At 39.6% G+C, this 46,231-nt stretch carries 29 protein-coding genes (1 of these 29 running past the window's edge); 18 read left to right on the forward strand and 11 right to left on the reverse strand.

Annotation, left to right across the window (positions count from 1 at the left end; translation table 11 throughout):
- Positions 1-937, reverse strand: partial view of a D-alanyl-D-alanine carboxypeptidase gene (locus N3I35_13430; GenBank protein ID MCX8131085.1) — the 5' portion only. It extends 347 nt beyond the left edge of the window; only the first 937 of its 1,284 coding nucleotides appear in the window; it begins with the start codon at positions 935-937; its stop codon lies beyond the left edge, outside the window.
- A gap of 237 nt (positions 938-1,174) precedes the next feature.
- Between N3I35_13430 and N3I35_13435 the strand changes: the two genes are divergently transcribed.
- Both N3I35_13435 and N3I35_13440 read left to right on the forward strand, forming a co-directional pair.
- Positions 1,175-1,942: a helix-hairpin-helix domain-containing protein gene (locus N3I35_13435; GenBank protein MCX8131086.1), complete on the forward strand. Its 768-nt coding sequence runs from the start codon at positions 1,175-1,177 to the stop codon at positions 1,940-1,942.
- A gap of 87 nt (positions 1,943-2,029) precedes the next feature.
- On the forward strand, positions 2,030-3,016 hold the full coding sequence (locus tag N3I35_13440) for a GerMN domain-containing protein (protein MCX8131087.1): 987 nt from the start codon (positions 2,030-2,032) through the stop codon (positions 3,014-3,016).
- A gap of 32 nt (positions 3,017-3,048) precedes the next feature.
- Here the strand turns inward: N3I35_13440 and N3I35_13445 are convergent, their stop codons facing one another.
- Positions 3,049-3,201: a hypothetical protein gene (locus N3I35_13445; protein ID MCX8131088.1), complete on the reverse strand. Its 153-nt coding sequence runs from the start codon at positions 3,199-3,201 to the stop codon at positions 3,049-3,051.
- 508 nt (positions 3,202-3,709) lie between these two features.
- On the opposite strand from N3I35_13445, the gene thrS reads away from it, so the two are divergent.
- Positions 3,710-5,650, forward strand: coding sequence for a threonine--tRNA ligase (thrS, locus tag N3I35_13450; protein MCX8131089.1), 1,941 nt, complete (start codon positions 3,710-3,712; stop codon positions 5,648-5,650).
- 127 nt (positions 5,651-5,777) lie between these two features.
- On the opposite strand, the gene N3I35_13455 is transcribed toward thrS, so the two are convergent.
- Together N3I35_13455 and N3I35_13460 are read right to left on the reverse strand one after the other, a co-directional pair.
- Positions 5,778-6,941 carry a DUF116 domain-containing protein gene (locus N3I35_13455; GenBank protein ID MCX8131090.1) on the reverse strand — a complete coding sequence of 388 codons (1,164 nt, stop codon included), beginning with the start codon at positions 6,939-6,941 and terminating at the stop codon, positions 5,778-5,780.
- 120 nt (positions 6,942-7,061) lie between these two features.
- Positions 7,062-8,114, reverse strand: coding sequence for an AI-2E family transporter (locus tag N3I35_13460; protein ID MCX8131091.1), 1,053 nt, complete (start codon positions 8,112-8,114; stop codon positions 7,062-7,064).
- A 156-nt stretch (positions 8,115-8,270) separates the two neighbouring features.
- Here N3I35_13460 and N3I35_13465 point away from each other — a divergent pair, with 156 nt between their 5' ends.
- The 4 genes from N3I35_13465 (at position 8,271) to N3I35_13480 (ending at position 13,924) form a co-directional block, all read left to right on the forward strand.
- Complete coding sequence (locus tag N3I35_13465) at positions 8,271-9,425, forward strand: MFS transporter (protein ID MCX8131092.1); 1,155 nt, start codon at positions 8,271-8,273, stop codon at positions 9,423-9,425.
- Positions 9,426-9,472: 47 nt separating this feature from the next.
- A complete protein-coding gene (locus N3I35_13470) occupies positions 9,473-9,922 on the forward strand; it encodes a transcriptional repressor (protein MCX8131093.1) in 450 nt (149 codons plus the stop codon).
- Between the two features lie 131 nt (positions 9,923-10,053).
- Positions 10,054-11,916, forward strand: a complete 1,863-nt coding sequence (gene htpG / locus N3I35_13475) for a molecular chaperone HtpG (protein ID MCX8131094.1) — start codon at positions 10,054-10,056, stop codon at positions 11,914-11,916.
- A gap of 208 nt (positions 11,917-12,124) precedes the next feature.
- Positions 12,125-13,924, forward strand: coding sequence for a hypothetical protein (locus tag N3I35_13480; protein ID MCX8131095.1), 1,800 nt, complete (start codon positions 12,125-12,127; stop codon positions 13,922-13,924).
- Between the two features lie 71 nt (positions 13,925-13,995).
- On the opposite strand, the gene N3I35_13485 is transcribed toward N3I35_13480, so the two are convergent.
- Both N3I35_13485 and N3I35_13490 read right to left on the reverse strand, forming a co-directional pair.
- Complete coding sequence (locus N3I35_13485; protein ID MCX8131096.1) at positions 13,996-15,654, reverse strand: AMP-binding protein; 1,659 nt, start codon at positions 15,652-15,654, stop codon at positions 13,996-13,998.
- A gap of 35 nt (positions 15,655-15,689) precedes the next feature.
- Positions 15,690-16,244: an XRE family transcriptional regulator gene (locus N3I35_13490; GenBank protein ID MCX8131097.1), complete on the reverse strand. Its 555-nt coding sequence runs from the start codon at positions 16,242-16,244 to the stop codon at positions 15,690-15,692.
- Positions 16,245-16,562: 318 nt separating this feature from the next.
- Between N3I35_13490 and N3I35_13495 the strand changes: the two genes are divergently transcribed.
- Positions 16,563-17,807 carry a methyl-accepting chemotaxis protein gene (locus N3I35_13495; GenBank protein MCX8131098.1) on the forward strand — a complete coding sequence of 415 codons (1,245 nt, stop codon included), beginning with the start codon at positions 16,563-16,565 and terminating at the stop codon, positions 17,805-17,807.
- A gap of 18 nt (positions 17,808-17,825) precedes the next feature.
- Here N3I35_13495 and N3I35_13500 read toward each other — a convergent pair whose 3' ends face one another.
- The gene (locus N3I35_13500; GenBank protein ID MCX8131099.1) at positions 17,826-18,725 is read right to left on the reverse strand and encodes a LysR family transcriptional regulator; all 900 of its coding nucleotides are present in this window, start codon (positions 18,723-18,725) and stop codon (positions 17,826-17,828) included.
- A 128-nt stretch (positions 18,726-18,853) separates the two neighbouring features.
- Here N3I35_13500 and N3I35_13505 point away from each other — a divergent pair, with 128 nt between their 5' ends.
- Complete coding sequence (locus tag N3I35_13505) at positions 18,854-22,630, forward strand: phosphoribosylformylglycinamidine synthase (GenBank protein ID MCX8131100.1); 3,777 nt, start codon at positions 18,854-18,856, stop codon at positions 22,628-22,630.
- Between the two features lie 107 nt (positions 22,631-22,737).
- Here the strand turns inward: N3I35_13505 and N3I35_13510 are convergent, their stop codons facing one another.
- The 4 genes from N3I35_13510 to asnB form a co-directional block, all read right to left on the reverse strand.
- Positions 22,738-23,832 carry an FAD:protein FMN transferase gene (locus N3I35_13510; GenBank protein MCX8131101.1) on the reverse strand — a complete coding sequence of 365 codons (1,095 nt, stop codon included), beginning with the start codon at positions 23,830-23,832 and terminating at the stop codon, positions 22,738-22,740.
- 96 nt (positions 23,833-23,928) lie between these two features.
- Positions 23,929-24,465 (reverse strand): hypothetical protein, encoded by a 537-nt coding sequence (locus tag N3I35_13515; GenBank protein MCX8131102.1) that lies wholly within the window; start codon positions 24,463-24,465, stop codon positions 23,929-23,931.
- Positions 24,466-24,542: 77 nt separating this feature from the next.
- Complete coding sequence (locus N3I35_13520; GenBank protein ID MCX8131103.1) at positions 24,543-26,459, reverse strand: NAD(P)/FAD-dependent oxidoreductase; 1,917 nt, start codon at positions 26,457-26,459, stop codon at positions 24,543-24,545.
- A gap of 634 nt (positions 26,460-27,093) precedes the next feature.
- The gene (gene asnB / locus N3I35_13525) at positions 27,094-28,935 is read right to left on the reverse strand and encodes an asparagine synthase (glutamine-hydrolyzing) (protein MCX8131104.1); all 1,842 of its coding nucleotides are present in this window, start codon (positions 28,933-28,935) and stop codon (positions 27,094-27,096) included.
- A gap of 509 nt (positions 28,936-29,444) precedes the next feature.
- Between asnB and N3I35_13530 the strand changes: the two genes are divergently transcribed.
- The 9 genes from N3I35_13530 to N3I35_13570 all read left to right on the forward strand — a co-directional run.
- Positions 29,445-29,960 carry a ferritin gene (locus N3I35_13530; GenBank protein ID MCX8131105.1) on the forward strand — a complete coding sequence of 172 codons (516 nt, stop codon included), beginning with the start codon at positions 29,445-29,447 and terminating at the stop codon, positions 29,958-29,960.
- A gap of 78 nt (positions 29,961-30,038) precedes the next feature.
- The gene (locus N3I35_13535; protein ID MCX8131106.1) at positions 30,039-30,593 is read left to right on the forward strand and encodes a polysaccharide deacetylase family protein; all 555 of its coding nucleotides are present in this window, start codon (positions 30,039-30,041) and stop codon (positions 30,591-30,593) included.
- 545 nt (positions 30,594-31,138) lie between these two features.
- Entirely contained in the window at positions 31,139-41,896 is a 10,758-nt protein-coding gene (locus N3I35_13540; GenBank protein ID MCX8131107.1) for a GH-E family nuclease, read from the forward strand.
- Positions 41,897-42,027: 131 nt separating this feature from the next.
- Entirely contained in the window at positions 42,028-42,606 is a 579-nt protein-coding gene (locus N3I35_13545; GenBank protein MCX8131108.1) for a suppressor of fused domain protein, read from the forward strand.
- A 226-nt stretch (positions 42,607-42,832) separates the two neighbouring features.
- Positions 42,833-43,111, forward strand: coding sequence for a hypothetical protein (locus N3I35_13550; GenBank protein MCX8131109.1), 279 nt, complete (start codon positions 42,833-42,835; stop codon positions 43,109-43,111).
- 79 nt (positions 43,112-43,190) lie between these two features.
- Complete coding sequence (locus N3I35_13555; protein ID MCX8131110.1) at positions 43,191-44,909, forward strand: recombinase family protein; 1,719 nt, start codon at positions 43,191-43,193, stop codon at positions 44,907-44,909.
- Positions 44,866-45,111, forward strand: a complete 246-nt coding sequence (locus N3I35_13560; protein ID MCX8131111.1) for a hypothetical protein — start codon at positions 44,866-44,868, stop codon at positions 45,109-45,111. The genes N3I35_13555 and N3I35_13560 overlap by 44 nt, the downstream gene beginning before the upstream one ends.
- A gap of 116 nt (positions 45,112-45,227) precedes the next feature.
- Positions 45,228-45,890 (forward strand): glutamate ligase, encoded by a 663-nt coding sequence (locus N3I35_13565; GenBank protein MCX8131112.1) that lies wholly within the window; start codon positions 45,228-45,230, stop codon positions 45,888-45,890.
- Between the two features lie 260 nt (positions 45,891-46,150).
- Positions 46,151-46,231: single-stranded DNA-binding protein (locus N3I35_13570; protein MCX8131113.1), on the forward strand; the 81-nt coding region annotated here is incomplete at its 3' end.

The raw sequence follows: 46,231 nt of genomic DNA on the forward strand, positions 1-46,231 counted from the left end.
TGTCTGAAGTAATCAGTTCAAGGTATCCGTCGTCCTTTGCATCAGTAACTGTAATCTTCTTAACCTGCTCATCAGCTTTTGCAAATTGCTGAATAGAAAAATTTTTGAAGCCATATTCCAGGAGCTTTTCCGAAAGACTGTATACATTTGTAGCTGAAGCTATGCTTTTTACGCCGAAAACAATTGCAACCAACTCCACGCCTTCCTTATTCTTTGCTGAAGATACAAGATTATGGCCTGCTTTGCTGGTATATCCCGTTTTTATACCAGTTATTTCGGAAAATAAATCTGATTTATAGTAAAAAAGTTTGTTTGTAGTATATAGAGTATCCCATTTACTGTGCTTGTTTGTAGGGGTCATGTCGTACTTGGATTTTGCTACAATCCTCTTGAAGTCCTTGTTTTTCATTGCATACAGTGAAATCTTGGCCATATCGCTTACTGTTGTATAATGGTTGTCATCATGCATACCGTTAGTATTAACATAGTGAGTGTTGACAGCACCAATTTCACCGGCTTTTTTGTTCATCATTTCTACAAAATCCTCAGTACTGCCTGCAATGTTTTCTGCAATAATATTAGCTGTTTCATTTGCGGACTTTATAAGGAGAGCGTGTAGAAGATCTTCCAAAGTAAGCTTTTCACCTTCCATGATTCCAATATTCATTCCACCTTTACCCGGATCAATGGCTTTTTTACTTGCGGTCATGACCTGATCCAGCTTTCCGGTTTCAAGAGCAAGGATAGCTGTCATTATTTTGGTTGTACTTGCGGGATACAATTTCTGGTTGGAATCCTTTTCATAGAGAACCTGACCTGAATTAAGATCTAAAAGCATATAAGAAGGAGCGGCAATATCAAGAGTTTCCGCATGGGAAACAGGAATATTCAGGATTATGAACAGAATCATAGTAATTAATGAAAGAAATTTTTTCATTTAAGCCTCCGGAAAAGTAAATTTGCTTTCAATTTTATCCCTTGTACAGGTGCCTCAGTTTCAGTGTAATAATTGTTTGCAATTTGGCAAATAAAAGTATACCAGAAAAGTCACTAAAAATGTACTAATAATTTAAAATATTTTTAGTAAAAAAAAGGAAAATGTAAACTTTTATAGAAAATATTCAATGACATAAAATGCGATATTATAACAAAATATTACATGGGAGGTAATAAGATGCAGTTGGAGTTATTTGGCAAACAAGTATATATAAGAAAAGAGATTGTGATAGCCGTATCATTTGCATTAATCATGATAATCTGCATAGCAGGTTATATACTCAAGGAAAAGGGTGGGCAGGTAGTCATAGACAGAAAAACGGAGCCGGAGGATAGCGGAAAAACGGCAGCTGTCCATGTGAAAGATATCATAAATGGGCATAATGAGGATCCCTTACCTGCTGCTACAGAAGAAATAAAAATTTATATTCTGGGATGTGTAAAAAATGCAGGAGTTGTAACTCTTAAAAAGGGCCAAATCATTGATGATGCTATTAAAGCGGCAGGTGGAGCCACTAAGGAGGCAGATCTGGAAAATGTCAATCTTGCTTATATACTAAATGAGAATACAATGCTAAAGATATTATCAAAAAAGGAAAGACAATTTATACATAATAGTCTCAATAATACCCTGGAGCATTCCGGAAATAAATCTCCGGAAGAAGGGATGCAAGGGGTTCGAATAATTAAGGATAGGGGTGAAGCAGTAGCCGGTGATATTGCAGATGCAGAGAATTCAGTGGAACAAAAAGGTAAGATCAATATTAATACAGCCACAGTAAGTGAATTGGATACTTTACCTGGAGTGGGAGAAAAAACTGCAAATGATATTATCGCATATAGAGAAAAAAATGGCAGGTTCAAAAAGATTGAGGATATTATGAATGTGCCACGGATAGGAGAGAGCAGGTTTAGTCAAATGAGGGAACTAATAACGGTCGGGTAGAGTCTAACTACTGTACTTTATGTAGTACAATGGTTTAAAAAGTGGTATAATTAATTATCACCCTAAGAGAGGAGGTTTGCCGGCTTTATGTGTTTCTGCCGGCAAATAAAAATGAAAAGATCTGTTTCCATAGTAATTGCCGTAATTTTAGTGACAGCTATATTGGCAGGCTGTGGTTCTACTTCAGTCAATAAGACAAACGGTAAGGAATCAAGCAATACTTCAACTGTGGATAAACAAAAGGATAAAGCAATTTTTACACTCTATTTTGCAAATGAAGACAACAGTGCATTACCTTCGGAGAAGCAGGAATTGGAATTAATAGATGATAACAGGATTAAAACAGCTGTTGAAGCTTTACTTAAGGGACCGAAAAACGCTGGTCTGAGGAAAACCATACCTGATGGCACGAAGCTTCTTAACTCATATTTGAAAGACGGATTAGCTGTTGTGGATTTTTCAGGGGAATATTCAAGTGCAAATGATATTGCAGAAATCGTAGAAAGGATTTCTGTTGTCAATACTCTTACTGAGATTGAGGGGGTAAATAAAGTCAAAATCCTTGTCGAGGGAAAAGACTTGATAGGTCCCAGTGGTGAGCCTTTCGGAGAACTTGGAAGAATAGCTCTGGATGAGCAGGGAAGGCCTGTACCTGGCGAAATAAAGAAGCTGGTCCTGTATTTCGGAAACAATAATTCAGACGCCCTTATCGTTGAAGACAGGGAGGTTGCAGTAAACAAAGGGGATAGTATTGAAAAGGTAATAATTGATGAACTGATAAGGGGATCAGAAAATAAAGAATTATCTTCCCCGATTCCAGAAGGAACAAGGCTTTTATCGGTTAATACTACTGATGGAATATGCACTGTTAACTTCTCAGGAGAGATTATAGAAAAGCACCCGGGAGGTTCGGCGGGTGAATTGATAACACTGTATTCTGTAGTAAACTCGCTTACTGAATTGGATTGGGTAAAAAAAGTTCAATTTCTTATTGAAGGTACACAGAGAGAGGCTTTTATACACCTTGAACTGGATCATCCGTTGGAGAGGGATGAAAGCATCATACAGAAATAGTTACAAGGCCGGTGATAAACTCACCGGCTTATTTATTTACCCGCCATAACGGGAAGTATGAAGAATGATGAAATTATGTAGCCGATGAAAACCAGTGTACATGGAAGTATAAACGCAAGAAAAAAGAAATTCCGCTTTCTTCTATGCCTTGTCCTTCTGAATTTTTCAACTCTTTTCACTCTCATGAATCTTCTCCTTGGTAATTGGTAATATTTAACATTATACCATGTTCTGTATTCAAATATTATTACCTGGAAATATGGAAACGATTCGTATTACTGGAAAAATTAAATTATAGTTTATAATTGACAATAAATTTTTCTCTATATATAATTAAGAAAGCAAAATTAAGTAATTTGACAATGATGAGAAGAGTAAACCGTAATATTTTTTTAGAGAGAAAGCATCTTGGATTTTATCTGGAATCCATGGCTGAAATTGCTTTTATAGAATACCGGTTGAAGACCACCTCTGAGTCAAAACGGTGATGACGTTATAATCGAATGAGTGAAGGATACTGCGGCATAAAGCATTATTCCGGATAAATAGGGTGGAACCACGTGAGTATGACTCTCGTCCCTTGCATGTTGTATATGCAAGGAACGGGAGTTTTTTATTAATCTGGAAAGGCCGTGGACAAACAAAGTGATAGAGCTACATTTGTTCTAATGTTTATATAAGGAGGAGACAGAAATGATTAGTATTACATTGAAAGACGGCAGTTTAAAAGAGTACAACGAAGGTATCAGTATTAAGGAAATTGCTGAAAGTATCAGTGCAGGACTTGCGCGGGTTGCGCTTGCTGGTGAAGTAGACGGGATAGTCAGGGATTTGTCATTTAAGCTTGAAAAAGACTGCAAGCTGAGTTTGCTCACATTTGAAAATGACGGTGGAAAACATGCCTACAGGCATACAACATCACATATACTGGCACAGGCAGTAAAGAGACTGTATCCTGAAGCAAAGCTTGCTATAGGCCCGTCTATTGAAAACGGTTTTTACTATGATTTTGATCTTGATAAAACTTTCTCGCCTGAAGGGCTTGAAAAGATAGAAAAGGAAATGGATAAGATTATTAAAGAAGATCTGCCTATAGAAAGATTTACCCTTTCAAGGGAAGAAGCCATAAAATTTATGGAAGAAAAAGCAGAGCCGTACAAAGTTGAATTAATAAAAGATCTTGCCGAAGGGGAAGAAATCTCCTTCTATAAGCAGGGTGAATTTGTAGACCTCTGTGCAGGTCCCCATCTTCCTTCTACCGGAAAAGTAAAAGCTGTAAAGCTGACACAGGTTGCAGGTGCATACTGGAGGGGAAGCGAAAAGAACAAGATGCTTCAGAGAATATACGGCACATCATTTCCGAAGAGAAGTGAACTGGATGAGTACCTCGCAAAGATCGAGGAAGCAAAAAAGAGGGATCATAACAAACTTGGACGTGAACTGGAATTATTTACAACCGTGGACTATATAGGTCAGGGGTTACCTATAATTATGCCTAAAGGTGCAAAAGTCATACAACTGTTGCAGCGCTTTGTTGAGGATGAAGAAGAACGTCGCGGCTATATGCTGACAAAAACCCCTTTTATGGCAAAAAGTGATCTGTATAAGATATCCGGGCATTGGCAGCACTATCGTGAAGGTATGTTCATAATGGGGGATGAAAATGATGAAAGCTCGGAAGTTTTTGCACTAAGGCCAATGACATGTCCGTTTCAATTCCAGGTTTATCTTGCAAGACTGAGAAGCTATAGAGAGCTGCCTATGAGATTTAATGAAACATCAACTCTTTTTAGAAATGAATCATCGGGAGAGATGCATGGACTTATAAGAGTAAGGCAGTTTACCATTTCCGAAGGTCATATAGCATGTATGCCTGAACAGCTTGAGCAGGAATTTGCAGGTTGTGTTGATCTGGCAAATTATCTGCTTAAAACTATAGGGCTTGATGAGGATGTCTCTTACCGTTTTTCAAAATGGGATCCAAACAATAAAGAAAAATATATCGGAACAACTGAGCAGTGGGAAGAAGTACAGGACAGGATGAGACAGATTCTGGATCACCTCAGGATACCATATAAGGAAGAAGAAGGGGAAGCAGCTTTTTATGGCCCCAAACTGGATATTCAGATAAAGAATGTTCATGGCAAGGAAGATACTCTAATAACAGTTCAGATAGATTTTCAGTTGGCTGAAAAGTTCGGTATGCAGTTTATCGATAGAGACGGACAGAAAAAGTACCCCTATGTAATTCACAGAACATCGATCGGCTGCTATGAGAGAACTCTTGCACTGCTTATAGAAAAGTATGCAGGAGCATTCCCGACCTGGCTGTCACCTGTACAGGTCAAGGTACTGCCTTTGATAGAAAAGCATCACGAGTATGCGCGTGAAATTGAGGAATTGCTTAACTCACACGGATTAAGGGTAGAAGTAGATATGAGAAATGAAAAAATTGGATACAAAATAAGAGAAGCACAGATGGAAAAGGTCCCTTATATGCTGGTTATAGGCGATAAGGAGATGGAAAACAGGGCAGTAGCTGTAAGGTCAAGAAAAGAAGGGGACCTTGGTTCTATGCCTGTTAATGATTTTGTATCAAAGATAACTGAAGATGTAAGAACAAAAGCAAAGTAAAGTTTTCTTAAGACAGGGTGTCTCAAAAATAATATTGAGGCACCCTGTCTTATTCTTTTATCAATTTTTAGGTGTTATGAATATTGTTTTTCGTAGCTAAAACAGAAATATTAAGCTGAAGTGAAAGTTAATTTTCAATTCCCATTATTTTTATAAACTGATTCATATTTATATCTGTTACCAGACCTTTATTATGCCAATGCTTCTTACAGCCACAATAATCCAGCAGTACACATTGAGCAGGTAACCCTAATTTTTTTGCTTTCCATCCGCCGGATATCAGATTCAGAATACATGCAATACCCACAATCCCAACAGTTTCATTGGCCATATCATTATTTGAATCTTCTGAAAAAGCAGATGACTCATGGGTGATGATAAAAACTCCAAAGCCGTTATCCTGCCCCAGTTTTGTCAATTGACTGACTTTGCATGAAGGTGTACATAAAACACACCCCAGTCCTTTGGAGCATTTCTGGGCAGGACACTGTCCTTCAGGCTTTATGCACATGCAGGAAGGGAGTAGCACAGCTTTGAACCGGGTCTTAAGAAATTCCTGGCGGTTTGTCCTATTCATAATTTCTGCACCTATCATATTCAGATGGTATTCGACCCTACGCCTTCCACTGAATATTATGTCTTCGCGCCAATAGTGGGAAGGGCGGACATGGTTCAGGAAATATTCTACATTCGGAGTGTATTTACCAAGGCGCTCGCTGCTGATTATCTCAAACCATGCAGCCAGAGTGATGGAAGTTGCCAAATAATCTGATGAAATGTCATGGGGTTGATTATTTAAGAACTGCTGCCAAAGCTTGAGTCTTGATACTTCCTGATTGAATTCACCTGTAGCTTCAAGCCAGTTAATCAGCTTATCGAAATGCGCGATATCGGGTTCAAGTACAAACAGATTATCATCCAGATCAGGCGATAAAAAGAGCGTTGCAAAAATTCCTCTTAAAAAATCGGCACCAGGTTTAAGATATCCACCACGCTGCCTTAATTCCGACAGACCCTTCAAAAGCTGCCGGGGGTTATCCTCCAGTCCAAAAGCATCTCCGCTGTACACCTGCCAGAGAGTACCCAGCATCAGAAATTCAAACAAATATTCATCTGTTGAGGATGCAGTTTCGGTATTACTGTCAAGGATGTAATTATAATAAGTATCAATCACTGAGGAAGCCAGTTTGTAACCTTCTATAAGAAATTCATCAGTGAATACTGCAATATCATGATAATAGCAATCGGAATTATTATCATCCGAAAGAGAGTAAGTGACAGCACATTTCATAGATGTCCCCCCTGAAAATTACTGGTTTGTTTTAGCCAGCTCGACAGTTTATTTCCTCTTCAACATGTATGCCACAAAAATGAGGCAGTATACCTGCACAGGTTAATTACGTAACATTAACTAGTCTGTATCCTTGTATTTGTTGTCTGGACCGTTGTTTACATCCAGTAAATCGAGAACAAACATGAATATTGGTAGCCCGATTATCAATCCCCATACACCGAAAAAGTGCTCGGAGAAAATTAATACCAGGAATGTGTAGAATACGGGGAGTTCAGTCTTGGAAGACATAAGCTTCGGATTGAGGAAATAGCTTTCCAATCCATGAAGTACAGCTATCATGACTAATATATAGATTATATTCATTATGCCTTCTCTCGGATCAGAACCGATATTGTAGGCAATCAAAGACAAGGGTACAAGGGATATGAGTACACCGGCTACCGGGATCAAGCCCAGTATGAATATCATAACACCAAGTGCAAGCAACTGAGGGAATCCCATTATCCACAAGGCTATTACGGAAAGAACGCCGTTGATCAGCGCTATCAGTATCTGCGCTTCTATTACTTTGCCGAAGGAGTTCATGAACTTCCTTCCGAAATAGGCAACTTCATCATAGACAGGGGCAATCTTACTTGTTTTGAACTTGGAAGTAAACCGCATTATTCTGTTTTTTTCAAGCAGGAAAAACAAGCTGAGGATGAAGGATATCAATATGTTGAAGCCCCACCTGCTTATATTTGATGCAGATTTGAAAAGGAAATCGGCACCTTTATTAAAATATCCGATTATGTCGGCTTCTTCTATCAGGCTTATTATATATTTTTCTATAGGACTCTCATGTTCCTTCTGGTAGAATTTTACGACCTCATTAATTGCAGACTGAACCTGATTGAAAATAACTGGTATGTATTTGTATAAAGCCAGGGCAACAATGCAGGCCATCGTCAGATATAATAAAACTATCATTATTTTTTGCTTTATGAGTACAAAATTTCTTAACTTTTTGATAAGGAAATTTTGCAGACTATACATCAGAAATGTAAAAATAAATGTAAGGAGAAGTAGGTTGAGCATATCCCTCATTAAATACAGGATAAAGGCTAATACAGAGAGGATGAGTACCCTTCTGGTGATGTCTTTCTGAAAGAGTTCTTTAATAAAATTCATAAGTTAATGACCCCACTTTAAAATAGAAATTATAAAAATTATATCGAAAATGTACAGCTTTAGCAATAAAAAGGGATAACAAATGGATTTCATTGCTGTATTATGTTATTAGTGTTATAATTACATGGACTTAAGAATCAATATCAGGGGTATGTTATGAGAAATAGATATATTACATATATTTGTTATGCACTTATATTTTTGTTTGCTATGTTCCTGGTAGGAACAAGCCCTTTGCTCACTGAGATATCCAAAACTTTCAACCTGACTCCTTCCCAGTCAGGAACTGTTTTCTCTTATAATTTTATAGGATTCGTTGTTTTTGTTCTTATTGGAGGAATTGCCTCAGACAGATTCGGTAAAAAGATTGTCTTGAATTTATCACTTGTAGGTTTTTCCATAACCTTGTTCGTATTTCCTTTATCGGGGAATTTTTATGTTGCATGTGTTGTCATGCTGCTATTAGGTGGTTTTGGAGGCCTAATGGAAAGTGTGGTCTGTGCTCTTGTGGCTGACATGAACACTGAGAATACAAGCTTTTATATGAATCTTCTTCAGGTTTTCTTCGGATTGGGCGCTTTGGCTGGACCTGTTATCATAAGCATACTGATATCCAATGGAATAACCTGGCAGATCAGTTACTATATTTTCGGGATATTGTCCATAATACTTACGGTGATGTCTATATCTGCAAAGTTTACGCAGATGGATTCTGAAGAAAGATTGAACTTCAAGAGTGTAAAAGCTGTACTTACCAGCAAAAAGGTAATTCTGGCAGGTTTATGCATGCTGTTTTATACAGGCTCAGAAGTTGGAAGCTGGGGGTGGATGGCAACATATCTCAAAAAGAACATGGATTTTTCTGCGTTAAGATCCAGCATAGCAGTGGGGGTGTTCTGGATGGCTATGGCACTGGGGCGTTTGGCCTGCGGTCCTGTAATTTTAAAATTTGGAGCCAGAAAGATAGTTGTGTGGCTGGCGACATCTTCAGCCTTCATAGTATTTTTATCAGGTATAATCCGGAGTGAGTTATTAATATGGATAATTATAGTGTTGATGGGGTTTGCGTTTTCCAGTCAATGGGCTTTAATTGCTTCTTACGGCAGCGAAGAATATAAGGAACTATCGGGTACTGCATATTCCTTATTTTTAGCCAGCGGTGGGGCAGGTGGCGCTTTGATACCATACATAATGGGTGTCGTAAGTGAAGAAACAGATATGCGGATTGCAATGATGAGCCCAGCAATTTTGTTGCTGGCCATAGCAGTTATCTTTATATATTTTAAAAGATTGGAACCATTGAAAAAATAGGTATATTAAAGTAGAATAAAGCTATAAAAGCTTAAAGGGTGTTTTTAATGACAATAAACTCAAGTAGTGGAAGTTGTGAAAATTCCAATAAAAAAAATTTACTGGCAAGGCAAGGGTGTAAAAATACTAAATCAAGAAAGATTATAGTGGATGCTCTTGAAAAAGCTGATAAGCCAATTTCAGCCGATGATATATACTTGCGGATTAAAGAAGAGGGAAATTCAGTTAACCTGTCAACTGTGTACAGAACCTTGGATCTTATGGAAAGCAAAAATCTGGTAACTAAAATACATATGGGAGACGGGAAAGCAAGGTATGGGTTGACAGGTGACGGACACAAGCACCACCTGATCTGCACAAATTGTCATAAATCTGTTCCTATAGATACCTGCCCATTAGAGACGCTTCAGAAGGATGTAGGATCAAAAACCAGATTTGATATCACAGGACATAAGCTCGAACTATATGGAATTTGTCCCGAATGTAAAAATGATTAGATACTAAGAAACACATTGTTAGCACTCTCGTATAGAGAGTGCTAAATTTATCTTGACAACCTTTTTTTGTAAGTTGTAATATATATTATAGCAATTAGTAATAATCAATTGATTTAAAGGAGGTTTTAAGAATGACTCGCGAAAGCGGCAATATTTCCATTCATACAGAGAATATATTCCCTATAATCAAAAAATGGCTGTATTCAGAGAAAGATATTTTTATCCGTGAACTGGTTTCCAATGCCAGTGACGCCATAAGTAAGCTAAAAAAACTTTCATCTATCGGTGAAGCCGAGATCAGCAATGATGAAAAATATCTTATAAAGGTAGCAGTCGATAAAGATAACAAGACCATCAAAATTATAGATAATGGTATTGGTATGACTGAGGAGGAAGTTAAGAAATATATCAATCAAATTGCCTTCTCAGGGGCAAAGGACTTTTTGGAAAAGTATAAGGATAAAACTGATGAGGGGCAGATTATAGGACATTTTGGGCTAGGGTTCTATTCAGCTTTCATGGTGGCTGAGAAGGTTCAGATTGACACTAAGTCCTTCCAAAATGGGGCAAGTGCAGTAAAATGGCTTAGTTCCGGGGGGACTGAATTTGAGATGGATGCATCTGACAGGCTTGAGAGAGGAACAACCATTACTCTTCATATGGCTGAAGACAGTCTTGAATTCCTGGATGAATTCAAGATGAGAGAAATATTGACCAAGTATTTTTCATTCCTTCCATATGAGCTCTATATTGAAGATAAAGCTAAAGAAAAACAAGACGATAAAGAAAAGGAAGAACCAAAACCTTTAAACGACACAAATCCTTTATGGTTGAAAAACCCCAAGGATTGTACCGAGGAAGAGTACAAAGAGTTTTATAGAAAGGTATTTCACGATTTTAACGATCCTTTGTTCTGGATACATCTGAATATGGACTATCCTTTCAATCTCAAGGGAATTTTATATTTTCCAAAGCTGAAGCATGAGTTTGAAACAATGGAAGGCCAGATTAAGCTCTTCTATAATCAGGTTTTTGTAGCAGACAATATTAAAGAGGTAATACCCGAATTCCTTATGCTGCTGAAGGGTGCATTGGATTGTCCTGACCTTCCGTTGAATGTATCAAGAAGCTTCCTGCAAAATGACGGATATGTATCAAAGATTTCTTCTCACATAACAAAGAAGGTTGCAGATAAGCTTACCAATCTTTTTGAGAATGAAAGAGATAACTACAATAAATACTGGGATGATATAAATCCATTTGTCAAATACGGGTGCTTAAGAGAAGAAAAATTCTTTGACAGGGTTAAGGATATAGTAGTTTACAAAACAACAAACGGTGAGATTGTTACTTTAAAAGATTACCTTGAACGTAACAAATCCAAGCACGAAAATAAGGTGTTCTACGTAACTGATGAAAAGCAGCAGGCACAGTATATAAAGCTGTTTAGGGAGCACGAAATGGAAGCAATCTTACTGTCATCAATGATAGACAGCCACTTTATCAGTTTCCTTGAGTCGAAGGAAAGTAGTGTTAAATTCAGCCGCATTGATTCGGATTTGTCTGATAATCTTAAAGAATCAGAAGAAAATGGTGATGCAGCTGAAAAGGAGAGCCTTGAAAAACTGTTCAAGGAGGCACTTGGAAATGATAATCTAAAAGTACAGGTAGAAGGACTGAAAGCAGCTTCTATTCCAGGTATGATTCTTTTATCCGAACAATCAAGAAGAATGCAGGAAATGAGCAGAATGTTCGGTGGAATGGATATGAGCCATATGTTCCCTAAGGAAGAAACCCTTGTACTAAATAGAAACAACAGCCTGATAAAATCATTGATTACACTTAAGGAAGCGGAAGACAGGAAGGAAGATGTGAAGCTTATTTGCGAACAGGTTCATGATCTTGCGATGATGAGCCATAAGCAGTTGGATGCGGATGCTATGACAAAATTTATTGAAAGAAGCAACAGGCTATTGGAAAAACTCGCACAGTAAAATTTTAATGCTGAGAAGACTGACCATTATTTGGTTTCAGTCTTCTTTTTTTGCAGGAAATAAATAAAAAGCTCAATCTATCGATAATAGTGTAATACAAAAGGGGTTATAGTTGAGGAAATACTGAATCAATTGACAAAATATGGAAGAAAAAGTATAATTATATTAACGTTGCAACGATGTATTAATTTCTAACAGGAGGTATTTTATGAAAAGATTACTGTCAATATTAGTAATTTTATGTTTGGTTTTTTCCAGCCTTATCCCTGTTTTTGCGAGTCAAAGCCTGCCGGAAATCCAGGACAGATATCTCTGGTCTGTTGCAGTAAATAACAGTGGTCTGTTTGTTGCAGTAGGGGATTATGGGGCAATAAGGACAACTTTGGACGGTAGTCAATGGACTACGGTTCAATCTACCACAAATATTACGCTGAATGCTGTCGCAACTAATGGACAGGCTTTTGTTGCAGTAGGTGAGACGGGAACTATTGTAAATTCTCCCAACGGCTCTACCTGGAGCACGGTTATGACCAACAAGAAATTCACATTCAATACTGTTGAGTGGAATGGTCAGAAGTATGTAGCAGCAGGTACCGGCGGTACAGTTGCAGTTTCTGTAGATGGGATTAAATGGAGTCTGCCGACACCTCAGACAACCGGATTGCTTGGTGCCAATATCAACAGCATAGAGTGGAATGGTTCACTGTTTGTAGCAGCTGCAGACAATGGAAGAGTGTATACATCAGCAAATGGAACAAACTGGGCTGCTGTTACTATGCCAGCCAGTGTTCCCAATTATGTAGATATCAGAAGTGTAGTATGGGCACAAAACATGTTTGTTGCGGTTGGAACCAGAGGTACCGTCATAAAATCAACTAACGGACAAAGCTGGAATCTAATCCCACAGGGAAGTACTTTGAACTTTAACAATATAGTATGGAACGGAAATTCATTTATAGTTGCCGGGAGCCGTGGAACAATTCTTACATCTCCAAACGCATCTACTTGGACAGAGATTTACAGGGAAGGTACTTATGATCTGAGAAGCACTGCAGTTCGCAGTAATGTAGCTGTTTCAGTGGGTGAAGCAGGTCATATTGCTGTACTTCGTGATACTGGTATAACCAGAGAATATACTCCTAGGGGCAGCGGGAGACAATTTATGGGAGTTGACAGTGATGGTTTGGCATATGTCGCTGTAGGAACTCATGGAGTTATAAGAGTTTCTATAGATGGGGGAAGTTCATGGGTGGAAATGAACAATCCAGCTAAAACCGATAATATTGATCTTTATGATGTAGTATATGCAAACGGTGTCTTTGTGGCCGTAGGTGAAAACGGGAAGATCTACATATCAAAGGATCATGGTTTGACTTGGATCGAGGTACCCAGCGGAACTTATAACAACTTAAACGGTGTAAGTTACGTAAATGGCAGGTTTATTGCAACGGGTGACAATGGAACGCTGCTAACATCAACAGATGGAGTAAACTGGACACTATCGACTTTAACACCTCCAGCAAATCTTAATAAAGCTACAAGTGACGGAAGTGTTTATGTAGTTGTTGGTGATAACGGAAGCATTTACAGATCCATAGACGGAGTAAACTGGACGCTAGTTTCATCTCCTGACAAGACTTATGATCTGAACAGCGTTACATGGACAGGCAGAGAGTTTGTGGCAGTGGGTTCAGGAGGTACTATACTCAGATCTCCAGATGGAGTAACATGGACTCCTGCTCCTAAGGTTGCCGATTATAGTACAAATCTGCTTGATGTTGCTGCAGGGCCAAATGGCTTGATAGCTGGCGGTAAGGGTGGATGTATTCTCACTTACAACTATACAACAGGCATGTGGGAAAAGGCTACCTCCCCAACGGGAGCGAATGTAAATGATGTAATGTATAAGGATGGCAAATATATCGCAGTAGGCTGCCATGAGACAGTTGCAAGATCGACTGACGGAGTGAATTGGGAGCTTATCAGGTATGTGGGACAGCTGCCATAAGCTGACTTAAAGTCAAGAGCCTGATTACAAAATAAAAGGGAACACAGTATTTTACTGTATTCCCTTTATTATTACTTTTTGTCGTGTTCTCTTATTTCTACTCTGCGGATTTTTCCGCTTATGGTTTTTGGTAATTCTGTTACGAATTCTATTATTCTTGGGTATTTATATGGAGCCGTTACTCTTTTTACATGTTCCTGCAGCTCGGTCTTCAGTTCATCGCTGGCTGTATAATTTTTAGCCAATACAACTGTTGCTTTTACAATCTGGCCTCTGTCCGGATCAGGAACTGCAGTGATTGCACATTCTAATACTGCAGGATGCTCAAGTAACGCGCTTTCAACTTCAAAAGGCCCTATTCTGTAGCCTGAGCTCTTGATAACATCGTCCGCTCTTCCTACGAACCAATAATAACCATCTTCATCACGCCATGCCATGTCTCCTGTATAGTATATGCCGTCATGCCACACCTTACTTGTAAGCTTTTCATCCCTGTAGTAGCCCCCAAATATACCAACAGGCATTCTTTCTGATGTTCTGATTACTATTTGTCCTTCCTCACCTGCGTCGCATGAGTTACCGTTTTCATCAACCAGGTCTATTGCATAACCTGGCGATGGTTTACCCATAGAACCTGGTTTTGGCTCCATCCATGGGAAAGTACCCAGTGCAACTGTACACTCGGTTTGTCCATAACCTTCCATTAGTTTAAGACCTGTAGCCTTAAGAAACTGACTATATACTTCGGGATTTAGCGGTTCCCCGGCGACAGCGCAGTATTTGAGCTTGCTTAAATCATACTTGGTCAGGTCCTCTTTGATAAAGAATCTATATATTGTAGGCGGAGCACAGAAAGAAGTGACACCATGCTTTGCTATCACACTCAGCATTTCTTTAGGTACAAATTTGCTGTGGTCATATACAAACACAGCGCAACCGGAAAGCCACTGCCCGTATATTTTTCCCCATACTGCTTTTGCCCAGCCCGTATCAGCTACGGTAAGGTGCAATCCATCATCCTTGACATTCTGCCAGTATTTAGCTGTGAGAATATGTCCTAAAGGATATGAGAAATTATGCTGAACCATTTTTGGCATTCCTGTAGTGCCTGAAGTAAAGTAAAGCAGCATCATATCATCATTCTTTGTCGCTTCATCCCCCTGAGGTCTTGAGAAATTATCAGATGCGGCTTCAAGCTCCTTGCTAAAATCGAACCAGCCGTCCTTGCTTCCGCCGACAAGAGCTTTTACTTTTAGTGACGGCGATTTTTCAATTGAGTCTTCTATATGTCCAATAACTTCCGGATCTGCTACTGATACAATCATCTTAATATCTGCTGCATTATTTCTGTATGCTATATCCTTTTGTGTAAGCATATGTGTAGCAGGGATAGTTACTGCTCCGAGCTTATGAAGGGCAAGTATACAGAACCAGAACTCATAGCGCCTTTTAAGAATCAACATTACGGGATCACCTTTTTTGATACCCGCTTTCTTGAAAAAGTTGGCAGCCTTGTCGCTGTAATGCTTTAACTGTCCAAATGTAAATGTAGCTTCATTACCCTTTTCGTCGCACCAGACAATTGCAACCTTATCAGGTGTTTTTAATGCTATTTCATCAACTACATCAAAAGCAAAATTGAAATTTTCGGGAACCTTTATTTCAAAATTTTTTACAAAGTCTTCATATGAATCATAGTCTACGCGTGATACGTATTTTTCCAGTAACATTATATTAACCCTCCTAAATCACTATATAAATCCCATTAGAATATTATTGCCAGGAACTTGGCTTGTTTTCCGTCCAATGCCTTCATTCCGTGCTTCGCTGAAGAATCAAAGAATAAAGAATCGCCTTCATTCAGTACTATTTCATGACCATTAATAACAACCTTCAGAATTCCTTCCAATACATAGTTGAATTCCTGACCCGGATGAGTATTATAATGAACAGCCTCGCTTTCGGGATTTGGATCAACGGTTACCAAAAATGGTTCAGCCTTTTTATGAATAAAGTTATAAGCCAGACTTTGGTATATATACTGCTGACTTCTTTCGACACTTACACCTTTTCCTTTTCTGACAAGGGAATATGTATGAAGCTTTGGTCCTTCTCCGGTCAGGATAGCTGTGAGTTCTACATTAAACTTATTGGCAACTTCATATAGGAAACTGACAGGTATATCTACATTTCCGCTTTCATAATCCTGATAGGTTTCCTTAGAGATATTAAACTCCTGTGCCAAGCTCTCAAGTGACATGTTGGAAATTTCACGAAGCTCTTTGATTCTCGCAGCTATCAGCTTGATTTGATCTGACATAAAACCACCCTTTCATTATGATATCAATAAATTAACAGCTGTTTTTCACTGAAAAAAAGCATAAAATCCCATATTGATTAATTAATAATTATAATAGCATAGTATACCCCTAAAATAAAGGATAGAATGGAAGTATACAAAAAAGGTAGAAAAACGTAAAAAAAATTAATGATTATTAATTTTTACATTATGACATATTTTAGTCTCTTATAGCACAAAAATTCCAATATATTGTTGAACGGATACATTAGTTATGTTAAGATTAATCTAAATTAATAATTTACTATTCTTTTACCAAAAAAATAGGAGATGAGTAGTGTGTCTATAGCTCAAAGGATTTACCTTAGGATATTTGCTTTTATTGTCTTGTTTGTCGTCGGAAATATACTTAGTTCACGTTTTGGGGTACCAATTGTTGTTGTTTCTATTGCATTTGCGATTATTGTAGCTGTAATGGGTATAATGGAAGCAAGACATATTTTAACTCCTATAAAAAAGATTATTCAGATACTGGATAATACTTCAAGTTTTAATCTTACCCATGACTCTACTTATAACAAAATAAAAAGTAGAAAAGACGAAACAGGCGCTATTGCAAAGTCAGTTTCATCAATGAGAGGTTCCTTGAGGGATATTATTGAACTGCTTGTACAGTCCTCAAACAGCATAGCAAATAACGCTGTTACCGTTGAAGAAATGACCGAACAATTAAAGCAGAGAATAGAAGAAACAGCTATAACAACCGAACAGTTATCATCAAGTATGGAAGAGACGGCTGCAACTGCACAGGAAATAAATGCTACTGCACAGGAAATCGAGACTGCGGTCAATTCAATAGCCACAAGGGCAGGAGATGGGGCACTAGAGGCAAAGGATATAATGGAAAGAGCGGTAAAACTTAAGGAAGAAGCAGTAGATGCAAGTAAAAATGCCGATAATATCTATACTACCATGAAGCAGCAGCTTCAATCTGCTATAGAGCAGTCGCAGGAAGTTTCGAAAGTTGAAATGCTGGCACAGGCAATATTGCAGATTACCGGTCAAACCAACCTCCTTGCACTAAATGCAGCCATTGAGGCAGCGAGAGCCGGGGAAGCGGGAAAAGGGTTTGCAGTGGTCGCTGAAGAAATCAGAAAACTTGCAGAACAATCCTCAAAAACTGCATCAACTATTAAGAATATTATAAAGCCTGTTACAACATCGGTTGTGAATCTGTCGCAAAGTTCAAGTGAATTACTTGAATTTATAGATAAGGATGTAAATGCGGATTACCAGAAACTCATTGCAACTGCCGAACAGTATGCTAATGATGCAGAGAAATTTAATGGCCTTATGACCGATTTCAGTGCTACAGCTCAACAGCTCAACAGTTCAATTACAGGGGTCGTAAGTGCAATTCACGAGGTAAGCGCTACTTCTAATCAGGGAGCAGAGGGTATAGCAGAAATAAACAGGCAGACGGACGCCATAGAAGAAAAGATAAATGACGTTAAGCTCAGCACTGAAAAGAACATTTACAGTGCACAAAAGCTTAAGGAATTGGTTCAGAAGTTCAAACTTTAAAAATAGCAGCCTCCACGACTAAGTCAAGGAGGCTGTTTTGTTTTTTATTATGCTGATGAATTCTGCTGCAGCGTGGGAAAGAGGCATGTCCTTCATAGTTGCAATTCCAAGATTTCTTTCAGGCAGGTCTATATCAGTTTTAACTTGAAACAATTCTTTATTCCTTATGGATTCTTCAGCACTTTCTTTTAGCACATGAGCTATACCCAATCCGATTTTTGCAAATTCAACAAGCAAATCAATACTTTCCAGTTCGAGCTCGGGTGTCGGGTTTATTCCATATCTGCCTAGAACGGAATCAAGATTGCGGCGGGTTGCACTATCTTTTTCAAGCATCAGAAGAGGATAACCGGCTAAATCCCGTATGCCTACTTTTTTATTTTTAAGTTGTGAAAATTTGTTGCAGGCAACAAAAATATCCTGTACCGGAATGAAATCATCTACTGATATGCTTTGATCTGTGACGGGGAGAGTAACTATACCAACATCAATTATTCCTTTTTTAAGCGTGCTGAGTATTTGGGAAGATGTTCTGTTAATTACCTGAATCTTTACTTTGGGGTACAGCCTGCTGTAATTTTCAAGATGAGGTATCAGAAAGTACTTGCATATTGTATCTCCGACGCCGATTCTGATTTCCCCGGCACTCATGTTTTGTATTTCTGATAGTTTGGATTCAGCAATCTTTATAAAATTGAAGGCTTGTTCGATATGCTTGAAAAGAAGCTCGCCTTCCCGTGTCAATTTCACACTGCGTGTCTTACGGTGAAAAAGCGGGCTTCCCAATTTCTCTTCCAGATTCTTTATTGATTGGCTGACAGCAGATTGTGATATGAAAAGCTGCTCTGCTGCGGTAGAAAAACTGCCGTATTTGCCTGCATAATAAAAGATTTTGTATAGTTCGAAATTTATATCCATAAGCACACCTTATTATTAATATTAATAATATTAATTTTACTTATTCATTATATAATATTATAATGTTAATAAACAAGAAAAACTCTGCTTATGTTAAACAAATTTAATATATAAAGTGAGGTACGGTTATGGGGAGTGTTAAGCGTATTTTTGTAGAAAAGAAAAAAGGCTACGATGTCGAGACTAAAGGTTTGTATAAGGATTTTAAAAATAATCTGGGAATAAACGGCCTGAAGTCGGTCAGAATAGTGAACAGGTATGATGTGGAAGGAATAAGCGACGATGTATACCAAAAATCACGGAATATTATCTTTTCAGAACCTCCTGTAGATTCCGTATATGACGAAAAAATTGAATTGGGTGAAGATTCAAGGGTAATAGCTATAGAATACCTTCCCGGACAATATGATCAGAGGGCTGATTCGGCAGCACAGTGTATACAGATATTGACCGAGGGAGACAGGCCGAGGACTAAAGCGGCAAAACTGATAATTCTTGATGGCAACATTTCGGATGAAGATTATGGAAAAATTAAAGATTATTGCATAAACCCTGTTGAATGCCAGGAAGCATCAATGAAAAAGCCGGATACTCTTGATATGGAAGTGAAATTGCCTGATGATGTTGCGCTTATCGAAGGGTTTGTAAAAATGAATAATGAGGAAATTGAAGGCTTTATGAAAGAAATGGGCTTTGCCATGTCTTTGGAAGATCTGAAATTCTGTCAGGCTTATTTCAGGGATACAGAGAAGCGAGACCCTTCAGTTACGGAAATAAGGCTTATAGACACTTACTGGTCAGATCACTGCAGGCATACAACTTTCTTAACAAATATAGAAAATGTGGATATAGAACAGGGACATTACTCACATGCTGTAGAAGCTGCATATAAGGATTATCTTGAATCAAGGAAATTTGTCTATCAGGACAGGGATAAAGATATTTGCCTTATGGATTTGGCTACTATCGCCATGAAAGAGCTGAGAAAAAGAGGTAAGCTCGAAGATCTTGACGTATCTGATGAAATCAACGCATGCAGTATTGTTGTAAATGTTGATGTAAACGGTAAAATGGAAGAATGGCTTGTAATGTTCAAAAATGAAACACATAATCATCCTACTGAGATAGAGCCTTTCGGCGGAGCAGCGACATGTCTCGGCGGAGCTATAAGAGATCCACTGTCAGGCAGGGCTTATGTATATCAGGCTATGCGTGTAACAGGTAGTGGAGATCCAAGAACGAAGTTACAGGACACTATCCCGGGAAAGCTTCCTCAAAAGAAGATAACTACCGGAGCAGCTGCAGGGTACAGTTCTTATGGAAACCAGATAGGTTTGGCAACAGGGCAGGTTGCGGAAGTGTATGATGAAGGTTTTGTTGCAAAAAGGATGGAGATAGGTGCCGTTATGGGGGCGGCTCCAAAAAGAAATGTAGTAAGAGAGAAGCCAGAAGCCGGTGATGTAATAATATTGCTTGGCGGCAGGACAGGGCGTGACGGTTGCGGAGGCGCTACAGGCTCGTCAAAGGAACATACGGAAGAGTCTCTGCTGACCTGTGGGGCAGAAGTACAGAAGGGTAATCCTCCTACAGAAAGGAAGATACAGAGGTTATTCAGGAATCCATCAGTGAGTACAATGATAAAGAAGTGTAATGATTTTGGTGCCGGCGGAGTTTCTGTGGCTATTGGTGAGCTTGCAGACGCGCTTGATATAAATCTGGATGCTGTACCTAAGAAGTATGAAGGCCTGGATGGAACAGAGCTTGCCATATCAGAATCACAAGAGAGAATGGCTGTAGTTGTAAATAAAAAGGATGTTGATGCTTTTATAAAGGCAGCAGGGGAAGAAAATCTTGAAGCCGTATCTGTAGCGGTTGTTACTGACTCGGGAAGACTAAAGATGACCTGGAGAGGAAAGATAATCGTTAACATAAGCAGGGAGTTTCTGAATACTAATGGAGTTAAGCAAAACACAAAAGTGGAAATCGCGGTTCCGGATAAGGAGCAGAGTTTCTTTAACACTATACCTGAGGAAATAGTGCAATGCGGTAATGATATAAATGGTGCCTGGATAAAGAATTTACAGATGCTGAATGTTTGCAGTAAAAAAGGACTTGTAGAAAGATTTGACAGTACAATAGGTGCAGGTACGGTACTTATGCCTTTTGGGGGAAAATATCAGTTAAGTCCTGCTGAGGGTATGGTTGCAAAGATTCCCGTACAGGAGGGCAATACCAATACAGGAACTGTCATGACCTATGGCTATAATCCTTCCATAGCGAAATGGAGTCCTTTTCACGGCGCGCTCTATGCAGTAATAGAAGCAGTTGCTAAAATAGTGGCAATAGGCGGAGATTATAAGAAAATCAGGCTTACACTGCAGGAGTACTTTGAGAAGCTTGGCAAGGATGCAAAAAAGTGGGGAAAACCCTTCAGTGCTCTTTTAGGAGCGTATTACGCGCAAATGAAGCTGGGAATACCTGCAATAGGCGGTAAAGACAGCATGTCCGGAACTTTTAAGGATATGACGGTGCCACCGACACTTGTTGCTTTTGCTGTAGATATAATTGATGTTAACTATGTAATTTCTACAGAGTTTAAGAACACAGGCAGCAAGGTTGTTCTTATACCTTTAAGACGTGATGAGAATGATATGCCTGACTTTGAGCAGCTGGCAGCAAACTACTCCAGAATACACGAACTTATAAGAGATAAAGCTGTCCTGGCCTCCTGTACTATAAAAGCGGGCGGCCTTGCAGAAGCTATAAGCAGCATGTGCTTCGGAAACCTTATAGGATTCAGGGCCGAGGAAAATATGAGTATAAAAAGCCTTTTTGCTGCAGAATATGGCTCGATAGTTTTGGAAATGGGTGCAGGAGTAGATTTAAGCCGGTTATTTAAAGGTGTGGAATACAGAGTTATCGGTACTACACAGGCTGAAGAAAGTATAGAAATAAATGGGGAAGTTATCCGCCTGGAAACTGCGATGGCAAAATGGGAAGAACCTTTAGAGAAGATATTCCCTACAAGGGTGGAAGAGATTAGTGAGGAACCCAAACAATATAATTTTGATAAGTTTGCTTCGGTAAAATCAGGTATGGTAGTAGCAAAACCAAGAGTATTCATACCAGTATTCCCAGGAACAAATTGTGAATATGATACCGCAAGAGTTTTTGAAAAAGCAGGTGCGGTGGTTGATACTTTTGTTGTCAGGAACTTGTCTTCTGCAGATATTGAACAATCAATAGAGCTAATGGTTAAGAAGATAGAAAACTCACAGATAATTATGATACCAGGTGGCTTTAGTGCAGGTGACGAGCCTGACGGTTCGGGAAAATTCATAGCTACAGCATTCAGGAACCCGTATGTCAAGGATGCAGTGATGAAGCTTCTGAAGCAGAGAGATGGCTTGATGCTGGGAATATGCAATGGGTTCCAGGCGCTTATTAAACTGGGACTGGTTCCATATGGAGAGATAAGGGATATTACAGAAAATTGCCCTACTTTGACATATAATACAATAGGAAGACATGTTTCATGCATGGTCAGAACAAAAGTAGTTTCCAGGATTTCACCATGGCTTGCAAATGTCCATCTTGGAGAGACTCATACTATAGCTGTATCCCATGGCGAGGGCAGGTTTATTGCAAATCCTGAAATACTTGCAGAACTTGAGAAGAACGGACAGGTTGCAACACAATATGTTGACCTGAAAGGAAATGCAACCTATGATATAAGATTCAATCCCAACGGATCGGTTGATGCAATAGAAGGTATTACAAGTCCGGATGGCAGGGTGTTTGGCAAGATGGGACATTCAGAGAGGTTGGGGTCAAATATAGTGAAAAATGTACCGGGAGAAAAAGATCAAAGGATATTTGAAGCCGGTGTAAATTATTTTAGATAAGACCAGTGGTAATATTAAGGAAAACAGCTTTTATAAAAGCTGTTTTCTTTTTTTGTCAATAATCTTCTCTCCCGTAAGAGAACATTTGTTTTTTGCACTAGCAGAGTTTATTTGCCTGATGCACTGCCTATTCCCTTAAGTACCTTTTTCATATTATCAGTTACATTTATGCTACCGTCAGGCATAACCCACAAGGCATCTACACCTTCCATATCTTCTATCAGTTTACGGCTTTCGTCATATGGAAGCAAAAAGGCTGTTGTAGACATGAAATCTGCCAGTCCGGAATCTTTTGTCATAATAGTGACCGAGCGATAATGATTTGCAGGCAAAAGTGTAACAGGGTCAATGATATGGTGGATAATTTGTCCGTTAACCTTGTAATTACGTTGGTAATCTCCACTGGTAACCAGTGAAGCATCAGTCATATATACTATATCCAGGTTTGTACTTTCATGAATATTATCGTTGGAATTAGGGTCCTGGATACCTATGCCCCACTTGTTGCGGGTGCCATCCATAGGTTTTCCCACTGTGCGTACATTTCCCCCGCTGCTTATTATGAATGATGTAAAGCCTGCACTTGATAGCTCTCTGGCTACTACCTCAGTTGCATAGCCTTTGGCTACCGCTCCTATATCAAGACTCATACCAGCCTCTTTAAGAAATACAGTTTTTTTGGATACACTTATCTCTATTTTATCAATGTCTGTTTTTAGTGCTGCTTTTTTTAGAGATTCCATATCGGGCAAACGGGCATGCTCAGGAGTATTTCTGCCTTCTTCACGATAATCATGCCATATGGAAAGAACCGGGCCAAGTGCAATATTAACCTTTCCTCCTGTTTTTCCATACATCTCCTTTGAGAACAGGATCAGATCGATTATTTCTTGCTGAACTTCTACAGGTTTATTACCCGCATTGTCGTTTATAGTTTTTATATTACTGATACCGTCATAAGAAGAATATTTATCATAAAGTTTGTGAAGATATTCAAATCTGGCCTGACCTTTTTTGGCCATATCTTCAAACTGGCTTTCGTTTTCGGCATAACCCATAAACTGAATCATGGTATCAAAAGCACCCAGGAACTCGTAGCTATACTTATGATACTTACGGTTTTCAGGTTTTGTTGCAGTACAGCCTGTAACTAACAGTAGAACAGCAAGGAAAAATACTCCTAACCTTACCAAAATAATCACCCCGGTTTATTGTAACATGCAATTTATATCAAATGAAAGTAAATGCAAACCCCTCCTGATTAGGGAGGGGTTTGGCGTACTTTCGTTTCAAAAGACTTACTTAGCGTTTTTAAAAGCTTCTTCTACAGCAAATATGTAGTCTTCAACAGATACTGTAACTTTGGAAGTAAGATCTGCCACATCAGGAACGTTCTTGTGATTTTCATCAACTTCTTTTACCTTCATGGCTTTTATTTCATCAACAGTTTTACCAACCATCCACTTTTCGAGTTCTGCAATCTGTTCAAACCATTCCTTGCCGATTTTTGATGCTTTGATCATGCCGTAATCTTTGCCGAGTTCAACCTTGGTTTTTCCTTTTACACTTTTATCAGACTTGATTTTTCCAGCTGTATCAAATGCGACTTTTGTCTGTGCATTATCAATTGACACGCTTAGTATTTTACCATTTGAATCGAAGGAAACTGCTGCCATTACGGTATCTACCTGTGCATTTCCATCTTTCTCAGCTGTTGCATCAGCTGATTTTGAAATGGATACAGTGTGACCGATTCCGGTCTTTATACCCCCTGTAGAAGCTCCACATCCTGCCAGCAGCAAAAGTCCCATTGTCAATGCAATTAATTTTTTCATGTAAATCTCCTCCTAAATATTGATATATGTTGTAAACCCCTTGCAGGATTACAGCCAGATGAGTTTATTCTTAATCTTTATTCAGATCTGCGAAGGCTGCCCTTGAAGAATAACCTTATTTTTCTGTTTTTCCAGAAATAGTCCCAGAGATTATTGATATAAGGTATTGCGTAGTAATCTATTCCAAATGCACGACCTGCTCCTCCCATTACAGCGATAGAGGCGAACAGCATCCACCAGGTTTTTTCATAAATGCCTGTTGAGGTAAGAAACATTGTCATAAGAGCGAATGAGATAAATGATCCTACAAATGTAAATGCTCCGCCTATAAGCATGAGACCGACAGTTATTTCTAAGATTACAACCATTACCTGAAAGAACATAGCTACTGTATCGTTGGCCAGAACTATATTCTGTAGGAACCACGGTACAAGATTGAAATCTCCTATATGGAGAATATCAAGCTTTGCAAAAGTATCAGTGGAAATAACATTTCCTTCAACCAATCTGCTTTCTTTACCGAGCAGAAAATTTATTATACCTATGTCAAATTTGAAAATATCATCCATTCTTGATATATACGCCCCTGCATTTGATGCAGAAGATGTGGCATCGGAAGACATACCAAGAAAGCCAGCCAGCTTTGAAGATGAAAGCCAACCTTCATTTACCTTCTTAATACCTTCTACTAACCAGATAACTCCCAGGAATATTCTCAGCGGGGTAAGCCACCATGCCTGCAACCTTGTTGACCAGTGCTTTTCAGGCAGAATTTTACTTTGCTTGCGTTCCAGAAGTTCATGATACAGATACTTCATTACACCCCTGAATCCTGTAATTTCCCACAGGTAGTGAATGTTAACCATATACTTCATTATTATTGAAAGCCAGACTGGCAGGATTTTCCCCATGATTTCCGAAACGGCAAAATAATTGCCTATGCATACCATGGTGCCGTGAATCTTTACTTTGACCTTTTCCTGTTCTTTACCCCTTATCGTCTTCAATATATTTTTGGCTACGCAGCGTGCAGTCTGAATAGCATTTTCAACCATAGCAGGGTATTCTTTGCACTCATTGTCGAGACAGGCGGTTACATCTCCTACTGCATAGACATTTTCATATTTTGTGCGGCAGTATTCATCAACCTTAAGTCTCTTTGCACGGCCGTGAGTTTCCAGAGGTGTCTGGTCAACAACTTCATTTGATCTTATTCCGGCAGCCCAGATTAGCGTGTTTGTATGAACAAAGCCGTTTCCTGTAGCGAAACCTTCTTCAGTAACCTCTTTAATTGGAGTATTAAGCATTATTTCAATGCCAAGTTTTTTCTCCATATATTTATGAGAAATACGGGAGTTCTTTTCTTTAAGAACACTTAAAACACGCGGAAGCATGTCAACCAGGACGAGCCTGATTTCCTTGCGATTGATGCCGTGTTCTTTTGCCAGGTCCCTGGTCCAGTGAGCAAGTTCACCAATCATTTCAACTCCAGTAAAGCCTGCACCGCCCACAGTAAAAGTCAGAAGTTTCTTACGTACTGATTCGTTTTTTTCCTGTGAAGCCAGCAGAAAACATCTTTTGATATGTTCACGTATTTTTACAGCATCATCAAAGGACCACAGAGTAAAGGCATTCTCTTTCAGACCGGGAATACCGAAAAAATTAGGTGTACTTCCCATTGCCAATATAAGATAATCATAGGTATATTCACTTTTTATTGATGATACTTTATTGCCTGTAAAATCAAAAGAAGATATGTCATCACATACTACATTGACACCGGTATATCCGAAAATACGGTTTAAGGGTATGCGTACAGCTTCCTCTGAAACACGGTTACCTGCGACTTCATGCAATTCTGTAAGAAGGGTATGGTAATTATTTCTGTCAATCAGGGTGATTTCCAGGTCATCCCTCTTTTTCATCCTGTTAAGCGAGAGGGCAGCCTCAATCCCTGCATAGCCCGCACCAACAATTACTATCTTTTTAGCCATGTTTTTTCCCCCGTAAAGCATTTTATTTTTAATGTAAAGCATAGAAAGTATCGTTCATCAGATGTACAAGAAACTTGGGAAAAATTGTACAGCAAGCCTGAGAAACATGCTATGCATAAACAATTTCTTTTACTTTCACAGCTTAACTTAAAATTATTTTTTCCTATACACTTAATTACCAAAATTTAGATAAATCTGATCACTTTGTTATGCTTAACTGTATTTTCCCTTTTTGTGCCATTCAAAACATTTTTCCGTTACTTGCTTTTATACTGTAATTATATATTATTAATATGATAGGATTAATAATATATTAAGATATAGTTAGTTAAAGTTTATAAAGCTATAGCAGGGAGTCTGGATATCTAGACAGTATTTTCTGCTAATACCTTTATAACCTCCGGTTTATATGTTTATCCATTTATTGTGTGATGTAAGCCATTTGGTGAATTTGTTGAACATCTTAACTATAGATGATTTAATATCTGTAATATTCTGAAAGTTTACATAAGAGTCTGAACATGTTATAATATATCATATAATTCCGTTTCTTACAACATAATGTTAAAAAAATATCAAGTATTTAAGATTCAGGATGGCTTGTGAGTTTATGCTCTAAACCATCCTGAGTTTTTTATATTAAAGATACTTTATTTTCCCTTAACCAAGTGTCTACCTGGATAAGGTATGCATACATCTGCGGAGCTGCCATCAGCTGGCCAAACCAGGGTTCACCGTAATCCGACATGCTACCTGACTGTGCTTTTAGGAATTTATTATTTACTAGAGGCAGAATAGGGGAGTTTCTATCATTTAAAATTTCTGTAAGCCATTTTACTACTGCTTTTTCATAAGCCGGATTATGTGTTTTGGGATAAGGACTCTTTTTGCGGTAAAGCACATCATCGGGTAAAATGTTTTCCAAAGCCTTCCTCAGAAGCCCCTTTTCACGACCACCCAATGCCTTCATAGCCCAGGGGATATTCCATACATATTCAACTAGTCTGTGGTCGCAATATGGCACCCTGACTTCCAATCCGTGCGCCATACTCATTCTGTCTTTCCTGTCAAGCAGCACAGACATGAACCACACTATATTCAAATAAAACAGCTCTCTTTTCCTGGCTTCCAACGAATCTTCTTCTTTAAGCCGGGGAACTTCTTTCAAGGTTTCCTGGTACCGTCTTTCGATATACTCTGCTGCATTTATCGCTTCATTTAGTTCGGGTGAAAAATAATTTGTTCTTTCACTTAAGGATCCTGACCATGGAAAAGTACTGGCATTAAGTGCGTCTTCCCTATGAAACCAGGGATAACCGCCAAAAACTTCATCAGCACACTCACCGGAAAGTGCAACGGTTGAAGTTTTCTTTACCTCCCTGCAAAATAACCAAAGAGAAGAATCTATATCGGCCATGCCAGGTAAATCGCGGGCTTTAACTGCATCAGACAATGCATCTGTAAGTTGGTTTGTATCAATAGTAATGTAATGGTGTTGCGTATCAAACTCATGGGAAATGCGCCTTATCCATGGAGCATCCGAATTTGGTTGGAAGATGCCCGGTTTGAAGTATTTTTCATTGTCAAGATAATCAATGGAAAAAGTGTTCAGTTTACCTTTAGCTTTTTGGGTAAAGTGTTTTGAAGCTAACGCTGTTATTGCACTTGAGTCAAGTCCACCGGACAAAAATGTACACACAGGAACATCAGATATAAGTTGACGCTCAATAGTATCAGTAACGAGATATCTTACTTTTTCTATTGTAGTATCAAGATTATCTGTATGGGGCCTACTTTCCAATGACCAGTACTTGCGATGTCGTATTCCGGTAGAGTCAAACAGCAGATAGTGGGCCGGCTTTACTTCAAATATATTTTTGAATACGCCATGACCTGGGGTTCTGGCTGGCCCTAAAGCAAAGATTTCAGCCAGTCCTTCTGAAGTAAGCTCAGGCTTAATATTGGGATGGGCAAGAAGCGATTTCAACTCTGAGGCAAAAATCAAGGAACTTCCTCGGAGAGCGTAGAATAATGGCTTTACCCCGAATCTATCACGGGCAAGAAATATGCTTTGAGTTTTTTCATCCCATATTGCAAAGGCATATATGCCATTTAGATGATCTACACACTGATTTCCCCATTCCAGATATGAAACTAGTAAAACTTCCGTATCTGATTTGCTTATAAAAATATGCCCCAGGTCTTCCAATTCTTCACGAAGGTCTTTTGTATTGTATAGTTCACCGTTATAAGTAATAACATAATTAAAGCTGCCCCTTTGGCGTATCATTGGCTGACGGCCTCCTGAGGGATCTACTACGACCAGGCGTCTGTGGGCTATTATTGCATGCTTGGCAAGCCAGATACCCGATGCATCAGGCCCTCTGGGCGATAGTTTTTGAGACATGGCTTCTAAAATACTCTGTTGCTGTGACAGGTCTTCTTTTAAGTCAATCCATCCTGCGATACCACACATTTACGATCACTCCTATCTAAATAATAAAAAAAGATGCCCTGAGAGTAGGGCACCATTGCCTGTTACCAATTGATAATCAGTATCATTTATTATGTTTAGTATAATATATTCACTGATTGAGTTTTGGTGAATAGTATTCAATAATTTACCCAAAGTAGGTATATTTTCTTTATTAGTGTATTTTTACTCAAGTTATGAAAATTATATTATGGAAAAACTGTAGAGTTTCTTGGTCCGGGGGAAGTAAGTAAATCCATTGTTTGAGCAGTAGCGGGTTTGGATTTGCCTGAGCTAAATTTTGAGGCTTCAAGTCTTGTAATCTAGGTAATTATAGGTACTTAGGTCATACATAGAAATACGCTAAGTTTTGCAACTTATATTACAAAAAAAATGTTAGCATTATTTTTTTTGGGTATATTTATAGTAACTAATATATTAACAATCATCTGAGACTGCTGGGAATTACATTTACCTAGCGCAGCGTGTTAAGTCGGAGGGAGGAATACACAATGATAAGTGCCAAAATTGAAAAGCTTCTAAATGAACAGGTGGTTAAGGAATTTTATTCAGCATATTTATATTTATCAATAGAAGCTTATTTTACATCTCTTAATCTGAATGGGTTTGCAAACTGGTTCAGGATACAGGCACAGGAGGAACGCGACCATGCGATTATGTTCTTCAATTACATACACAGGGTTGGGGGGAAAGTATCACTTGGAAAGATTGATGCGCCAAAAGTTGATTTTTCTTCTTTGGAAGAAGCGTTGAGAGATACCTTAGAACACGAACAGTTTGTGACGAAATCCATATACAGCATTGTTGACATGGCAATAGAGGAGAAAGACCATAAGACAAATTCATTTCTCCAATGGTTTGTCAATGAACAGGTTGAAGAAGAAGAGAATGCCGATGCAAATCTGAAAAAAGTGCAGTTGGTGGGAAATGACGGAAAGGGAATTCTTATGCTGGATGCAGAAATGGCTCAGAGAGTATATTCTCCTCCTGCTGTTGCTCAAGCGTAAAAGAGCTGCCGAGAATGAAGTAATTTATTAAAGCTCCCTGGAATAAAATGTAATATTATTATTCCGGGGAGTTGTTTTATGAAAGTATATATTTTAAACCGTAAAGTTCTTATAAAAGCAAGTATTTTTTTATTTATCGCTATTGTTTTGTTAATTGCAGTTCCAATACTGATAAGTTCGGACACAGCACAAGTTTTTTCCCAAAAACGTCTGCTCCCGATATACTCTGTAGAAAGCAAGGATAAAACAGCATCGATAACTTTTGACTGTGCCTGGGGAGCTGGGGATATACCGGATATTTTAAATACATTAAGAAGTGAGGAAATTAAAGCAACATTTTTTATTGTCGGACAATGGGCTGAAAGATTTCCTGACTCAGTGAAAATGATTGCAGCCGAAGGTCATGATTTAGCAAATCATTCATACTCGCATCTGCGTATGGGCGCTATTGATAAGAACAGGATCAGGAGTGAGATTGCCAAATGCGGAGAGAAACTGGAGAGTATCAGCGGAAGCAAGGTTGATTTATTCAGGCCTCCCTATGGTGAGTATAATGATCATGTAATCAGTATAGCTCGGGAACTGGGGTATTTTACAATACAGTGGAATGTGGACACAATTTCGATAGTATAACTACCAGTAAACTGTTAGAGAAATTGATTCAAGCTTGGTCTAATCTGCTCCCTCCTTATGGATACACCTTCTTTAACCTCTTCTTAAGGATATACTCCGTAATTCAATATGGCTCTGCATTTATTAATTGACTTTATTATGCATTTTATCATTGGTATCTACATTTTTCTTGATATATTTACATATAGAGGAAAATAATATATAATAAATGCAGACATAAAAAATTCCAATAATACATAATCAAGGATAATTTAATACTGTTTTGAAATTCTAGAGTATTTAAGATCGCTTTAATAGAGGTACCAGAGGTTTTTACCACCTCCAATATTACTGGCCGTTTACAACTTTATTGTTTGTAAAGGTATTCATTTCCAAGAAAGTCGTGAAGACAAGCATAGCCTGTTTTAAGAAATTTCCGTTACTTAGACTCATCCTATTCATTTCATAGTCCGGAAGGTTTTCTGCATTTGCCTATGAATTCAAAGGGTTTTTACCAAACCAATTTTGAATAAATGAAAGCCAAATTTTTACAAGGGGGTTAACGTATGATATTAAGTAAATTTTCAAAGAGGTTGAACAAATGGCTGGCGGTGGTACTCACAGTTGTACTGCTACTTATGTCCTCACTGGTGATACCAGCAGGGGTGAGCGGGCCTGCAGCTGTTATTGCTCCCCTAAAGGCTTATGCCGCTGCTGACTCAAGTCTGATAGCCTACTATAAGTTTGATGACAACACAAATGATAGTTCGGGCAATGGACACAACGGTACGCAGAACGGCGGGGTGCAGTATGTACGGGGTGTGTCAGGCAAAGCTGCGCAGTTTGACGGTGTGGATGATTACATAAACGCCGGAACTTTTTCTGAAAGCTTTTTAAACGGGATGACTGTGAGTGTGTGGGCAAGGTTTGACACCACAGCAGCCGGGCATTCACAGAGAATCATCGATTTTGGGCAGGGACAAGCTAGTAATAATATAATTTTTGCACAGTATAACACCGGTTCGGATATTTATTTTGAGGCATTTAGCTCATCCGAAAGCAAAGTGATAGCTCAAAATGCTATTGAAACAGGAATTTTTAAAAACTATGTCGCGAGTGCTTCGCGTACTGCTGACGGGAAATACAAAGTAAACTTATATGTAAATGGAGTAAAACAATCCACATCAATAACGGATACCAGTGTACCTGCTGCTGTAACAAGAACGCTATGCTATATAGGCAAAAGCAACTGGAATATGGATACTCTCTTTAAAGGTGCCATGGACGAATTGAAGATTTACAATAAGGCTTTAACTGAGGAGGAAGTCAAGCTACTTCAGAATACTCCCCTAATAAATAAGAACGGATTCAAGAACGGGGGTATTTCAACTCAATTATATGAATCTATGTGGAATCCATGGGAAAACTTGGCCGGAACGACGGACTCAAACCCCTGTGCGGTTTCCTGGAGTCACGATAGAACAGATGTTTTCGTAAAAGGCAAAGATAATGCTTTATGGCATAGGTTATACGACGGAGTATGGCATAATTGGAGAAGTCTGGGAGGGACTATTGTGTCGGATCCGACAGCAGTTTCCTGGAGCGAAGGGAGAATTGATGTATTTGCCAAAGGCAGTGATGGCAACCTGGGGCATATATGGTATGACACCGGAAAGTGGAATAGCTGGGAGTCCCTCGGAATAGCAGGTGGGGGAATAGCTTCTCCGGCGTCTGTTGTTAGTCAGGGCCAAGGAAAGCTTGATGTGTTTATTAGGGGAAGTGACAATGCCCTATACCAGAAAAGTTATGCAAACAACTCATGGGGTAATTGGGTCCAGCGTTCCACGGGCTTAACGTCAGATCCTTGTGCAGTTGTGCGGGGAAGCGGAAAAATTGATGTATTTGCTAGGGGTGCAGGCAATGCTTTATACTGCATAAGGTATCAAAACAATGCCTGGGGTGCATGGACTTCTCTTGGAGGTGTGATAAGCTCAAAACCTAATGCAGTTTCCTGGGGCGAAGGCAGGGTTGATGTATTTGCTAGAGGCACAGACAATGCCATGTGGCATATGTGCTATGACGGTGCAGCATGGGGAACCTGGAAGGGGCTTGGGACAGTAGACGAGGACGGTGGAATTGATTCAGAGGCAGCTGCTGTATCTCTCGGCAGCGGCAAGCTTAACGTATTTGCCAGAGGAAAGAATTACATGTATCACCAGTACTATGACGGAAGCTGGCACGGGTGGGAAACTTTCGGTGGAAAGGCAAAGACCAATTTGTGCGCTGTTTCAAACGGAGCAGGCAGGATCGGTGTTTTTGCAGGCGGGGAGAAAGATGCGCTTATGCATCGGTTTTGGCAAGGAACGGATTTCCTCACAAAAACCGATATTGGTTTGCCTTCACCGTCAGGTACTGTGTCGTATAAGCAAGATACAGGTGAATATACTGTAGCAGCCGGAGGAACAGATATAGAGGGGATAACAGATCAGTTTACCTTTCTGAATAAAAAGTCTACCGGAGATGCGATGTGTACAGTGAGGCTCAATTCCCAGACTAACACAAACCCATGGGCTAAAGCCGGTCTAATGTTCAGGGAAAATCTTAATGCAAACAGTAAATTTGTTGACTTTGTTGCAACTCCCGGCAATGGTCTCAACCTGCAATGGCGAAGTGTAACGGGAGGAGGTTGCAGCAGTATCCCTCTAGGTGCTTATAGTTTCCCTTTGTACCTCAGGCTGATCAGAAACGGAACGACTTTTACAGCCTATACATCACAAGATGGAATAACCTGGGGAAATCCTCTTGGCACAATAGATGTGAATATGGGAGAATATGCCGAGGCAGGTGTCTGCATAGCTTCACACAGTAATGGTACAGCTTCAACGGTGGTATTTGACAGTGTACAAATAGACTCATCACCGGATGTTTGGCGATGGTCCCAAAATGACATAGGCGGTCCAGCACCGGCGGGTGTTGTTTCATATGAGCGTGAAAATGGGCGATTTACCATATCTGCAGGTGGGACTGATATAGAGGGAGGCAGTGATCAATTCACATATGAAAGCCAGGAAGCAAATGGTGATGCTACAATCATTGCAAGGGTGACTTCACAGACAAACACAAACCCATGGGCTAAAGCCGGTATAATGTTCCGTGAATCTAATGAAGCCAACAGTAAATGTGTCCAGCTTGTAGTAACTCCCGGCAATGGGTTAAGCCTGCAATGGAGAGACCAGTACGGATACGGTTCCCAAAGTCTGGGTGCGTGTACGCTGCCTGTGTATATAAAGCTTGTAAGAAACAATGCCGTATTTACCGCATATAAGTCAAATGATGGAGTGGCATGGGGAGAATCACTTAGAAGCCATAATGACAGCCAGATGCCTGCAAATATACGCGCAGGACTTTGTGTGACATCTCATAATAATGGAAATGCATCTACGGCACAGTTTGACAATGTAAGTGTAAGCTCGCTTCCTATACCCTGGAAAACTCATGTTATAGGTTCTTCGTCACTTGGAACTGCTTCCTACAACCAGGTTGACGGTAAATTTATTCTGGATAATAAAGGTGCTGGCATAGGCGGGACAAGTGATCAGTTTACATTTGCCGATCAGGAGGCAGCAAGCAGTGTAAGCGGCAGGATATCAGTTGCTGCGAGAATATCGTCGAAATCGTCAGGTTCTAAAGCAGGGATTATGATAAGGGAATCTACTGCAGCAGACAGCAAATTTGTGAGCCTGGTAGTTGACAATACCAATTTGTATATGCAGTGGAGGGATGTTAAAGGGTCAACCATTGGGCAAGTAAGTATTGGTACCTATACCGGTTTTCCGATTTATCTGAAGCTTGAAAAATCGAATGAATATTATTACGCCTATAGGTCAGCAGATGGAGTCAGCTGGGGTAACTGCCTGCAAAGCCATAGTCAATCAACAGCCTTTGGGAATATAAGGGCGGGGCTTTGCCTCACGTCCTGTTCTACCACTACAGCTGGTACTGCAGCTATAGATTGTGTGGATGTGGAGCACTTAACAGACTCAGATTATAAAGCCGTAAAACTCGGCTTGCCCGGTGTTTATGCACCGACAGGCAACTACTCAAGGACCGATGTAGACATGAATATACCGTCACCGGCAATGGACATCTCCATGAGACGCACATATAATTCGGAAGGTGGCAGTCACTATCATTGGGGATTCGGAACTGGATGGACCTTTGGCTATCAGGGTGAAATTGAGGCTTACAATGAATACGATGCTGTAAAAGTGTTTTTACCTGACGGAAGTATGCAGGCATACAGGAAAAATAGCGATTACGGCAAGTATATATCTCTTTCAGGGTCAAACTATATTCTGACAAAACCGAAAGACAACCAGTTTGAAATGGAAGATAAAAGTTCACACATCAAGTATGTATTTGGAGACATACAGTCCAACTCGCATTATCTCCTGACGCAAATAATAGACAGGAACAATAATACAATAACAATAAATTATAGTAATAATAGGATACAGAATATAGTTGACCAGATGGGCAGGGTATATGATGTGACATATGAAATATTACCAAATATTATGCCCACATATTATGGTATCACATCTATAACGGGCTACACTGACTTGAGCCGCAGAGTGTCGAGATTCAGTCTTAATTACACATACGATGATTCAGGAAGGCTTCATACAGCATCCGATGCAATAGCAAATAATGTGATGACGTATATTTACGACAGCAAGGATGAGCTGACTCAGGTGAAAGATAGGAAAGGCAATAGTATAGTGCAAAACATCATATATGATACATCGCAATATGGAAAGGTAACCAGCATAACTGACAAATATAATTGCATCCACACATATGACTATACGGGCAACGTAGGCTATTTTGGGGGTACGGGAAAGGTTGCTGTGACAGATGATCCTTCAGGAACAGCGCCCAGAAGGAAAATAATCTATTACAACCAGAATTATAATGTAATAGCTATGGCAGACGCTTTGGGTAAAATGTCACATACAGACTACAAAATGGACTCAGGCGGGTATGATGACGTAAAGTGGTCTTCAGACAGCAACCGAGATATCAAGGCAAATTGCTTTGATATCAACGATAACCCCATAGAAATTGTAGATGATGATGGGAGCAGAAATACATTTGAATATGATACGAATACAAACAACCTTACGAGGACGGGTAAACTGGAAAATGAAGCTTTTGACGGACAGACAGGAGACATGTACGCACAGTATTTCTATGACAGCAGTAACAATATTAAGAAAGCTGTAAAGCCACTTAACGGCACTGATGTATATAAAAATGACGGAAGTGATGATAACTCAAAATTTGCCATAACTCTGTACGATTATACCACAGCCGGGAGTATCAGTGGACTTTTAAGAACAGTTACAGATCCTGAGGGGAATATTACAACCTATAAATATGATTCAAACGGGTATTTGAGCTCTGTAGTTGATCCTGAAAACAATGCTACTAAGTACACATATAACAGGTTTGGCTGCCTGGAAATGATGGAATCTCCTTTGGGAAGCAGCTATACCACCGTCTATACCTATGATAAAAACGGAAGGCTTGTGAAGAAAGTTACTTCCGGTGACGGCACGACTGAGACTACCAGGATAGTCTACGATGCCAACGGCAATATAGTAAAGTTAGTACAGCCTAAAGCATATCAGGAGAATGAAGATAATCTTGACGGCAATGATTATGACTCTGACAATTCCAGTACAGGCTATTGGATGTATTTCTACTACATATTTGGAAAGGTAGGATCAGTAGTTGATCCAGAACGAAATACAATAAATTATAGCTATAACAAATTCGGCAAGTTGACAGACAAACTAATGCCTGATGGGAGAGCATATAGGTACGAATATGATGTGCTTGATAGGCCTATTAAAGTATACTACGGGGAAGGCTATACCACTCCGAATGGATTGCTGGAGGAATATACCTATGTCCCACTGCTTGGCGGTAAGGAGAAAATAACTGTTACAAAACACTCAAGTGATCCAGAAAGCTCCAAAACAGTATATGTATACGACCACAGTAAAGGAAGGCTTTTAGAAAAGCATAACCCCAATGGTGCGGCAGCAATGGCAGAGTATACGGTTTCCGGTGCAATTAAGACTGCCTCAAATGAAAAAGGTTGGGCGTCATACTATCAGTATGACGGCATGGGAAGGATGATATCAAGGTGGACGCCATCTACCGAAACAGATGGTATAGTCAGGTACAGGAATACCCAGGTAGTGTATGATAAAGCAGGAAAGGTGCAGCAGGTTAAAACCGGGAAAAATGAGGTAGAAGCTTTCAGCACTCCTTTGCCTTTGGAGGTCATAACGCAAAACTATGAATATTATAAGGATGGCAAGCTGCTCAGGGAGAAAGACAGTGCAGGAAGAAAGACCGAGTACTATTACGATGCCGGCAGGAATTTAACAAAGGTGGATACCTACATAAACTACCAGGACAGGAAGAACACCATAGAATACACCTATAATCACATGGATAAGCCTGTAAAGAAAGAAATCCATGTAGAAGCAGGGGATATTTATGGCAATACTTTTGGAAATACGACGGACTCAATATATACAACCTCATACACCTATGACTCCAACGGCAATATGGCAACTGCTACTACACCTGACAATGTAACTACAACCTATACCTATGACCAGATGGACAGGCTCACAGTCGTAAGCCAGCCGGGATTGGATGAAAACAACCAGGCAGTGATCATATCAACTTCCACTACTTATGACTGGGAAGGTAAGCCGTTAACGGTGACAGATGCAAACAACAGGACAACCACTTATAAATATAATATGATGGGATGGTTGGAGACGGTAACAGATGCACTTAATGGCGTAACTGCGTACTACTATGACATAGCCGGAAGGATGACTGCAACAGTGTCACCCAGGAACTATGGAAAAAATGCTGTAAACGGTACTGACACCTTCATGTTAAGTGATATGAACAGAACCGAGTACACTTATGATGCTATGGGCAGAATAAAAACTGTTAAGGAAAAATACTATGAGGACAATGCGTGGAAAACTGTGGTATCAGATTCCTACAAGTATGATGAGTGCGGAAACGTAATAAAGGAACTGGATGCACTGGGGTATGAGTCGGGTACTGGTTCTGGCGATGATGAGAAGATAAAATCGGGCTATGGTACTGAGTACGGTTACAATATAGCAGGGGAGCTTGTATATCAGCTTGATCCGCAATCAAAGAACAATGGACTGCCATATACGGAAAAATACACGTATGATGCAGCGGGAAGGCCTGTAGAGGCCTATAGCCCTAAAGGCACGGGAAATGGTTCAGAACTGTACTACCTGATACTAAAAAGTACTTATGACGATGCAGGAAACATACTTAGTGTAACGTCAAGGAAGAATGAAGATATTAACGAGCAAACATTAAAAACGTTTAGCTATGATTTACTGGGCAATGTGACCAGCAAGACAGATGGGAACAACAATACTACTACCTATACATATAATGCTTTTAATCAGGTAAGAAGTGTGGTATATCCCGGTGACAGTACAATAGCCACCAATACTGTATACTCACAGTATGACAGCATGGGAAGGCTTGTGAAAATATGGGATTTGGTGGACAATGAAACCCAATATTCTTACAATAGCCAGGGACTTATGCTATCCACTACCGTGAGTAAAACCAATCCATACCAATCGTTTACTGTATCCTCCAGATATGATAAAAATGGAAACATGAGATACTCGACAGATGGAAATGGAAATACCACCGAGTACCAATACGACAAACTTAACAGGCTCACGAGCAAAAAAATAACTACACAAAATATTAATACTCAGGCTAATACTGAAAATATAACAATTTACGGCTACGATGCAAACAGCAACAACACCTCAATAACAGACAGGCTTGTATCGGGCGAAACCACAATGGACAGAGTATTTACAAATACCTATGACCCTTTGGACAGGCTGACACAGGTTAAGGACCCGTTGGATAAAATAGTACAGGTGTTGGAATACAATGACAACGGCGCACAGACGAAAGTCTACGATGCCCTGGGGTGGGCGGCAGCCACAAAATACTATACCCAGTATCAGTACGATAGAAACAACAGGCTTACTGTGGTGACAGACCCACTGAACCACACCACAAGCCGTACATATGATAATGCAGGCAATATAAGCACCAGTATCGATGGGCGCAATAATACCATCGCTTATGGATATGATGAATTTGACAGGCTGAAGTCTGTAAAAAATGCGCTGAACCAGAGTACAACCTACACCTATGACTTAAACGGAAACATGCTTGCCCAGACAGATGGCAGAGGCTATACAACAACATACCAGTACAATGCTGCGGATCTGCCTGCAAGAAAGATAGACCCCGGAGGAAGCACAACAGCTCCTTATACTACGGGTAAGACCACAGGCTATAACTATAATGCAGAGGGTACACTAAGCAGCATGGTGGACAGGAATGGACAGACCACAAGTTACAGCTATGGAGTAGACAGCAGGCTGGTGTTACAGTCCACAACCGGTGGAACCGGCAGTGACGTATCCATATCCTATACCTATGACAACAATGGCAACCGCCTGACCATGAGTGATTCTACCGGTACTACCTCGTACACCTATGACGCAATGAACCGTATGACAAGCAAAACAGTACCACAGTATCCAACCCAGGCGTTCAAATATGAGTACGACAACATACTCGCAGACACTTCACGGTCGAAGGATAAGTCCACAGACCCCAAAAACAATGTAACAGAGTGGACCTACGACAAAGCGCATAGGCTGGTATCCACATATGACGGGGCAGACACCACAAACTTCCTTTACTACGACAATGGGGCGCTCCAGAAGGTCACATACCCCGGCGGAGCCTACGAGGAATATACATATTACAACGATGGGCTTCTCAATAAGTTGAGAAACAAAAAGAGCGATAACACTATCATAGACATGTACACCTACAACTATGACAACGCACACAACCTATCCAGCAAGGAGGACAGCACAGGTGCTACCTCATATAGCTACGATGCTTCCAACAGGCTGTACACAGTAACAGAGCCGGGAAGCCGGGTGACTACCTACGGGTACGATGCCGCAGGTAATCGTCAGACAGAAGCATTGGCGATAGGTGGTGTAACTGATGCTACTTCTATATATAGTTACGATGAGAGAAACAGGCTGACCCAGTTAACCTATGACAAAGCAGTTGGTTCTGAAAAAGACTACACCAAATACTATGTCTATGATAACAATGGCAACCAGACACGGGTTGAAAAGCAGCCATACGGCGGAACAAGAGCTATAGAAAGGACAAACACCTTCGATAAGCTCGACCGTCTTACAGCTACAGAGGTGGACGGTAGGATTGTAGCAAACACATACAACGGCGACGGTCTCAGGGTATCAAAAGTATCGGGAAACCATACTACCCAATTTCTCTACGATGGCATGAAGCCTGTGCTTGAGCTTGATGCAAGCGGAAATCAGACGGCAAGAAACGTATACGGTAGCGATACCCTCCTGTCAAGAAAGGTAGATACAAACAACCCATTCTACATGATGTACAACGGTCATGGTGATGTAACGGCACTTGTAGACTCTACAAGCACAATACAGGGTACATACTACTACGATGCTTTCGGTAAGATAACAGCAAGCAGCGGTACTGCAAATAACCCATTCAGATACTCGGGCTACATGTATGACAGCGAGACTGCTCTGGGGACAGATACAGGAATGTACTACCTGAATGCCAGGTTCTACGATGCAAACACAGCCAGATTCCTGCAGGAGGATTCATACACCGGCGACCCGTCAGACCCCTTGAGTCTTAACCTGTACACCTACTGCACTAATAATCCTCTTATATATACTGATCCCACAGGACACTTCTTTAACTTTATTACAGCAGCATTTGGGGCGGCTGTTGGAGCAGTAGTAGGAGTGGCCTCTGTCGGATTTGACAGCCTGGTAAACGGTAATAAACATAGCTGGAAAGACTATTTAGGTGCGGCGGTAGGAGGTGCGATAACCGGTGCGGCAGCAGGCTTTACTATGGGTGGAAGCCTTGTAGTTGAAGCAGCAGTGGCAGTGACTGCCGGGGTAGCAGCAAGTGCTGCTGGCAATGTAGCACAGCAGCTTATAGCCACGGGAAATGTAGATGCTAAGGAAGTTGGCTATGCAGCGCTGGGCGGAGCAGCCGGAGGACTTGGTGGAGCAGCTGGGGGTGCTCTTGCAGGTGAAGCACTAGGCGGGGCTGGGGTTGAACTTACAAGCAGTCTAGCAAAGGTTGGTGTTGGAGCAGTTGGGGGAGCAACAGGAGGAGCTGCTGCAGACATAGCTGTTCAGATTGCTTCAAAAGGTGATATTGACTGGAGTCAGGTGGGACAATCAGCAGCTTTTGGAGGATTAGTAGGAGGTTCTCAGGCTGGGGCGGAGCATGGTTTAGGCATAAGGACATCTAAAGGGGTGATTACCGAAACATCTGAAGGTGAGCCACTGCTTGAGTCAGGTACCGGCGACATTTCGGTGGAGCCTGAGCGTCCGGCACTAAGTGTAAGCACAGCAAATGAAGTGCCTGCCGAAAGCATGGTGTCAGGTATTGACCCGAAGTCAGGCTATCCTGTGATAATTAAAGGTACATTTGCTCCCAATGGTATGAAAACACAACCCATGATGTATAATGGTAAATATTACTTTGCCCACACGACATATGATGAAAATGGCCAAATTATTAAGCACCTTTACGAACCTCTTAGACTTTTAGGTGGAGGGAAAATAAACAAAATAACCACGCCAAACGGATCGGAGATAGAATATGAGCATACTAATAAAAAACCGCCTGCAAATAGCAAAACTTTAAAAGATTCAACAGGAAGTGGCGGCGACACAATATATGATGGCAAAACAAGATATACATTAAAAAAATTATCTGATGCAGACAAAAAATACTATGAACGTCCCAATAAGTTCCGGAAGAAAACTAAAGAAGAAGTGTGGAAAAAAGCGAAAATAGTTAACGGAAAGAAGGTGGATCATAACGGTGTTGTGCTACAGTATAAAGTGGGTAACAGAAGTGGTTTTGATATGGGGCACAAACCTGGGTACGAATATTGGAAGCATAGAATTAGTGCCATAGCGCGACAAATATCTCGAAAACAATTATTAAATGAACATAACGATCCCAGCCATTACCGGCCAGAATCAACAGCAGGAAATCAGAGTCATGCAGATGAGGATCGTACATCCTCATACAGGGGGCCTTAATGAGTAAGATTTTTTAGTGATTTGAAATACTTGTAAATAATATTTATCAGGCGTAAACTATTATACGGAGTGTTTACGCCTGATTTTTACACTTTTATGCACAAGACAAAGAGAAAGGAACGGTTACAAGTATGAATATACCTGAGGAAAGAAAACTAATAGCCAGAGCCGCCATTGGGGCCTTCGGGGGTACGATGAAGGTTGTTAATTATTTAGATGACAGCAATTCTGAATCCATTGACATATTGTCTTCCTGTCACAGTCCGGCAATAGGACTGACATCTTTTTCTACCGTAGGGCTATCTGAGCATAACATAGGATTTGAAGCAGACAATCTTCCGCTTTGTATAGAGCTGGTTGCTTCATGTGCTGCTGAATTTTCTCTTTTTCCAAACATTTTAGCAACCTGCGCATTTAATATTATCAACTCGAACTATACATGCTACCCGGGTGCTGTATTCCCTGATGTTATAAAAATGTATTATCCTGATAAAGCAATGAGGCATCTATTATTCATTTCTCCGATTCTATGGGATGGAAAGCTTAAGACCCTTGATCTATCTGAAAAAAAAGTAGCTTGGTTGCTTGGAATCCCAATATCGGATAATGAGTTTGCCTATGCAAAGAAAAAAGGTACAGAAGCGCTTGAGGCTCTTTTGGAAAAAAGAGATATTGATATGTTTGATTTAGATCGGCTGTCCGTATTATAAGGGAGCCGTCGTATGAATAGGAATAATTTCTGCATTATTTAGTTTTCATTTAGTCTAATCCATCAAGATAACGGATTTATTCACGTTCATCAATCCCATTGAGAAATCCAAAACCCCTTAAGGCATCACTTGCAGAGCATGCTAATAATGATAAGTTTGTAAAGCATGGAATTTATACGACCCATGTAGATCACCTTGTATCAGAAAAAGGTAAGGGGTGCTTCTAATGGGTGAAGACCGGCATATATATTTAGAAGAGATAAATGTTACAGATGTGAGAAGTATGGCTTGCAAGGACAGTGACGAAATAATAGATGTTTGTGGTAATAAATATATGCTGAATATTAATGAAAACGGAGAAATAAGCATAAAGAGGTATAATGAGAAATATAAAATGTGGGTTAGGATCATTTTTTCAAAAAATCCGGGTGAATATGATCCAGCAGGCTTTATTAAAGAAATATTGATAAAACAGTATATTGACAGGGTTGTTGGAACTGATTAGGAATATTTGATTGCTTTGCCCAATTATAATTAATTAGTGCAATTTGTAGCTAAGTATTGTTAATCGGAGGAAAGATTGAATGGATTCACAACAGATAATAGTGGATTGTTTATATAGAGTTTCATCAAAAATTCAAGTCGATAAAGATGATATACCCATGCAAAGAAAAGCCTGTCATGAATTTATCGAAAAACAGCCGAATTGGGTATTGGGAATGGAACATTATGAAAAAGGCGTTTCTGGATATAAGGTATCATCTGATAAGAGAGATATACTACAGCAAGTCAGAGAGCGGGCTGAGAAAAAAAAGTTCCATGTCTTGCTGGTATTCATGTTCGATAGGCTTGGAAGAAGAGAAGATGAAACTCCTTTTATTGTTGAATGGTTTCATAAAAAGGGTATTCAGATATGGTCTACGAAAGAAGGGGAACAGCGTTTTGATTCAAGGGTGGATAAGCTCCTAAACTATATCAGGTACTGGCAATCCGGAGGAGAGAGTGAAAAGACGGGAATACGAGTAAATGAGAAGCATACACAAATGGTTAAAGAAGGACTGTATAGAGGTGGAGTACCTCCGTATGGCTACAGATTGATAAAGTCCGGAGTGGAAAACAGAAAAGGAAAAGAATTAGTAAAGCTTGCAATTGATGAAGAAGAGAGCAAAACCGTCAAAACAATATACTCTCTTGCTTATGAACAAGGGTATGGAGGGTATAGGATAGCAAAATATCTAAACGAGCATGGAATTAGTCCAAGGAAGGGAACTAGCTGGGGCTTGGCTGTTACTAACTATATATTGAGAAATCCCATATATAAAGGATATCAGACTTATGGCAAAACAACATGTAAAGGTGATGCCAAAGGACGGGTCAAGCCCTCAGAATGGGTAATTTCACTAAAGCCTTCAGAGGAATTGGTAATTATACCGGAACATATATGGGAAGAGGTACAGCGAATAAGACGAGTCAGAACACCAAAATGCTACAGGGAAGAAAACTTAGACTACAATAATTATCCCATGCAAACCAAAAGTCCATTATTGTTGGTTGGGCAGGTAAAGTGCGGACGTTGCAGATCCGCCCTAACTACAGCTTATCATAAAAATACATGGGAAAACAAAGATGGTACTATAAAAGAAAAGTCCAAGCCTGTTTATCGGTGCAGCGGAAGGGCTGCAGGCAAGGTGGATTGTAACGGACAGGTAACATATAGCAAGGCGAAAATTGAGGGTATAGTACTGGATGAAATATATCAGTACCTTGATCAGTTGAATCAGGTGGATCTATCAGAGAAAATCGAAAAGAAAAAACTTAATAATATAAATGAAGAAAAAAGAGAATATAAAATTAAGAAGAAAAAGCTGGATGAATGCACCACAGAACTTGCAGCACTTAATAGCGAAGTGCCGAAATGCATTCTTGGGAAAAGTGAGTTTAGCCGTGATTTGCTTTCAGAATTGATAGATACCAAGACAAAGGAAATTAACGAGCTGGAAGCTCAGATAAAAATACTTGATAGTATAATGGAGGCAAAAATTGTTGAAATTAATGATATGGTTAGGCTGAAAAAAAAGATACCGGTATGGAAAGTGGAATTTGAAAAGGCTGAGCTGGAAAAAAAGAAAATGATGCTTGCGCAGATAATTGATGAGATAACAGTATGGCCTGATAGAGTCGACATAAAAGTAAAAATGTACATTAATGAATTTATATCCGGTATCAAAAACAAGAATTTTATGGAGTTAATTTATAGTAATGGCGGATTCATTGGACTGGAAACCCGGAATAAGCCAGAATGAAATATTAAGCAGAATACAGAGAAAAATCAGCCCTGGTTCTATCGTACTTTTTCACAATGATACTGCACATACGGCAAAAATACTTCCAAGCATAATAAAGACTCTGAAAAGCCAAAGCTACAGTTTTATTCCGGTATCAAAAATGATAATGAGGGATAATTATAAAATAGATTACGAAGGCAGGCAAAGACCGAAAAACTAATTGCTTTTTCTTAATGTTAAGTATGTTGGCTATAGATTACATAAAAAGAGCAAAAAATGTAAAACATAAAAACAATATCTTGTTTTCTCACTCGTATATGAAAAGAGGTTTAGCTAATGCTTTTGGCAGGTATAGTCAGTGGAGATGACAATTCAAGAACAGCGAATATCATAAATTCCATATTTACGGCAGCAGGAAGAAAAGTAAGCATCCTTGATTCAAAAATCCTCAATGAATTGAAACAGAACCAAATAAAAGACTATATGAAGGAACTGGAAAAGAATAATGTAGATATATTGATTTTGAAAATCAACTTTTCGGATCTCAATAATTCTGCATTTGAGTCTTTGAATTTTGATATCATGGTTTATAATGATAAAGCCGATTATATTAAAGTAGCAAATGTAAATAACGATCAGGCAGCTCTTGAAAAGGCAAAAACGCTACTTGACGAAAAGGGAATAGTTATTGTTAATATAGACGATAAGGAGCTTATCAGACTGCTTCAGGGAATGAAATACTATGTTGTTACTTATGGATTCAATTCAAAAGCCAGTATGACTACCTCAAGTGTTGGAGACATATTAGATAAAGACAGCTTTATGTGCTGTCTGCAAAGAACAATTTCTGCCACAAACGGGCAGACTATAGAACCTCAGGAATATAAGCTGCGTATAGAGGCTACCGGTATGGATGTTTATAATGTATTGGCAGCAGCTGCATTTGCAGTAGTAAATGGAATAGATTTAAGTGGAGTGGAACAGTTGACGCTGGTCTAATCTGTTGTTCAGTTATGATTTCGGGAGTTTTGATAAATATAGTTTCCAAAATGTAGATTCAGGGATTTTCAAGTCGAAAAATATATAATATAATAAAGATAGTTTTTTGGTAAGGGTTTGTATTTTAATTAGGCTCGTACTTTTTTCGAACAATAACAAAATGATGAATTTTAATTCTAAACTTAAGTTAAGGTGAATAAATATTACACTAGATAAATTTTTAGATATACATGAGCCTAAGAGAGGAGAGTGGGGGACGGATGGTCGGAAACATCATAGAGAACAACATGGTGACCATTTCCGGTAAGATTATCTCAGATGTAGAGTTTAGTCATGAAGTA

This window comes from Clostridia bacterium, from assembly GCA_026414765.1.
GTDB lineage: Bacteria > Bacillota > Clostridia > Acetivibrionales > DSM-27016 > SKW86.

Coding starts and splice junctions, on each gene's coding strand:
- N3I35_13485 (MCX8131096.1), bottom strand. CDS start 15,654: ATGTTACTGGAAAAATACGTATCACGCGTAGACTATGATTCATATGAA.
- asnB (MCX8131104.1), bottom strand. CDS start 28,935: ATGTGTGGTATCGCAGGATGGATTGACTTAAAAGAAGACCTGTCACAG.
- N3I35_13490 (MCX8131097.1), bottom strand. CDS start 16,244: ATGTCAGATCAAATCAAGCTGATAGCTGCGAGAATCAAAGAGCTTCGT.
- N3I35_13530 (MCX8131105.1), top strand. CDS start 29,445: ATGATAAGTGCCAAAATTGAAAAGCTTCTAAATGAACAGGTGGTTAAG.
- N3I35_13480 (MCX8131095.1), top strand. CDS start 12,125: ATGAAAAGATTACTGTCAATATTAGTAATTTTATGTTTGGTTTTTTCC.
- N3I35_13550 (MCX8131109.1), top strand. CDS start 42,833: ATGGGTGAAGACCGGCATATATATTTAGAAGAGATAAATGTTACAGAT.
- N3I35_13555 (MCX8131110.1), top strand. CDS start 43,191: ATGGATTCACAACAGATAATAGTGGATTGTTTATATAGAGTTTCATCA.
- N3I35_13460 (MCX8131091.1), bottom strand. CDS start 8,114: ATGAATTTTATTAAAGAACTCTTTCAGAAAGACATCACCAGAAGGGTA.
- htpG (MCX8131094.1), top strand. CDS start 10,054: ATGACTCGCGAAAGCGGCAATATTTCCATTCATACAGAGAATATATTC.
- N3I35_13545 (MCX8131108.1), top strand. CDS start 42,028: ATGAATATACCTGAGGAAAGAAAACTAATAGCCAGAGCCGCCATTGGG.
- N3I35_13500 (MCX8131099.1), bottom strand. CDS start 18,725: ATGGATATAAATTTCGAACTATACAAAATCTTTTATTATGCAGGCAAA.
- N3I35_13435 (MCX8131086.1), top strand. CDS start 1,175: ATGCAGTTGGAGTTATTTGGCAAACAAGTATATATAAGAAAAGAGATT.
- N3I35_13505 (MCX8131100.1), top strand. CDS start 18,854: ATGGGGAGTGTTAAGCGTATTTTTGTAGAAAAGAAAAAAGGCTACGAT.
- N3I35_13455 (MCX8131090.1), bottom strand. CDS start 6,941: ATGAAATGTGCTGTCACTTACTCTCTTTCGGATGATAATAATTCCGAT.
- N3I35_13565 (MCX8131112.1), top strand. CDS start 45,228: ATGCTTTTGGCAGGTATAGTCAGTGGAGATGACAATTCAAGAACAGCG.
- thrS (MCX8131089.1), top strand. CDS start 3,710: ATGATTAGTATTACATTGAAAGACGGCAGTTTAAAAGAGTACAACGAA.
- N3I35_13470 (MCX8131093.1), top strand. CDS start 9,473: ATGACAATAAACTCAAGTAGTGGAAGTTGTGAAAATTCCAATAAAAAA.
- N3I35_13445 (MCX8131088.1), bottom strand. CDS start 3,201: ATGAGAGTGAAAAGAGTTGAAAAATTCAGAAGGACAAGGCATAGAAGA.
- N3I35_13440 (MCX8131087.1), top strand. CDS start 2,030: ATGTGTTTCTGCCGGCAAATAAAAATGAAAAGATCTGTTTCCATAGTA.
- N3I35_13535 (MCX8131106.1), top strand. CDS start 30,039: ATGAAAGTATATATTTTAAACCGTAAAGTTCTTATAAAAGCAAGTATT.
- N3I35_13540 (MCX8131107.1), top strand. CDS start 31,139: ATGATATTAAGTAAATTTTCAAAGAGGTTGAACAAATGGCTGGCGGTG.
- N3I35_13560 (MCX8131111.1), top strand. CDS start 44,866: ATGGCGGATTCATTGGACTGGAAACCCGGAATAAGCCAGAATGAAATA.
- N3I35_13520 (MCX8131103.1), bottom strand. CDS start 26,459: ATGGCTAAAAAGATAGTAATTGTTGGTGCGGGCTATGCAGGGATTGAG.
- N3I35_13465 (MCX8131092.1), top strand. CDS start 8,271: ATGAGAAATAGATATATTACATATATTTGTTATGCACTTATATTTTTG.
- N3I35_13515 (MCX8131102.1), bottom strand. CDS start 24,465: ATGAAAAAATTAATTGCATTGACAATGGGACTTTTGCTGCTGGCAGGA.